At 72.0% G+C, this 56,263-nt stretch carries 54 protein-coding genes (1 of these 54 only partly in view); 23 read left to right on the forward strand and 31 right to left on the reverse strand.

All coding sequences use genetic code 11. From position 1 onward, the window contains the following. Positions 1-218: 218 nt before the first annotated feature. The 3 genes from AB8A24_RS08995 to AB8A24_RS09005 are packed head-to-tail and all read left to right on the forward strand — an operon-like array spanning position 219 to position 4,347. Positions 219-2,354, forward strand: coding sequence for a putative cobaltochelatase (locus AB8A24_RS08995; RefSeq protein ID WP_369475300.1), 2,136 nt, complete (start codon positions 219-221; stop codon positions 2,352-2,354). Then, positions 2,354-2,953 carry a cob(I)yrinic acid a,c-diamide adenosyltransferase gene (cobO, locus tag AB8A24_RS09000; protein WP_030386572.1) on the forward strand — a complete coding sequence of 200 codons (600 nt, stop codon included), beginning with the start codon at positions 2,354-2,356 and terminating at the stop codon, positions 2,951-2,953. Before AB8A24_RS08995 ends, cobO begins: the two co-directional genes overlap by 1 nt. Then, the gene (locus AB8A24_RS09005) at positions 2,947-4,347 is read left to right on the forward strand and encodes a cobyrinate a,c-diamide synthase (protein ID WP_328963832.1); all 1,401 of its coding nucleotides are present in this window, start codon (positions 2,947-2,949) and stop codon (positions 4,345-4,347) included. Before cobO ends, AB8A24_RS09005 begins: the two co-directional genes overlap by 7 nt. Before the next feature lie 20 nt (positions 4,348-4,367). On the opposite strand, the gene AB8A24_RS09010 is transcribed toward AB8A24_RS09005, so the two are convergent. Further along, entirely contained in the window at positions 4,368-5,093 is a 726-nt protein-coding gene (locus AB8A24_RS09010) for a ZIP family metal transporter (RefSeq protein ID WP_030720265.1), read from the reverse strand. A 139-nt stretch (positions 5,094-5,232) separates the two neighbouring features. Here AB8A24_RS09010 and cobC point away from each other — a divergent pair, with 139 nt between their 5' ends. Both cobC and AB8A24_RS09020 read left to right on the forward strand, forming a co-directional pair. Further along, entirely contained in the window at positions 5,233-6,654 is a 1,422-nt protein-coding gene (cobC, locus tag AB8A24_RS09015) for an Rv2231c family pyridoxal phosphate-dependent protein CobC (RefSeq protein ID WP_328963831.1), read from the forward strand. 191 nt (positions 6,655-6,845) lie between these two features. Further along, entirely contained in the window at positions 6,846-8,093 is a 1,248-nt protein-coding gene (locus AB8A24_RS09020) for a CapA family protein (RefSeq protein ID WP_369475301.1), read from the forward strand. A 159-nt stretch (positions 8,094-8,252) separates the two neighbouring features. Here AB8A24_RS09020 and AB8A24_RS09025 read toward each other — a convergent pair whose 3' ends face one another. From AB8A24_RS09025 to AB8A24_RS09070, 10 genes are all read right to left on the reverse strand, one after another. Then, positions 8,253-9,191, reverse strand: coding sequence for an SCO1860 family LAETG-anchored protein (locus AB8A24_RS09025; RefSeq protein ID WP_369475302.1), 939 nt, complete (start codon positions 9,189-9,191; stop codon positions 8,253-8,255). 283 nt (positions 9,192-9,474) lie between these two features. Beyond that, the gene (locus AB8A24_RS09030; RefSeq protein ID WP_369475303.1) at positions 9,475-10,578 is read right to left on the reverse strand and encodes an amidohydrolase family protein; all 1,104 of its coding nucleotides are present in this window, start codon (positions 10,576-10,578) and stop codon (positions 9,475-9,477) included. Positions 10,579-10,608: 30 nt separating this feature from the next. Continuing rightward, on the reverse strand, positions 10,609-11,670 hold the full coding sequence (locus tag AB8A24_RS09035; RefSeq protein WP_328963827.1) for an aminotransferase class V-fold PLP-dependent enzyme: 1,062 nt from the start codon (positions 11,668-11,670) through the stop codon (positions 10,609-10,611). A gap of 134 nt (positions 11,671-11,804) precedes the next feature. Continuing rightward, complete coding sequence (locus AB8A24_RS09040; protein WP_369475304.1) at positions 11,805-12,512, reverse strand: DsbA family oxidoreductase; 708 nt, start codon at positions 12,510-12,512, stop codon at positions 11,805-11,807. 67 nt (positions 12,513-12,579) lie between these two features. Then, a complete protein-coding gene (locus AB8A24_RS09045) occupies positions 12,580-13,080 on the reverse strand; it encodes an N-acetyltransferase family protein (protein WP_369475305.1) in 501 nt (166 codons plus the stop codon). Positions 13,081-13,143: 63 nt separating this feature from the next. Continuing rightward, positions 13,144-14,592 carry a penicillin-binding protein 2 gene (locus AB8A24_RS09050; protein ID WP_266390139.1) on the reverse strand — a complete coding sequence of 483 codons (1,449 nt, stop codon included), beginning with the start codon at positions 14,590-14,592 and terminating at the stop codon, positions 13,144-13,146. 62 nt (positions 14,593-14,654) lie between these two features. After that, positions 14,655-15,353, reverse strand: coding sequence for a response regulator transcription factor (locus tag AB8A24_RS09055; RefSeq protein ID WP_266390142.1), 699 nt, complete (start codon positions 15,351-15,353; stop codon positions 14,655-14,657). After that, positions 15,350-16,558: a histidine kinase gene (locus tag AB8A24_RS09060; RefSeq protein ID WP_328966034.1), complete on the reverse strand. Its 1,209-nt coding sequence runs from the start codon at positions 16,556-16,558 to the stop codon at positions 15,350-15,352. The genes AB8A24_RS09055 and AB8A24_RS09060 overlap by 4 nt, the downstream gene beginning before the upstream one ends. A gap of 65 nt (positions 16,559-16,623) precedes the next feature. Then, positions 16,624-17,616, reverse strand: coding sequence for a hypothetical protein (locus tag AB8A24_RS09065; protein ID WP_369475306.1), 993 nt, complete (start codon positions 17,614-17,616; stop codon positions 16,624-16,626). 101 nt (positions 17,617-17,717) lie between these two features. Then, positions 17,718-18,500, reverse strand: coding sequence for an IclR family transcriptional regulator (locus AB8A24_RS09070; RefSeq protein ID WP_328963822.1), 783 nt, complete (start codon positions 18,498-18,500; stop codon positions 17,718-17,720). Positions 18,501-18,627: 127 nt separating this feature from the next. Here AB8A24_RS09070 and AB8A24_RS09075 point away from each other — a divergent pair, with 127 nt between their 5' ends. The 3 genes from AB8A24_RS09075 (at position 18,628) to AB8A24_RS09085 (ending at position 22,013) form a co-directional block, all read left to right on the forward strand. After that, the gene (locus AB8A24_RS09075) at positions 18,628-20,151 is read left to right on the forward strand and encodes an aldehyde dehydrogenase (NADP(+)) (RefSeq protein ID WP_369475307.1); all 1,524 of its coding nucleotides are present in this window, start codon (positions 18,628-18,630) and stop codon (positions 20,149-20,151) included. 332 nt (positions 20,152-20,483) lie between these two features. Then, entirely contained in the window at positions 20,484-21,734 is a 1,251-nt protein-coding gene (locus AB8A24_RS09080; RefSeq protein WP_369475308.1) for a TerD family protein, read from the forward strand. Between the two features lie 102 nt (positions 21,735-21,836). After that, entirely contained in the window at positions 21,837-22,013 is a 177-nt protein-coding gene (locus AB8A24_RS09085) for a hypothetical protein (protein ID WP_190620251.1), read from the forward strand. Positions 22,014-22,065: 52 nt separating this feature from the next. Here AB8A24_RS09085 and AB8A24_RS09090 read toward each other — a convergent pair whose 3' ends face one another. Both AB8A24_RS09090 and AB8A24_RS09095 read right to left on the reverse strand, forming a co-directional pair. Continuing rightward, on the reverse strand, positions 22,066-23,505 hold the full coding sequence (locus tag AB8A24_RS09090; RefSeq protein ID WP_369475309.1) for an alkaline phosphatase PhoX: 1,440 nt from the start codon (positions 23,503-23,505) through the stop codon (positions 22,066-22,068). A 199-nt stretch (positions 23,506-23,704) separates the two neighbouring features. Beyond that, positions 23,705-23,845, reverse strand: coding sequence for a hypothetical protein (locus AB8A24_RS09095; RefSeq protein WP_369475310.1), 141 nt, complete (start codon positions 23,843-23,845; stop codon positions 23,705-23,707). 37 nt (positions 23,846-23,882) lie between these two features. Between AB8A24_RS09095 and AB8A24_RS09100 the strand changes: the two genes are divergently transcribed. Next, positions 23,883-24,218 carry a hypothetical protein gene (locus AB8A24_RS09100; protein WP_369475311.1) on the forward strand — a complete coding sequence of 112 codons (336 nt, stop codon included), beginning with the start codon at positions 23,883-23,885 and terminating at the stop codon, positions 24,216-24,218. A 112-nt stretch (positions 24,219-24,330) separates the two neighbouring features. On the opposite strand, the gene AB8A24_RS09105 is transcribed toward AB8A24_RS09100, so the two are convergent. Beyond that, a complete protein-coding gene (locus AB8A24_RS09105; protein ID WP_369475312.1) occupies positions 24,331-25,839 on the reverse strand; it encodes a hypothetical protein in 1,509 nt (502 codons plus the stop codon). A 421-nt stretch (positions 25,840-26,260) separates the two neighbouring features. Between AB8A24_RS09105 and AB8A24_RS09110 the strand changes: the two genes are divergently transcribed. The 3 genes from AB8A24_RS09110 to AB8A24_RS09120 all read left to right on the forward strand — a co-directional run bounded on the left by AB8A24_RS09110 (position 26,261) and on the right by AB8A24_RS09120 (position 29,045). Then, a complete protein-coding gene (locus AB8A24_RS09110; protein ID WP_328963817.1) occupies positions 26,261-28,102 on the forward strand; it encodes an endonuclease/exonuclease/phosphatase family protein in 1,842 nt (613 codons plus the stop codon). Between the two features lie 69 nt (positions 28,103-28,171). Next, a complete protein-coding gene (locus AB8A24_RS09115; protein ID WP_328963816.1) occupies positions 28,172-28,645 on the forward strand; it encodes a GNAT family N-acetyltransferase in 474 nt (157 codons plus the stop codon). Positions 28,646-28,790: 145 nt separating this feature from the next. Beyond that, positions 28,791-29,045, forward strand: coding sequence for a hypothetical protein (locus tag AB8A24_RS09120; protein WP_328963815.1), 255 nt, complete (start codon positions 28,791-28,793; stop codon positions 29,043-29,045). 18 nt (positions 29,046-29,063) lie between these two features. Here the strand turns inward: AB8A24_RS09120 and AB8A24_RS09125 are convergent, their stop codons facing one another. From AB8A24_RS09125 to AB8A24_RS09135, 3 genes are all read right to left on the reverse strand, one after another. After that, the gene (locus AB8A24_RS09125) at positions 29,064-29,477 is read right to left on the reverse strand and encodes a hypothetical protein (RefSeq protein ID WP_369475313.1); all 414 of its coding nucleotides are present in this window, start codon (positions 29,475-29,477) and stop codon (positions 29,064-29,066) included. Positions 29,478-29,652: 175 nt separating this feature from the next. After that, positions 29,653-30,633, reverse strand: a complete 981-nt coding sequence (gene dapD / locus AB8A24_RS09130) for a 2,3,4,5-tetrahydropyridine-2,6-dicarboxylate N-succinyltransferase (protein ID WP_030720326.1) — start codon at positions 30,631-30,633, stop codon at positions 29,653-29,655. 9 nt (positions 30,634-30,642) lie between these two features. After that, complete coding sequence (locus AB8A24_RS09135; RefSeq protein WP_369475314.1) at positions 30,643-31,911, reverse strand: MFS transporter; 1,269 nt, start codon at positions 31,909-31,911, stop codon at positions 30,643-30,645. A 74-nt stretch (positions 31,912-31,985) separates the two neighbouring features. On the opposite strand from AB8A24_RS09135, the gene AB8A24_RS09140 reads away from it, so the two are divergent. Next, positions 31,986-32,861, forward strand: coding sequence for a winged helix-turn-helix transcriptional regulator (locus tag AB8A24_RS09140; protein ID WP_369475315.1), 876 nt, complete (start codon positions 31,986-31,988; stop codon positions 32,859-32,861). An 81-nt stretch (positions 32,862-32,942) separates the two neighbouring features. Here AB8A24_RS09140 and AB8A24_RS09145 read toward each other — a convergent pair whose 3' ends face one another. Next, on the reverse strand, positions 32,943-33,530 hold the full coding sequence (locus AB8A24_RS09145; RefSeq protein WP_369475316.1) for a TetR/AcrR family transcriptional regulator: 588 nt from the start codon (positions 33,528-33,530) through the stop codon (positions 32,943-32,945). Continuing rightward, positions 33,530-33,850 carry a multidrug efflux SMR transporter gene (locus AB8A24_RS09150; RefSeq protein ID WP_189735897.1) on the reverse strand — a complete coding sequence of 107 codons (321 nt, stop codon included), beginning with the start codon at positions 33,848-33,850 and terminating at the stop codon, positions 33,530-33,532. Before AB8A24_RS09150 ends, AB8A24_RS09145 begins: the two co-directional genes overlap by 1 nt. Before the next feature lie 120 nt (positions 33,851-33,970). On the opposite strand from AB8A24_RS09150, the gene AB8A24_RS09155 reads away from it, so the two are divergent. Next, positions 33,971-35,272 carry a hypothetical protein gene (locus AB8A24_RS09155; protein WP_369475317.1) on the forward strand — a complete coding sequence of 434 codons (1,302 nt, stop codon included), beginning with the start codon at positions 33,971-33,973 and terminating at the stop codon, positions 35,270-35,272. 79 nt (positions 35,273-35,351) lie between these two features. Here the strand turns inward: AB8A24_RS09155 and AB8A24_RS09160 are convergent, their stop codons facing one another. The 8 genes from AB8A24_RS09160 to AB8A24_RS09195 are packed head-to-tail and all read right to left on the reverse strand — an operon-like array spanning position 35,352 to position 41,934. Beyond that, positions 35,352-35,696, reverse strand: a complete 345-nt coding sequence (locus AB8A24_RS09160) for a metal-sulfur cluster assembly factor (protein ID WP_030009139.1) — start codon at positions 35,694-35,696, stop codon at positions 35,352-35,354. Then, on the reverse strand, positions 35,693-36,154 hold the full coding sequence (gene sufU / locus AB8A24_RS09165; RefSeq protein ID WP_030027090.1) for a Fe-S cluster assembly sulfur transfer protein SufU: 462 nt from the start codon (positions 36,152-36,154) through the stop codon (positions 35,693-35,695). The genes AB8A24_RS09160 and sufU overlap by 4 nt, the downstream gene beginning before the upstream one ends. 22 nt (positions 36,155-36,176) lie before the next feature. Beyond that, entirely contained in the window at positions 36,177-37,433 is a 1,257-nt protein-coding gene (locus AB8A24_RS09170) for a cysteine desulfurase (RefSeq protein WP_030009137.1), read from the reverse strand. Further along, complete coding sequence (gene sufC, locus AB8A24_RS09175) at positions 37,430-38,197, reverse strand: Fe-S cluster assembly ATPase SufC (protein ID WP_030720347.1); 768 nt, start codon at positions 38,195-38,197, stop codon at positions 37,430-37,432. Before sufC ends, AB8A24_RS09170 begins: the two co-directional genes overlap by 4 nt. Before the next feature lie 7 nt (positions 38,198-38,204). Next, positions 38,205-38,522 (reverse strand): bifunctional 3-phenylpropionate/cinnamic acid dioxygenase ferredoxin subunit, encoded by a 318-nt coding sequence (locus tag AB8A24_RS09180; protein WP_030388907.1) that lies wholly within the window; start codon positions 38,520-38,522, stop codon positions 38,205-38,207. Beyond that, a complete protein-coding gene (gene sufD, locus AB8A24_RS09185; protein ID WP_328963809.1) occupies positions 38,522-39,700 on the reverse strand; it encodes a Fe-S cluster assembly protein SufD in 1,179 nt (392 codons plus the stop codon). Before sufD ends, AB8A24_RS09180 begins: the two co-directional genes overlap by 1 nt. Before the next feature lie 60 nt (positions 39,701-39,760). Further along, entirely contained in the window at positions 39,761-41,176 is a 1,416-nt protein-coding gene (sufB, locus tag AB8A24_RS09190) for a Fe-S cluster assembly protein SufB (protein ID WP_266390197.1), read from the reverse strand. After that, entirely contained in the window at positions 41,173-41,934 is a 762-nt protein-coding gene (locus tag AB8A24_RS09195; protein ID WP_328963808.1) for a metalloregulator ArsR/SmtB family transcription factor, read from the reverse strand. Before AB8A24_RS09195 ends, sufB begins: the two co-directional genes overlap by 4 nt. Before the next feature lie 389 nt (positions 41,935-42,323). Between AB8A24_RS09195 and AB8A24_RS09200 the strand changes: the two genes are divergently transcribed. The 4 genes from AB8A24_RS09200 to AB8A24_RS09215 all read left to right on the forward strand — a co-directional run bounded on the left by AB8A24_RS09200 (position 42,324) and on the right by AB8A24_RS09215 (position 46,224). Beyond that, positions 42,324-43,250, forward strand: coding sequence for an ABC transporter ATP-binding protein (locus AB8A24_RS09200; RefSeq protein ID WP_266390201.1), 927 nt, complete (start codon positions 42,324-42,326; stop codon positions 43,248-43,250). Beyond that, positions 43,247-44,029: an ABC transporter permease gene (locus tag AB8A24_RS09205; RefSeq protein WP_266390204.1), complete on the forward strand. Its 783-nt coding sequence runs from the start codon at positions 43,247-43,249 to the stop codon at positions 44,027-44,029. The genes AB8A24_RS09200 and AB8A24_RS09205 overlap by 4 nt, the downstream gene beginning before the upstream one ends. A gap of 67 nt (positions 44,030-44,096) precedes the next feature. Continuing rightward, positions 44,097-45,230 (forward strand): hypothetical protein, encoded by a 1,134-nt coding sequence (locus tag AB8A24_RS09210; protein WP_369475318.1) that lies wholly within the window; start codon positions 44,097-44,099, stop codon positions 45,228-45,230. Positions 45,231-45,264: 34 nt separating this feature from the next. Then, the gene (locus AB8A24_RS09215; protein ID WP_328963806.1) at positions 45,265-46,224 is read left to right on the forward strand and encodes a COX15/CtaA family protein; all 960 of its coding nucleotides are present in this window, start codon (positions 45,265-45,267) and stop codon (positions 46,222-46,224) included. A gap of 69 nt (positions 46,225-46,293) precedes the next feature. Here the strand turns inward: AB8A24_RS09215 and AB8A24_RS09220 are convergent, their stop codons facing one another. The 3 genes from AB8A24_RS09220 to AB8A24_RS09230 form a co-directional block, all read right to left on the reverse strand. Further along, positions 46,294-47,385, reverse strand: a complete 1,092-nt coding sequence (locus AB8A24_RS09220) for an amidohydrolase (protein WP_328963805.1) — start codon at positions 47,383-47,385, stop codon at positions 46,294-46,296. Between the two features lie 126 nt (positions 47,386-47,511). After that, a complete protein-coding gene (locus AB8A24_RS09225; protein WP_328963804.1) occupies positions 47,512-47,886 on the reverse strand; it encodes a hypothetical protein in 375 nt (124 codons plus the stop codon). A gap of 15 nt (positions 47,887-47,901) precedes the next feature. Continuing rightward, positions 47,902-48,843 (reverse strand): heme o synthase, encoded by a 942-nt coding sequence (locus AB8A24_RS09230; RefSeq protein WP_369475319.1) that lies wholly within the window; start codon positions 48,841-48,843, stop codon positions 47,902-47,904. Positions 48,844-49,176: 333 nt separating this feature from the next. On the opposite strand from AB8A24_RS09230, the gene tkt reads away from it, so the two are divergent. From tkt to pgl, 5 genes are all read left to right on the forward strand, one after another. Then, positions 49,177-51,264, forward strand: coding sequence for a transketolase (gene tkt / locus AB8A24_RS09235; protein WP_328963803.1), 2,088 nt, complete (start codon positions 49,177-49,179; stop codon positions 51,262-51,264). Between the two features lie 34 nt (positions 51,265-51,298). Continuing rightward, positions 51,299-52,417: a transaldolase gene (gene tal / locus AB8A24_RS09240; RefSeq protein WP_369475320.1), complete on the forward strand. Its 1,119-nt coding sequence runs from the start codon at positions 51,299-51,301 to the stop codon at positions 52,415-52,417. Between the two features lie 5 nt (positions 52,418-52,422). Continuing rightward, positions 52,423-53,949 (forward strand): glucose-6-phosphate dehydrogenase, encoded by a 1,527-nt coding sequence (zwf, locus tag AB8A24_RS09245; protein ID WP_030720386.1) that lies wholly within the window; start codon positions 52,423-52,425, stop codon positions 53,947-53,949. Next, on the forward strand, positions 53,946-54,974 hold the full coding sequence (gene opcA / locus AB8A24_RS09250) for a glucose-6-phosphate dehydrogenase assembly protein OpcA (protein WP_328963801.1): 1,029 nt from the start codon (positions 53,946-53,948) through the stop codon (positions 54,972-54,974). The genes zwf and opcA overlap by 4 nt, the downstream gene beginning before the upstream one ends. A 208-nt stretch (positions 54,975-55,182) precedes the next feature. Beyond that, positions 55,183-55,965: a 6-phosphogluconolactonase gene (gene pgl / locus AB8A24_RS09255; RefSeq protein WP_328963800.1), complete on the forward strand. Its 783-nt coding sequence runs from the start codon at positions 55,183-55,185 to the stop codon at positions 55,963-55,965. Positions 55,966-56,029: 64 nt separating this feature from the next. Here pgl and pgi read toward each other — a convergent pair whose 3' ends face one another. Next, positions 56,030-56,263, reverse strand: the 3' portion of a protein-coding gene (gene pgi / locus AB8A24_RS09260) for a glucose-6-phosphate isomerase (protein WP_328966032.1). 1,422 nt of this gene lie beyond the right edge of the window; 234 of the gene's 1,656 nt are visible here — the last part of the coding sequence; its start codon lies beyond the right edge, outside the window; the stop codon is at positions 56,030-56,032.

Here is a 56,263-nt window from a genome sequence, read left to right on the forward strand (position 1 = left end):
GACCCCCCGGCCCCCCGGGCGTGCGCTTCGCGCCCGTGCGCTCAAACGCCGCGCGGGCTGGGATTGCTGCGCAATCCAGCCTCGCCGGCGTTTGAGGCGCGGGGTCTGGGGCGGAGACCCAGTTTCGGGAAGGGGCGGGGTGGGGGACCAGCCCCGCGCAGCGGCCCCCGCAACCGCACCTCGCAACCGACCGCACCCCACCAAGGAGTGAGCAACACGTGAGCACGCCATACCCGTTCACCGCGGTCGTCGGCCAGGCCGACCTCCGCCTGGCACTGCTGCTGAACGCGGTCAGCCCGGCGGTCGGTGGTGTGCTCGTGCGCGGCGAGAAGGGGACCGCCAAGTCCACCGCCGTCCGCGCGCTGTCCGCCCTGCTGCCGCAGGTGGACGTCGTATCGGGCTGCCGGTTCAGCTGCGCGCCCGCCACGCCGGACCCGGCCTGCCCGGACGGCCCGCACGAGCCCGGCCCCGGCGGCGTCCGGCCCGCCCGCATGGTGGAGCTGCCCGTCGGCGCCTCCGAGGACCGCCTCGTCGGCGCCCTCGACATCGAACGGGCCCTCGCCGAGGGCGTGAAGGCCTTCGAGCCCGGGCTGCTCGCCGACGCCCACCGCGGGATCCTCTACGTCGACGAGGTCAACCTCCTCCACGACCACCTGATCGACCTGTTGCTCGACGCCGCGGCGATGGGCGCCTCGTACGTGGAGCGCGAGGGCGTCTCCGTCCGGCACGCGGCCCGTTTCCTGCTCGTCGGCACGATGAACCCCGAGGAGGGCGAGCTGCGGCCGCAGCTCCTCGACCGGTTCGGGCTCACCGTCGAGGTGGCCGCCTCCCGCGAGCCCGCCCAGCGCGTCGAGGTGGTCCGCCGCCGGCTCGCCTACGAGGACGACCCCGCGGGCTTCGCGACCCGCTGGGCCGGGGACGAGCACGAAATCCGCGCTCGGGTGGTGGCCGCGCGGGCGCTGCTCCCGAAGGTCTCGCTCGGCGACACCGCGCTCCTGCAGATCGCGGCGACCTGCGCCGGGTTCGAGGTCGACGGGATGCGGGCCGACATCGTGATGGCGCGGACCGCGACCGCGCTGGCCGCCTGGGCCGGGCAAACCGACGTACGGAAGGAAGACGTCCGGCAGGCCGCCCTGCTGGCGCTCCCGCACCGGCGGCGCCGCAACCCGTTCGACGCGCCCGGGCTCGACGAGGACATGCTCGACCGGATCCTGGACGAGTTCCCCGACGAGGACCCGGAGCCGGAGCCTGAGCCCGAGCGCCCCGACGACAGCGGCCCCGAGGACGACGGCCCCGGCGGCGGTCCCGACGGCGGACCCGGTGGCACGCCCCCGCAGGGTGACGGGTCCCAGGACCCGGGCACCCGGGCCGAGACCCCCGAGGCCCCCGATTCCGGCGAGGCCCCCGCGGAGGCCCCCGAGGCCCCGCAGCCCTCCGCCCAGGAGGCGGCCGGGCCCGAGCAGGCCGCGGTGCGTGCCGCCGAGCCGTTCCGGACCAAGATGCTCAGCGTGCCCGGCCTCGGCGAGGGCGCGTCCGGACGCCGGTCGCGCGCCCGCACCGCCCACGGCCGCACCACCGGCGCCCAGCGCCCCCGCGGCCATCTGACGAAGTTGCACCTGGCCGCCACCATCCAGGCCGCCGCGCCGCACCAGAAGGCGCGCGGCCGCGACGGGCGCGGCCTCGTGATCCGCAAGGACGATCTGCGCCAGGCCACACGGGAGGGCCGTGAGGGCAACCTCGTCCTCTTCGTCGTCGACGCCTCCGGCTCCATGGCCGCCCGGCAGCGCATGAGCGCGGTCAAGGGCGCCGTGCTGTCGCTGCTCCTGGACGCGTACCAGCGCCGGGACAAGGTCGGCCTGATCACCTTCCGGGGTGCCACGGCCGAGCTGGCCCTGCCGCCGACCTCCTCGGTGGACGCGGCGGCGGCCCGGCTGGAGCAGCTGCCGACGGGCGGCCGCACCCCGCTGGCCGCCGGACTGTTGAAGGCCCACGAGGTGCTGCGGATCGAGCGGCTGCGGGATCCCTCGCGCCGGCCGCTGCTCGTGGTGGTCACCGACGGGCGGGCCACCTCGGCCGGGAACGTCGGGGGCCGTACGGACAGCACCCCGCGGGAGCTCGCGGGGCACAGCGCGCGGCTGCTGCAGGCCGGGGGCGTCGCCTCCGTGGTCGTGGACTGCGAGTCCGGGCCGGTCCGGCTGGGACTGGCCGGCGTACTGGCCCGGGACCTCGGAGGTCCCGCCGTCACGCTGGACGGGCTGCGGGCCGACTCGCTGGCCGGGCTCGTGAAGAACGTACGTACCGCGGTGGCATCCACCACCGCTTCACCCGACAGCAGCAACAGGAGGGCCGCGTAATGCCTCAGGGACAGCCGTCCGTCGTTCCGGACGACGGGCTCACGACGCGCCAGCGCCGCAACCGTCCGCTGGTCTTCGTCCACACCGGCCCCGGCAAGGGCAAGTCCACGGCGGCCTTCGGGCTGGCGCTGCGCGCCTGGAACCAGGGCTGGCCGATCGGGGTGTTCCAGTTCGTCAAGTCGGCGAAGTGGAAGGTCGGCGAGGAGAACGCGCTCAAGGTGCTCGGCGCCTCCGGCGAGGGCGGCTCCGTCGTCTGGCACAAGATGGGCGAGGGCTGGTCCTGGGTCCAGCGGGACGCGCAGCTCGACAACGAGCAGGCGGCCAAGGAAGGCTGGGAGCAGGTCAAGCGCGATCTGGCCGCCGAGACGCACAAGCTGTACGTGCTGGACGAGTTCGCCTACCCGATGCACTGGGGCTGGATCGACGTCGACGAGGTCATCGAGGTGCTGCGGGGCCGTCCCGGCACGCAGCACGTGGTGATCACGGGCCGCAACGCGCCGGAGAAGCTGGTGGAGTTCGCGGACCTCGTCACCGAGATGACCAAGGTCAAGCACCCGATGGACACGGGGCAGAAGGGCCAGAAGGGCATCGAGTGGTGACTTCGTTCAACGTACCCCGGCTGGTCATCGCCGCTCCCTCGTCGGGCAGCGGCAAGACCACCGTGGCCACGGGCCTGATGGCGGCCTTCTCGGAGCGCGGCCTCGCCGTGTCCCCGCACAAGGCCGGGCCCGACTACATCGACCCCGGTTACCACGCGCTGGCCACCGGCCGGCCGGGACGCAACCTCGACGCCTTCATGTGCGGACCGGACCTGGTCGCTCCGCTGTTCGCACACGGGGCGGCCGGGTGCGATCTGGCCGTGGTCGAGGGCGTCATGGGGCTCTACGACGGGGCCGCGGGCCGGGGTGAACTGGCGTCGACGGCGCAGGTCGCGAAGTTGCTGCGGGCGCCGGTGGTGCTGGTGGTCGACGCCTCCTCGCAGTCGCGGTCGGTGGCGGCGCTGGTGCACGGATTCGCGTCCTTCGACCCGCAGGTGCGCCTCGGCGGGGTGATCCTGAACAAGGTCGGCTCCGACCGGCACGAGGTGATGCTGCGGGAGGCCCTGGAGGAGGCGGGGATGCCGGTGCTCGGCGTCCTGCGACGGGCGCCGCAGGTGGCCACGCCCTCGCGCCACCTGGGGCTGGTCCCGGTGGCCGAGCGGCACACCGACGCGCTGGCCTCGGTGTCGGCGCTGGCCGCGCAGGTCCGGGCGGGCTGCGACCTGGACGCCCTGATGGCCCTGGCCCGCACGGCTCCGCCGCTGGACTGCGAGGCGTGGTCTCCCCACGCGGACCCGTCGGCGGCAATGGCGCGGGAGTCCGGGGGCGCCGCCCCCGGCAACGGCGCGGCACCGGTGATCGCGGTCGCCGGCGGCGCCGCCTTCACCTTCTCCTACGCCGAGCACACCGAGCTGCTCACCGCCGCCGGTGCGGAGGTCGTCACCTTCGACCCCCTGCGGGACGAGGCACTCCCGCCCGGCACCGCCGGCCTGGTGATAGGCGGCGGCTTCCCGGAGATGTACGCGCCCGAACTGTCCGCCAACGAACCGCTGCGGGCGGCCGTCGCCGCCTTCGCCGCGGCCGGCGGCCCGGTCGCCGCCGAGTGCGCCGGGCTGCTCTACCTCGGCCGGTCGTTGGACGGGAAGCCCATGTGCGGGGTGCTCGACGCCGACGCGCGGATGTCGGAGCGCCTGACCCTCGGCTACCGCGAGGCGGTGGCCGTGTCCGACAGCCCGCTCGCGCGGGCCGGGACCCGGCTGCGCGGGCACGAGTTCCACCGGACGGTGATCGAGCCGGGCGCCGGGGCGGCCCCGGCCTGGGGGTTCACCCACCCGGAGCGCCGGGTCGAGGGCTTCGTGCAGCAGGGCGTGCACGCCAGCTACCTGCACACCCACTGGGCGGCGGAGCCGTCCGTCGCCCGCCGCTTCACGGAAGCCGCGGCAGCACGGCGGTGACCTCCGTCCCCGGCCGGCGCTCAGTCCGCGATGCCCACCACGAGCCAGATCCCGGCCACCCCGCCCACCGTGCACATCAGCGTGGACAGGGCGGGGTGCTTGTGGTGGGCCTCGGGGAGGATCTCGGCGGAGGCGAGGTACAGCAGGACGCCTCCGAAGAAGCCGAGGTACGCGCCGAGCGGTTCCTCCGGAAGGGTGAACAGCAAAGTGGACGCCGCGCCCACGACCGGGGCGACGGCGTCCGCGAAGAGCATCATCAGGGCCTTGCGGCGGTCGTTCCCGTAGAGGCTGGTGAGCGTGTACGTGTTGAACCCGTCGGCGAAGTCGTGGGTGATCACGGCCAGCGCCACGGCCACGCCCATCCCCCCACCGACCTGGAAGGCCGCTCCCAGGGCCACCCCGTCGGCGAGGCTGTGGCCGACCATGGCCGCGGCCGCGGTGAGTCCGACCTGGGGGACGCGGGCGCCGTCCTCGGCGCCGTGCGCGGCCTGGCGGACCGCCAACAGCCGTTCCACGACGTGCGCGACCAGGAATCCGGCCACGAAGAGCAGCAGGGCGAGCGGGACCCCGAACACCTCGTCGCCCGCCGCGTGGAGGGCCTCCGGGAGCAGGTCGAGGCCGACGACGCCGAGCATCAGCCCACCGGCCAGGCCCAGCACGAGGTGGCGGCGGTCGGTGACGCGCTGCGCCGCCCATCCGCCCGCCAGGGTCATCAGGAACGCGCCCAACGCCACGATCACGGCCATGCGCCCCTGAATACAGACTCCTCGCCCCGCGCGCACGTCCGCGCGCGGGCGGCGGGCGGCGGAGGGTTGACGAACGGCCGGTGCACGTGATGTGTCGGTGCCAGTGACGGTGACGGTGACTACGGAGGGAGGGCCCGCGGTGGGCGAGTACACGACGCAGGTGGTGGTCGGGGTCGGCGGACGCGCGGGGGTTTCCGTCGCGGAGGTCTGCGCCCTGGTCGAGGAGACGCTGCGGGGGGCCGGGCTGGCCGTGGGGTCGGTGACGGCGCTGGCCACGGTGGAGTCGAAGGCGGACGAGCCCGGGATCACGGGTGCGGCGGAACGTTTCGGCGTCCCCCTGGTGAGCTACCCCGCCGACCGGCTGGCCGCCGTCATCGTGCCGCACCCCTCGGAGGCGGCGCGTGCCGCCACCGGGACCCCCTCGGTGGCGGAGGCCGCCGCCCTCGCGGGCGGCGGGGAACTCCTCGTGCCCAAGCGGCGGTCGGTGTCGGCGACCTGCGCCGTGGCCACGACGCACACGCACGACCTGCGCCACCACGGGGACGCCGAGGTGATCGACGCGGGCTCCGCGCTGGTGGACCTGGCCGTCAACGTACGTGCGGACACGCCCCCGGACTGGCTCAAGCGGCGGATCGCCGCCTCCCTCGGGGATCTCGCCGCGTATCCCGACGGGCGGCCCGCCCGCGCGGCGGTGGCGGCTCGGCACGGGCTGCCGGTCGAGCGGGTGCTGTTGACGGCCGGGGCGGCGGAGGCGTTCGTACTGATCGCCCGAGCCCTGGGAGCCGTCCGGCCGGTCGTGGTGCATCCGCAGTTCACCGAGCCGGAGGCCGCCCTGCGGGACGCCGGGCACCGGGTCGAGCGTGTGGTGCTGCGGGCGGCGGACGGCTTCCGGCTGGACCCGGCGGCCGTGCCCGAGGACGCGGACCTCGTGGTGATCGGCAACCCGACCAACCCGACGTCCGTACTGCACCCGGCGGGAACCCTCTCCGCGCTGGCCCGGCCGGGCCGGATCCTGGTCGTGGACGAGGCGTTCATGGACGCGGTCCCGGGTGAGCGGGAGGCCCTGGCCGGGCGGATGGACCTGCCGGGGCTGGTGGTGCTGCGGAGCCTGACCAAGACGTGGGGGTTGGCGGGGCTGCGGATCGGCTACGTACTGGCCGAGCCCGAGGTGATCGCGAAGCTGGCGGCCGCGCAGCCGCTGTGGCCGGTCTCGACCCCGGCGCTGGTGGCGGCCGAGGCCTGTATGGCTCCGGCGGCGCTGGCCGAGGCGCAGGAGGCGGCCCGGCGGATCGCGGTGGACCGGGCGCACCTGCTGGCCGGGCTCGCGGAGTTCGACGAGGTGACGTCCGTCGGGGTGGCGGAGGGGCCGTTCGTGCTGATCCAGGTGGCGGGCGGGGCCGAGGTCCGCACCCGGCTGCGCGCCCTCGGCTTCGCCGTCCGCCGCGGGGACACCTTCCCGGGGCTGGACCACTCCTGGCTGCGGCTGGCGGTGCGCGACCGGGCGACGACGGGCCGGCTGCTCCAGGCCATGGACCACGCACTCGCGCTGGCCGCACGCTGAGCACATGCGGGGCGTGCCGGCCTCACCGGCCTCACCGGCCTCACCGGATGTACCGGCCTTCCCGGACCCGTCCGACCTGTACTCGTCACGGAGCGTCGACGGCGCCGTCACCCGTTCGGCCCCCTACGATGGCCGCGGGGGCGGGGCCGGGTGAGGATCCCCGCATCGGCGCATGAGATCCGGGGGCGGGAATGAAGGCATCCGCGAGCATAGGCACGGCGCTGGCCGCGCTGGCCGCGCTGGCGGTCGTGGGCGGCGGGATCTACGCCGTACCGCGGCTGTTCGACGACGGAACGGCGGCGCCCGCCACGGGGCAGCGGTTCCGGGGCAAGCCGGGGCAGGGCGAGGCGGACAGGCCGCAAGGCACCGCCGTGGCCGCCGCCGGGAAGCCGTTCACGCTGGTGGCGACGGGCGACATCATCCCGTACCCGTCGATCGTGCAGCGGTCGGCGGACGACGCGGGCAAGGCCGGGGAGTACGACTTCCGGAAGATACTCGCCGGGGTCAAACCCCTGGTGTCCGCCGCCGACCTGGCGATATGCCACCACGAGATACCGTACGGGCGCCCCGGCGGCCCCTACACCGGCTATCCCACCTTCAAGGCCCCGCACCAGCTCGCGGACGCCCTCAAGGACGCCGGCTACGACAGCTGTTCCACCGCCTCGAACCACACGCTGGACGACGGCTACGAGGGTCTCGCCCGCACCCTGGAGCACCTCGACCGGGTCGGTGTCCCGCACGTCGGCTCGGCCCGCAGCGCGGAGGAGGCCAAGGCCCCGGCGCTGCTCGCGGCGGGCGGGGCGAAGGTCGCCCAGCTCTCCTACACCTACGGCACGAACGGCATCCCACTTCCGCAGGGCAAGCCGTGGGCCGTCAATCTGATCGACAAGGACCGGATCATCGCGGACGCCCGGGCCGCACGGGCGCAGGGCGCGAACGTGGTGGTGCTGAGCGTCCACTGGGGTACCGAGTGGCAGACGGCGCCCGACGAGCAGCAGAAGGAGTTGGCGCAGGCGCTGACCGCCTCCCGCTCGGCCGACGGGCTCCCCGACATCGATCTGATCATCGGTACGCACAACCACGTGCCGCAGCCCTACGAGAAGATCAACGGCACCTGGGTGGTCTTCGGGATGGGCGACCAGGTCGCCAGCTTCGTCCCGGCCGACAAACTGCGCGGCAACCAGTCCTCGGTGCCCCGCTTCACCTTCTCCCCGACGGCGGGCCGTCCGGGCCGCTGGGAGGTGGTGAAGGCCGAATACCTCACGCAGTACTCGGACATGGGGCCGCCGTTCCGTGTCGTCTGCGCCTCCTGCGCGGCCTCGGACACCTCGCTCCCGGCGGCGAAGCGGAGCGAGTACGCGCGGATCGACCAGCAGGTCACCGAGGCCGTGATGTCACGTGGTGCGGACGGACAGGGCCTGGAGCACGCCACCCACTGAGCACCGGGGCCGTCGACCGCCGGGTCCGTCGACCCACGGGTCGACCCCTGAGTCGCCCCGGGGCCGCCGCCCGTCCTCGCCCGTCGCCCGTTGAGCACTCCCCTCCGTGCGCTCCTCGGGGCGGACGCGCCGGGCGGCGGCCCGGGGCTCCCGGCCGCCCTACGAGGCCCTGCCCCGCCGGGTGAGCAGGAGCGCGCCCCCGCCGATGGCGAGCAGGGTCAGGGCCCCGCCCGCGACGTAGGGAGTCAGTGAACCGCCGCCGGTCTCGGCGAGGTTGGCACCGGTGGTGCCGGTGGTGCCACCGGACGTGACGGAGCCGGCGCCCGTCCCGGTCGCCGTCTGGGGCTTGATGTCCGGGTTCGCGGGCGGGTTCGCGGACGGCGCCGCGCCCGCCGGGGACTCGCAGTGCGCCTCGGCGAGCACGATCTCGCCGTCGACCTTCGCCACGTTCAGGTTGAGCGGGTTCACCGCGATCTTCAGGCGGAGCGCGGCGGCGGCCGCCGTGGTGGAGGTGGTCTCCGTGCCGGACAGCTCCAGGTCGATCCGGCCCACTCCGGGAACCTCGACCTTGGTGGGGCCACCGGCGGACAGGGTGACCTTCTTGCCGAGCGCCGTCACCGTCCCGAGGACGTTCGCACCGGCCACCGGCTTCTTGCCCGCCTCGCAGACGGCCTTGGAGGTGACCTTCTCCACCTCGATGAGGGAGAGCAGCGGCAGTCCGGGGACGTGGACGGAGGCCTTGGCCAGGTTCGCCTCCGCCTCGGCCCGGGTCTTGTCGGCGGTGGCCTTGGAGGTGGCCACGTCGGCGCGCAGCACACTGACCGGCTTGTTCCCCTCGACCCCGTCCAGCGTGACGGTCAGCGCGGTCTTCTCGGCCGTCGCCGGGGCACTGACCTCGTTGAGGGTCGTCTTCAGCGGGACGTGCACGGTGTTGAGCAGACCCACGTCCAGTCCGGCGCGCAGGACGACGGCGCCGGCCTTGCCCTCACCCCCGGTGGCGCCCCCTCCCGTGGCGAAGGCGGGCGGCGCGGTGAGCAGGGCGACCGCTCCCGTGGCGAGGAGGACGGCCGCGGGCATGCGGAAGGTATGGCTGTTCACGGTGGTGGAACCCCCGGGGAGTTGGGTGCCGTCGCGCCGCCGATGGGGGACACCGCGGGCGCCGACGGACTCGACCCCGGAATCTTTACGCACTGTGGGTGAACGAGGGGCAAGCTGACGTTACTTCACCTCAAAGGGTGGTTTCCGGGCGCATATTCGAATCATTGCGCCTCATGTTGAACGCAAGTGCTCTCCCTTCACGGACATCCGGCCCGTGCGGTCGTCTTCAACGACCGACGGGCCGCCGATGTCACGCGACGTCAACCGGGCGCCGGCGCACGGTTCAGGCCCGGATCCGGCCGTTCACGACGACCCGCAGCGGCTGCGCCAGCACGCCCACGTCGACGCGTGGGTCGGCGGCGTACACCACGAGGTCGGCGGGCGCCCCCTCGGTCAGCCCCGGCCTGCCGAGCCACTCCCGGGCCGCCCAGGCCGTCGCGGAGAGGGCGTCGATCGCCGGGATACCGGCCTTGACCAGCTCCGCGACCTCCGCCGCGACCAGGCCGTGCGGCAGGGAGCCGCCCGCGTCGGTGCCGACGAAGACCTCGATGCCCGCGTCGTAGGCGGCTCGGACGGTGTCGTAGCGCCGTTCGTGGAGCCGTCGCATGTGCGCCGACCAGTTGGGGAACTTCGCCTCGCCGCCCGCCGCCATCTTCGGGAAGTTGGCGATGTTCACGAGCGTCGGGACGATCGCGACCCCGTGCTGCGCGAACAGCGGGATGGTGTCCTCGGTGAGGCCGGTGGCGTGTTCGATGCAGTCGATGCCCGCCTCGACGAGGTCGCGCAGCGAGTCCTCGGCGAAGCAGTGCGCCGTGACGCGGGCGCCCAGCCGGTGCGCCTCGGCGATGGCCGCCTCGACCTCGGCGCGCGGCCAGCAGGCGGCGAGGTCACCGGCGTCGCGGTCGATCCAGTCGCCGACGAGCTTGACCCAGCCGTCGCCGCGCAGCGCCTCGCGCCCGACGTACTCGACGAGGTCGGCGGGCTCGATCTCGTGGGCGTAGTTGCGGATGTAGCGACGGGTGCGCGCGATGTGCCGGCCGGCCCGGATGATCTTCGGCAGGTCCTCGCGGTCGTCGATCCAGCGGGTGTCGGAGGGTGAGCCGGCGTCGCGGATGAGGAGGGTCCCGGCGTCGCGGTCGGTGAGGGCCTGGCGCTCGGCGGTCGCGGCGTCGACCGGGCCGTGGGCGTCCAACCCCACGTGGCAGTGCGCGTCGACCAGTCCGGGCAGGGCCCAGCCGGTCACCGTGGTGATCTCATGGGCGCCGAGCGGGCGCTCGTAGGAGATCCGCCCGCCGACCACCCAGAGCTCGTCGCGTACCTCGTCGGGCCCGACCAGCACCCGCCCCTTCACGTGCAGCACGTCGCTCACATCACTCACATCGTTCATGGCGGCACTGTACGCACGGGACCCGCCCCGTCAGGAGTCGGAGAGGGCGTTCAGGAGCCGGTCCACGTCCGCCTCCGTGTTGTAGAGGTGGAACGAGGCCCGCAGCAGGCCCGCGCGGGCCGATGTGGCGATGCCGGCCGCCTCCAGGGCGGGCTGCCGGTCGGCGAGGCCCGGCACGGAGACGATGGCGCAGTCGCCGGGGACGGGCTCGTGGCCCAGGCGCGCGATGCCGGCCCGGTAGCGGGCGGCCAGGGCGGTGTCGTGGGCGTGGACGGCCTCGATGCCGATCCGCTCCAGCAGGGCCAGCGCGGCCGCGGAGGCGTGGTAGGCGAGGAAGGCGGGGGACTCGTCGAACCGTCGTGCCCCGTGGGCGAGTCCCGCCATCGGCCCGTAGGTGGCGTCCCCGTCGGCGACCGCGGGCACCCAGCCGGCGTGCAGCGGGGTCAGGGTGTGCTGGGCTTCGCGCGCCACCGTCAGGTACGAGGCTCCGCGCACGCCGAGCAGCCATTTGAAGCCGGCGGCGACCGTGTACTCGTACGGGGAGGCGTCGAAGGGGAGCCAGCCGACGGCCTGGGTCGCGTCCACGAGCATCCGGGCCCCGTGCGCGGTCGACGCCGCGCGCACCGCGGCCAGGTCGGCCTTGCGGCCGTCCGCGGACTGCACGACGCTCAGCGCGACCAGGGCGGTGCCGGGGCCGACGTGCTCGGCGACGGATTCGAGCGGGGCGAAGCGCATCTTGAGGTCGCCGCGCGCCACGAAGGGGTTGATCAGGGAGGAGAACTCACCCTCGGGGCAGAGCACTTCGGCGCCGGACGGGAGCGAGGCGGCGACGAGGCCGACGTGGGTGGAGACGGCCGAGCCGACGGACACCCGGTCGGTGTCGACCCCTACGAGGCGGGCGAAGGCCGCCCGGGCCCCGTTCACGCGGTCGAAGTCGCCGAAGCCGGTGGGGAGCCCGGCCCCCGCCGCCTCGGCCAGCTCCCGAACGGCCGCGACGGCGGAACGCGGGACGACCCCGCACTTGGCGGTGTTGAGGTAGGTGGTGGAGTGGGCGAACTCGGCACGGGTCGCTTCGGCGAGCGCAAGATCCATGCCTTCAACTCTGCGCCAGGAACGACCCGCAGTCCATTGCCGAGTTCACCGAGTCTCCGAGATGTCCGGATCCCCGAGTCATCCGGATCCCGAGTCGTCCGGATCCCGAGTGTCCGGGGCTCCCCGAGCGATCCCTATGCCTGCGGGACCGCGCACGCGCCGTCGGGCTCGCAGGCCTCGGCGGCCGCGGCCGGCTCCTCGACCTCGCGCCCGGCCCACGCCTGTTCCAGGGCCCGGGTGAACACCTCGGCCGGCTGCCCGCCGGAGATCCCGTAGCGGCGGTCGAGGACGAAGAACGGCACGGCGTTCGCGCCCAGCTCGGCGGCCTCGCGCTCGTCGGCGCGGACCTCGTCGGCGTAGGCGGAGTCGTCGGCGAGGACGGCGCGGGCCTCGGCCTCGTCCAGTCCGGCCTCGACGGCGAGGGCGATCAGTACCTCGGGGTCGAAGACGGAGCGCTCCTCGCCGAAGTTGGCGCGGTAGGCGAGGTCGAGCAGCTCCTCCTGGTGACCGCGGCCGGCGGCCAGGTGCAGCAGTCGGTGGATGTCGAAGGTGTTGCCGTGGTCGCGGCCCTCGGTGAGGTAGGTGAGCCCCTCCGCGCGGGCGGTGGCGGCGACGTGCTCCTCCATACCGCGCGCCTCGTCGAGGGTGCGGCCGTACTTCTTGGCGAGCATCTCCACGACCGGAGCGGTGACGCCCTTCGCCCCACTCGGGTCGAGCTCGAAGGACCGGAAGACGACCTCCACCTCGTCTCGGTGAGCGAACTCGGCCAGGCCCTTGGTGAAACGGGCCTTACCGATGTAGCACCAGGGACAAGCGATGTCGCTCCAGATCTCGACGCGCATGATCCTTCTTCTCTCCGGGTTCAGGGGGGGTGAAACGGTTTGTGGTTCAACCATTCACTGCCCCGTCTCATTCCCCGGACGGGACCGGCACCTGGCCCACCTGCAACCAGAGGGTCCGGTGGGAGCCCGAGCGGGGGGCCGACGGGTCCGCGAGCCAGCCATGGGTGGCGTAGAAGGCCTGGGCGCGGAGGTTGTGCTCGTAGACCTCCAGGCGGACCCGGCGGATTCCGGCCCGCCGCCAGGCGGCCAGGCAGGCGGCGTGCAGGGCGGCCCCGGTGCCGCGGCGCCAGTGGACGGGATCGACGTGGAGCTGGGTGAGGGTGGTCTCGCCGTCCCGCGTGCGGAACGCGGCGACCCCGGTGAGCTCGCCGTCCTGCTCGGCGCAGAGCACCTCGCCCTCGGCGGCGTCCCGGGCGAGGGCCTGCGACCAGCCCTCGCGGGTCCGCTGGAGCTCGGCGTCGCCCAGGTGGGCCTGCTCGGGAATGTGGCCCTGGTAGTAGGTGGCGCGGGCCCGGACGTGCAGGGCGGCGATCGCGGGGACGTCGGCGGGGAGCGCGGCTCTGATCATGGGAGTGGGAACGCGCCGGGCACCTCGACGGTTCCCGGCGCGTCGGCCGTGCGGCGTTCGTGGCTACTTCTTCAGCCACGCCTCCATCATCTTCTGGGCGATGGGGGCGGCCAGCTTCCCGCCGCCGATCTCGGAGCGGTCGGTGTCGGAGTTCTCGATCACCACGGCCACCGCGATCTGCTTGCCGTTGGACTTGCCGTAGGAGGTGAACCAGGCCAGCGGAGCGAGGCTGTTGTTGACACCGCGCTGGGCCGTACCGGTCTTGCCGCCGACCTCGGCGCCGGACACCTGGGCCGGCTTGCCGCCGCCCTCGGTGGCGACCGTACGCATGGCGTCGCGGATCATCGAGGCGGTCTTCTCTCCCATGACCTGCTGGGACTTCGGGTCCTTGAAGCTCTCCAGCACGTCGCCGCCCGCGTCGGTGACCTCGGAGACCAGGTGCGGGGCGACGAGCTTGCCGCCGTTCTCGATCGCGGCCGTCACCATCGCCATCTGGAGCGGGGTGGCCTGCACGTCGAACTGGCCGATACCGGTCTGCGCGACCTGGTCGATCGACATCTTCTTCGACGGGTACTTGCTGGACGGGTTGGTGCGGACCGGGGTGTCGATCTGCACGTTGAAACCGAGCTTCTCGGCCGTCGCCCGCATCTTGTCCTGGCCCAGCTTCGAGGCGAGCTCGGCGAAGACGTTGTTGCAGGACAGCCGCAGGGCGGTGCGCACCGAGACGTTGTTGCAGGCCGCGGAGCCCGCCTCGCTGGGCAGCGGGGTGCGGGTGCCGGGGATCGTGTACGGGTCGGCGATCCCGGTCTGCCGGTCGATGTCGGTGACGAGTCCGTTCTCGATCGCCGCGGCGAGGGTGACCAGCTTGAAGGTGGAGCCGGGCGCCTGGGGCTTGCGCAGCGCCACGTTCTCCATGGCCTTGCCCTTGTCGGCGGAGAGGGCGTCCCAGGCCTTCTGGTCGTCGGCGCCGGCGATGCTGCCCGGGTCGAAGGAGGGGTTGTTCACCACGGCGAGGATCTCGCCGGTCTTGGGGTCCATGGCCACGGCGGCGCCCTGCTTGCCCTGGAGCGCGTCGTAGGTGGCCTTCTGGACGTCCTTGTCGATCGTGGTCAGGACGTTGCCCGGGGAGGCCCGCTTGTTGGTGAGCATGTCCATCACGGTCTTCAGCCGGCTGTCGGAGCCGTTGAGGACGTTCTTGTAGATGCCCTCCAGCAGAGTGGTGCCGTAGGCCTGGGAGCTGTAGCCCGTGATGGGTGCGTACAGGGGGCCGTCGACGTACGTCCGCTTGTAGCCGAAGTCCTTGCCGCCCGTCTTCTCCGAGCCGGTGATCGCCTCCCCGCCCACGATGATGTTGCCCAGCGGGTTCTCGTACTGCCCGATGAGATTCCGGCGGTTGTGCTTGTCTTCTGCGAGGGCCTGGCCTTGGTATGCCTGCACCCAGGTGACGCGGACCAGCAGGGCCAGCACCAGAAGCAGACAGAAGACCGACGCACGCCTGATCGTCTTGTTCATCCCCCAGAAGGACGTCCCGGCGGCCCCAGCCGTTCCGCTCTGCCCCGATTGTGGCGGGGTTCTCAGCGTTTCTTCATGATGAAGCCGCCCTCGTAGGCCGCGATGACCGCCTGGGTACGGTCGCGGGAGCCGGTCTTGGTGAGGACCGCCGCGACGTGGGTCTTGACGGTCTGCGGTCCGACCCCGAGGCGCTCGCTCATCTCGTGGTTGGACAGCCCGGTGGCCATCAGGCGCAGTACGTCGGCCTCGCGCTCGGTGAGTCGGGCCACCCAGGGCGCGTCGGCGGACGGGGCGCCGGCCGTGTGGGCGGCGGCGAGGGAGCGGACGGCGGCCGGGAAGAGCAGCGAGTCACCACGGACGACGAGCCGGACCGCGCCGATCAGCTCGTCGGGGTCGGCCCGCTTGAGGAGGAAGCCGGCGGCTCCCGCCCGCAGCGCGTCGTAGACGTAGGCGTCGTTCTCGAAGGTGGTGACGACCACGATCCGGGGCGGCTCGGCCATGGTGGCGAGGATCTGCTCGGTGGCCCGGATGCCGTCGATCTCGGGCATCCGGACGTCCATGAGCACCACGTCGGGAGCCAGTGAGCGGACCAGCGGCACCGCCTCGGCCCCGGTGGCCGCCTCGCCGACGACCTCCAGGTCGGCCTCGGCCTCCAGGATGACCCGCAGCGCGGTGCGGACCATCCGCTCGTCGTCGCAGAGCACGATGCGCAGCGGCGGCCGCGGCGCGGGAGCGGTCGAGGGGACGGGCGCGGCGGTCATCGGGCTTCCCCGGCGAGCGGCAGGACGGCCCGCAGCCGCCACCGGTCCCCGTGCGGGCCGGCTTCGACGCTGCCGCCGAGCAGTGCGGCCCGCTCCGCGGAGCCGCGCAGTCCGCGGCCCCCGGTGGTACGGGTCTCCCGGTCCTCGGCGGGGGCCGCCGGCGGATTGGTCATGACGATCTCCAGTTCACGGTGTGCGGTGTCGGGGCCGGCCTGGACGCGGATCCGCAGCTCCACCGGGCCCGCCCCGTGCCGCAGGGCGTTGGTGAGGCCCTCCTGGACGATCCGGTACGCCTCGCGGGAGGCGATCGCCGGCAGGGCGGCCCAGTCCCCGGCGGGTCCGGGGTCCTGGTGCGCGGTGACGGTGGTGCCGGCGGCCCGGGTGCGGGACAGCAGCCCGTCGAGGTCGGCGGCGAGGGTGGGTGCGGGCGCGGTGTCCGGCCGGGCCGGGTCCCCGTCCCGCAGCAGGCCCAGCACGGCGTCGAGCTCGCCCACCGTCCGCCGCGTGGTGTCCTCGATCGCGGCCAGCGCCTCCCGTACGAAGTCGGGGTCGCGCTCCAGCATCCGCCGGGCCGCGGCGGCCTGGAGGGTGACGGCGCTCAGGGCGTGCCCGACCGCGTCGTGCAGCTCCCGGGCCAGCCGGTTGCGCACCGCCAGGTCGGCGGCCCGCTCCTCGGCCGCGGCCAGCCGGTCCGCCGCCGTGGGCCCGAGCAGTACGGGCGCCGTCCCGGCCAGCAGCCTCCCGGCTCCGACCGCGCACAGGGTGAGCCCGGCCAGCAGCCCGATGCCGAGCAGCGGGGCGACGTACGGGGCGGCGTCCGTGGCGAACCAGCCGTACCCCAACCGCATGTCCCGCATCCGCCCCACGACGGGCACCGCGATCAGCAGGACCGCCATGGGCGGCACCGCGAGGGTCATCCCGCTGATCAGCGCGCCGATCCCGAGGTGCAGGGTCCACCAGGCCGAGGCCCGCCCCCGCGCGGCCCAGGAGTGCGCGGGCCCGTCGGCCAACTCCTCCCCCGGCACCTCGCACATGGCCCGTACGGCGGCCACCGACATCGGCCGGACCGGCCCGAACAGCGCCGTGACGGCGACGAGGGGCAGGGAGGCCGCGTAGGACAGGAGGGTGAGCGAGCCGGAGTCGAGCGCGTTGACCCCGCCCGCGACGACACCGACCACCACCTCCGTGAGGAGGAAGTACGGCATCAGCAGGGCGCCGCCGAGGATCAGGTGCACCCAGCGCCACCGGGCCCGCGCCACCGGCGACCGGTTCACCCCGGGCGGCGGGTGGCGAGGAACCGTATGAGGACGGTGCCGGCGAGCAATCCGGTGGTCATCTGGACAGCGTAGATCAACACCGTTGCGACGGGAGGCCCTTCACCACCGTCCAATTGCGGTCCCAGCGCGGCGAGCGTCATCCATGCCCCCCAGCTCAGCGTCGCCGCCCCGCCGACCCAGGTAAGGCCCAGCGGCCACCGCGCCCGCAGCGTCCCGCCACGGGCCAGCAGCAGAGCCCCGATTCCGGCGGCGACCGCGCACACCGCGTGGACCACGGACACCACGGCCGTGTCGGCGGAGTGGGCGGCCGCCCGCTCGGCGCCCAGGCCGGCGGCACCGCCGAAGGCCCAGTACAGGGACACGCCCGCGACCGCGAGGCCGACGGCCGCAGCGGCTGCCGCCATTACCCCCGTGGACGACGGCAGCCGCTCCCCCGTCACGCCCCGCCAGGCCCGCCCCCAGCGCTCCCGCGCATAGGGCACGAACAGAGCCGCCAGGGCGAGTCCTTGGATCGAGAATCCGGTGTAGACGACGTGGAACACCCACGGGTCCAGGAAGGGCTCCCGCGCCGCCTGTCCCATCGGCTCCGTCCCGAAGCCGATGGCGCGTACGAGCAGTTGGCCCGGGAAGCCGAGGAGGATCGGGGTCAGCAGCCCGGTGGCCACGAACACCGGGACGGTCAGCAGCGGGCCCGGCACCCGTATGCCCCAGGGCCTGGTGAGCACCAGGACGAGCAGGATCACGCAGGCGTCCATGGCCAGCGTGACGGAATTGGCCGCCATGAAGAACGGGCCCGGCTCCCGCAGCACGCTGCCCTCGGGTATCCCGAGGTGACTCCCGCACAGCCAGAGCGTCTTGAGACCCAGATACGGCACCGTGGCCGCCAGGGCCACCGCTCGCAGGACCCGCCGCCCGGCACCCGGGCGGGAGGGCGACGGCAGCTTCACTTCCGTCAGGTCACTCGGATGCGTCTCTCGCGTGTTCATGACTCAACGTTCGCGGCTGCGCGGCCCCGCCACCTCCCCCGTGATGGGGAACCGCCTCCCCCACGCGGGGGAGGAACAACACCCGTCCCGCCCGCGGCACGTCACATGCGGCGCGTCACCACCGACAGCCTGTCCCGCGCCTCGAACAGCGCCGCCTTGATGAGTTGCTCGTGCTCCCCCGTCAGCCGGGCCACCGGCACCGAGCAGCTCACCGCGTCCCGCGCCGGCGTCCGGTACGGCACGGCCACCCCGAAGCAGCGCAGCCCGAGCGTGTTCTCCTCCCGGTCCATCGCGTAGCCCTGCTCCCGCACCAGCGCCAGCTCGTCGATCAGCTGCTCCCGGTCGGTGAGGGTGTGCTCGGTGACCGCCTCCAGCCGCCGCGGCAGCAGCCCCCGTACCTCCTGGTCCGTGTGCGTGGCCAGCAGGGCCTTGCCCAGCGCCGTCGAGTGCACGGGCAGCCGCCGCCCGACCCGGGTGAAGGGGCGCAGGTAGTGCTGGGACTGCCGGGTGGCGAGGTAGACCACGCTCGTCCCGTCCAGCCGGGCCAGGTGGATGGTCTCCGTCGTGTCGTCGGAGAGCCGGTCCAGGGTGGGCCGGGCGGCGGCGACCACCTCGTCGCCGTCGATGTACGAGCTGCCGACCAGCAGGGCCCGTACTCCGATGCCGTACCGGGTGCCCGTCGCGTCCGTCTCCACCCACCCGAGGTTCACCAGCGTCCGCAGCAGCATGTAGAGGCTGGACTTCGGCAGCGAGAGGTCGTTCTGGATGTCGGCCAGGCTGTGCAGGCCCGGCCGCGCCGCGAAATGCTCCAGCAGCAGGACGGTCCGCACAGCCGATTTGACCGGCGCCGCCTGGACCGGAATCCCCGACTCGGCCGTCGTCATACGCCTGCTCCCCCTCTGATCGCCTCTTGTCACGCCGAGGACGCGGAAATAGAGTCCACAGCAGATGTGATCATTCATCCACCAGAACGACGTTCAGAATACTGAACGATCCAGGAGGCGGCGGGCCATGACAACGACTTCAGTCTGGAGTGTGGACCCCCGCACCGGGAAGCAGCGCGAACAAGTTGCGGTGGAGGCCACACCCCAGGAGGTGGACGAAGCCGTACGGGCCGCCCACGCCGCCCGCGGCGCACTCGCCGACGCCACCGTCCGCGCCGCCTTCCTGCGCGCCGCCGCCGCACTGCTGGACGAGTCGGCCGCCCACGTGATCGAGGCCGCCGACGCCGAGACCGCGCTCGGCCCGGGCCGGCTCACCGGCGAACTGGCCCGCACCACCGGCCAGCTGCGCGCCTTCGCCGACGCCGTGGACGCCGGGGCCTACCTCGACATCCGGATCGACCGCGCCGATCCCACCCTCAGCCCGCCGCGCCCCGAGCTGCGCCGCTACAAGATCCCGCTCGGCGTGGTCGCGGTCTACGCCGCCTCCAACTTCCCGCTCGCCTTCTCCGTCCCCGGCGGCGACACCGCGAGCGCGCTGGCCGCCGGCTGCCCGGTGGTCGTCAAGGCGCACCCCGACCACCCCGCCACCTCCGAGCTGTGCGCTTCGCTGCTGCGCCGGGCCGCGGCCCTGACCGGGCTCCCGGCCGAAGTGGTGAGCGTGGTCCACGGGTTCGACTCCGGCCTGGAGCTGATCCGCCACCCCTTGGTGGCCGCCGCCGGATTCACCGGTTCCATCCGGGGCGGGCGGGCCCTGTTCGACGCGGCCGCCGCCCGGCCCGTGCCCATCCCCTTCCACGGTGAACTGGGCTCCCTCAACCCCGTCGTGGTCACCCCGGCCGCCGCCGCCGAACGCGCCGAGGAGATCGGCGCCGGGCTCGCGGGCGCGGTCACCCTCGGCGTCGGGCAGTTCTGCGTGAAGCCCGGCCTGGTGCTGGTCCCCGAGGGCGTGGACGGCGACCGGGTCACCGGCGAGCTCACCAAGGCGCTCGGGGAGACCGAGCCCGGGGTGCTGCTCGACCACCGGATGCGGGAGAACTTCGTCTCCGGGGTACGCGAACGGGCCGCGCTGCCCGGCGTCGACGCGCCCGTGACCCCCGGTTCCGGCGGGGAGCACACCGTCGGGGCGGGCTACCTGACGGTGCCGGCCGGGCAGCTCCTGGAGGGCGGCGCGTACGACGTCCTCCTGGAGGAGTGCTTCGGTCCGGTCACCGTCGTCGTGCGGTACGCCGACCAGGACGAGGCGAGCGCGGTCCTCGGGCTCCTCGGCGGGAACCTGAGCGCCACCCTCCAGCTGTCGGCCGCCGAGACCGAGGGCGCGCCGGGCCCGGCCGGCGAGCTGATCGGGCAGGTCACCGGGCTGGCGGGACGGATCGTGGTCAACGGCTGGCCGACCGGGGTGGCGGTGGCCCCGGCCCAGCACCACGGTGGCCCCTACCCGGCGGCCACCTCGCACTCCACCTCGGTCGGCGGCACCGCGATCGAGCGCTGGCTGCGGCCGGTCGCCTACCAGTCCGTGCCGGACGCGCTCCTTCCCGCGGAGCTGCGCGAGTCCAACCCGCTGGGTCTGCCGCGCCAGGTCACCGGGGGCTGAACGGGACGCGCGCCGCGCCACGGCGGAGTGGGGCGATGCGCGTACAACCGCCGAGGACGGTGCGCAGGAGACAGGGTTCCACCTGCTCTCCTCGCACCACGCGCTCGGCCGGCACCGCAACCAGGTCCTCGACCGGAACCGGAAGGGCTGCACGCAGAACCCGACCCGCCGCGGCGCCACCGACCGTCCTCGATCACATAGCGGCGCCACCGCCTTCGGGCCGGCTCCGACGCGCACACCCCCTAGGGCCCACCCGTGGGAAGCGGAACGGAAATGTCACGAGGGTAAGGGAACGGCAAAGCGCCTCCGGTCGTTCTCCGGGCATGACCGCTATGACCCCTGGATCCAACCTGCCGCTCGATGCCGTCCGTGTGACGGTCGACGTGGCTGCGCCGGTGCGTCTCGACGTATCGGCCCTGCTCCTGACGGCGGACGGCAAGGTGCGCTCCGACGCCGACTTCATCTTCTTCAACCAGCCCACCGGGCCCGGTGTCAGCTACCGGTCCGGCGGCGGTGCGACGCCGGACTCGATCACCGTGGACACCGGCGCCGTGCCCCCGGGCATCGAGCGGATCGTGGTCACGGCCAGCCCGGACGCCGCCGGGCAGAGCTTCCAGGGCATCGAGCCCACCGCCACCGTGCGCAACGCCGACGGCGGCGCGGTGATCGCTGGCTTCACCCCGCCGCAGCTGGGCACCGAGACCGCGCTCGTCGTCGTCGAGATCTACCTGCGCGGCGGTGTGTGGAAGGTGCGCGCCGTCGGCCAGGGGTACGCGAACGGCCTCGCCGGCATCGCCACCGACTTCGGGGTCTCCGTGGACGAGGAGCCCGCGGCGCCCCAGGCCGTGGCCGCTCCGCCCGCGCCCCCGGCGCCGGCCGCTCCCCCGGCCCCGCCGGTCTCCTACCCGCCCTCCCCCTGGCTCGGCGGCGCCACCCAGCCCACGGCTCCCGCCCCGGCGGCCCCCGTCGCGCCCCCCGCACCGGCGGCCCCCGCCCCCGGCGCCGGGAAGATCAACCTCGACAAGGGCCGGGTCAGCCTCCAGAAGAACCAGACCGTCTCCCTCGTCAAGGGCGGCCGCCCGCTGCTCTCGCAGGTCAAGATGGGGCTCGGCTGGGAGCCCGCCTTCCGCGGCAAGGACATCGACCTCGACGCCTCCGTCATCGCGTACGGCCCCCAGCGCAACCACATCGACAGCTGCTACTTCGGCAAGTTGTCCATCCTCGGCGGCGCCATCAAGCACTCCGGTGACAACCTCACCGGTGAGGGCGCGGGCGACGACGAGGTGATCGTCGTGGACCTCGGCCGGATCCCCGCCGACGCCACCGGCCTGGTCTTCACGGTCAATTCCTTCTCCGGCCAGAAGTTCACCGAAGTGGCCAAGGCCTACTGCCGGCTCATCGACGCGGCGAGCGGCGAGGAGCTGGTGCGCTTCGACCTGACGAGCGCCGAGCCCCAGACCGGCGTGATGATGGCGAAGCTGATCAAGCAGTTCTCCGGCGAGTGGGAGATGACCGCCATGGGCGACTTTGTGAAGTCGCGCACAGTGCGCGGCATGGTCAAGCCCGCCGCGCAGGCACTCTGAGCAGGTGGGCGGGCACGAGCGACCATCGGTACGCGTTCCGGGTGATGGATGCCACGCGTAATCCGTAGGTGGCTGTCAGTGCCCGCCCGTAGCCTTGAAACCATGCACAAGACACTCACCCCCGCGGGGCCCGCCCGCCCGTCCGCCGCCGAGGCGAACGAGGCGATACGGCACCTTGTCGAGACCCGGGTGGATGGCGAGTGGCCCTCTGAGGCGTATGAGTTCCTGCTCGCCGAGTGGGCCGAGGCCTCTCGCGCGGAGGTTTCCCCGGCCCTGTAGGCGGCGCGTACGGCGCCCGCACCGTGATGCCGGCGCCGGGGCGCCGCCGCCGTCAGTGCCCGCGCCGCCACGGCCCGGTGATGGCCAGCATGATGCCCGGGTCCTGGATGTTGGCGTACAGCGTGCGCCCGTCCGGCGAGAAGCAGACACCGGTGAATTCGGAGTACTCCGGCTCCTCCGCCGACCCGTTGTTCAGCTCGTTGCGCGCCAGCGGGTAGGTGCGGCCCGACTCCGTCGCGCCGAACAGGTGCTGCAGCCCCGAGCCGTCCTCCGCGATGATCAGACCGCCGTACGGCGACACGGTGATGTTGTCGGGGCCGTCGTAGCCGCCGTCGACCGACGGATCCGCGTTGACCCCGATGAGGACCGTGAGCCGGATCGTGCGCCGCTTGGGGTCGTAGAACCAGACCTGACCGTCGTGGGCCGCGCCCGGGCTCTCCTCACGGGCGTAGGACGAGACGAAGTACGCGCCGCCGTCCGCCCACCACATGCCCTCCAGCTTGCGCCCACGCGTCACCACCCCGTCCGCGAACTGCTTGCGCACCGGTACGGTCCGGGCGTCGCGGTCGGGCACGTCCACCCAGTCGACCCCGTACACGGTGCCGATCTTCGTGGCGCGCGAGAGGTCGTCGACGAACCTGCCGGAGCTGTCGATGCACTTGGCGGCCTGGAGTACGCCGGCGTCGGCCGCGAGCGTACGGAGCTTGCCGCGCCCGTGGTGGAAGCCGCGGGGCGGGGTCCAGCGGTACAGCAGCCCGTTGGGGCCGGAGGCGTCCTCGGTCAGGTAGGCGTGCCCCTGGCGCGGGTCGATGACCACGGCCTCGTGGTCGTAGCGCCCGAAGGCCTTGACCGGCCGCGGGTCGCGGTTGGCCCGCCGGTCGTGCGGGTCGACCTCGAAGACGTAGCCGTGGTCCTTCGTCATGCCGTTCTTTCCGGCGAGGTCCGAGTTCTCCTCGCAGGTCAACCAGGTGTTCCAGGGGGTGGCGCCGCCCGCGCAGTTGGTCGACGTACCGGCGATGCCCACCCATTCGGCGACCTCGCCGCCGCGCCGGACCTCGACGACCGTGCACCCGCCGGCCGCGGCCGGGTCGTAGACCAGGCCCTCGGTGAGGGGGACGGGGCGGGCCCAGCTCTCCCGCTTGCCCTTGAGTTCGTGGTTGTTGACGAGGAGGGTGACCCCGCGGTGGCCCTCGAAGGCGGCGGTCCCGTCGTGGTTGGACGGTGTGGTCTCGCCGGAGTCCAGCTTGGTGACCCCGCTGTGCGTGATGACGCGGTACGTGAACCCGGCGGGAAGGGCCAGCAGTCCGGCCGGGTCGGGGACGAGCGGGCCGTAGCCGGGCTCGCAGGGCCGCCCGTGCTCGTCGCGATCGGTGCCGTCCTCGGCGGCGAGCGCCCCGGGGGCGGTGGCGAGCGCGCCGACCGTCCCGCTGAGCGCGACTCCCGCGCCGGCGATGACGGTACGGGCGGTGAAGTCTCTACGGCTGAGCGGCATCGGGTCTCCAGGGGTGGGGAGGTGGTGCGCCTGTCGTGCGGTCGTCGGCGCACACGCTCTCGCCCGCACGTGAACGGCGGCTGAACTACCCACCAAGAGGAACCGACCCCTTGCCCCGCCCCGGAATGGCCAACTCCGGCCCCAGGAACGGCGCATTGTCACCGCCCTTCCCGGCACCGCGGGCGGGGGGTGTTCCGGATCAGTCGGTCCTGTCGATGGCACCGCGGGCCGCGAGGCGGAAGTCCTTGATCGCCCGGTAGAGGATCGCCTGCCGTTCGGCGGCGAGGACGGTGTCCTCGGCCTTGTGCGTAGCGTCCCCGGCACGGGCGTTCTCGGCCATCCGCCGCACGACGTGTGAGAGATCGCCGGAGGCGTGGGTGACCCGTTCGGCGGCATCGGCGAGGGGGGGCCGGCCCTTCGAGGATCACGATTTCGGCGGCGCGGTGGACCTCGCGGGCCAGGGTGACGAACCGGCCCGTCTTCTCGTCGACGTCGGACAGGTCGGGCGCGTCCGGCCGGAGCGCGTCGAGCACGGCGTCCATGGCTATGTCCCGGTCATGGAGCGCGCCGAGGTAGGCGGCGTAGGCGTCGCGGCGGTGCCGGCGGCTCCACTGGGCGTGCTGGGTCCGTGCCTGCGCACGGCCGTTCACGATCGCGGCCCCGAGGGTGGTGGCGGAGCCGACGGCGGCGCCCAGCAGCGCGGCAAGTCCTGAGTCCATGGCACCCATTGTGTCCGCCGGGGATCACGGCGCAGCCCTCTCCGCACCGCACCCCGCCGTGCCGGGCGGGCACGGTGCGGGCGCGTTGCGGAGAGGAGAACACCCCCTAGGCCGGGCGGCGGGAGCGGGCCTTGAACGCGGCCTTGCGGGCCTCCTTGGCCGCCTTCTTGTCCGGGTGCAGGCGACCCATCGCCTCCAGGACGTACGCCGTCGCCGGGTGCTCCACCCGCCACACCTGCTCGAAGAAGCCCGTGTGATGAGCGGTCAGGGTCTCCATCAGGAGCGGCAGCTCCTCCGTCTCACCATCGGTGGCGAGCTGCGCCGCGATCGTGTCCACCGTCAGCCAGAACACCATCTCCGGGTCCGGGGCCGGTACGTCGCCGACCCCGCGCTCCGCCAGCCAGACCCGGGCGAGCCCGCCGAGCTCCGGATCGTCCAGCACCGAGCGGACGGCGGGCTCGGCCTCCGGCCCGGCCGGTGCCAGGGCCTGCTGGCACCGGAGCCGGCGCAGCGGGCCGCCCTCGTCGTCCCCGCGGGCGGCGGCCAGCAGTTCGGCGGCCGCGGCGGGCTGTTCCCGGCCGGCCAGCCACTGCTCGATCTCGGCCTGGGCGGCGTTCTCGGAGTAGAGAGAGACCGCGTCGAGGAGTGCGTCGGCGCCCTTCTCGGCCAGTTCGCCGACGGCGGGGGCATCGACCCCGGCCTCCAGCATCCGGGCCCGGATCCCGTACAGGCCGAGGGGGGTCAGGCGGACCATCCCGTAGCGGGAGACGTCCTCGTCGTCCTCGGCGCCCGCACCGGCCCCGCCTCCGCCGGCGCCCGCGGTCTCCGGCTCCAGGGGGCCGTCGGCCTCCGCCATCAGTTCCTCGTCGACGGGCCGGAATTCCACCAGCCCGATCGGCTCCAGCTGCCGGAACTGGTCGTCGAGGCGCATCATCGCGTCCGAGACCTGCTCCAGCACGGCATCGGTCGGCTCGCCCATGCCGTCGGGCACGATCATCGACGCGGCGAGCACCGGCAGCGGAATCGGCCCGTCCGCGGCCCCGCCCTCGGTGACGGTGAGCAGGTAGAGGTTGGCGAGGACCCCGTCGAGGAAGTCCGCCTCGCGCCCCGGGTTCCAGTCCAGCCGGTCGAAGTCGATCTCGCCGCCCGCGTCCAGCGCGTCGACGAGGTCGTCCAGGTCGGGCACGGCCGCGTCGGCGAGCACCGTGTCCAGGGCCGCCAGCCAGAGGTCGAGTACGTCGCCGGGCGCACCGCTCGTCACCAGCGCGAGGTCCTCACCGGGCGCGGCCGTGCCGAAGCGCTCCTCGTCGCCTTCCCCGTTGTCGTCCTCCGGCTCGGTCACGTCGACCAGGCCGGTGTCCACGGCCACCCGCCAGGCCTGGCTCGCGTATCCGGCGGAGTCCTCGTCGGCGGTGTCGAGGCCGAGCACCGCGGCGGCCTCGGGCAGCTGGTCGGTGGCGAGCTCGCCGCCGACTCCCACGCGGGTGCCGGGTCCGGCCCAGCGGGCGAGCCGTACGGCGCGCGCGAACAGCGGGGCGCCGAGGGCGTCGCGGGCCAGTTCCGCGTCGGAGCGCAGCCGTACGGGCGGCAGCGTGGGGTGCGAGTCTGCGGACATGGGGCGGTTCTCCTCGCGAACGCGGTGGGACGGGGTGTGGCGGGGTGGAACGGGGGTGTGGCGGAGGTCGAACGGGGTGTGGCGTTGGTGACACGGCCGTACTGCCGGCCGGACCGTCATATGCGCCCGGATTTCGCTGACATGGCCGACATGACGGGCAGTGCGGGCATGCGGATGTGGCGCAGATGACTGGCGTGGCCTTCGTACGGCGCTCCAGCGTAGACGCATTTCGGGCGTGTCCGGCGGGCCATCCCCTTTGGTTCATCCCACAGTCAGCTGTCGTATTCCCTGGAGGGCTTGACAACTTTGCTGGCCACACAGGAAATTGACGCGCGTAGATGTATAGGGAGCGGCTTGCCTCCCGCAGATCTCACTGCCGCACCCCCCACCTTTTCCCTCTCCCACACCGGAGTTCCTGCCCATGCGCTCCTCGCATCCCCGTTCCGCCGCCGTCGCGGCCCTCGTCGCCACCGCACTGGCCACCGGCCTGCTCGCGGGTTCCGCCGACGCGGCCGAAGGCGCCGTGTCCGCCGATCCGATACGCATCCACGACATTCAGGGCACCACCCGGATATCCCCGCTCAACGGCAAGCAGGTCACGGACGTCGAGGGCATCGTGACGGGCGTACGTACGTACGGCTCGCGCGGCTTCTGGATCCAGGACCCGGACGCCGACGACAACGACGCCACCAGCGAGGGCGTCTTCGTCTTCACCAACTCGGTCCCGACCGTCGCCGTGGGCGACGCGGTCAAGGTCTCCGGCACCGTGGGCGAGTACATCCCCGGCGGTCTGACCTCCGGCAACCAGTCGGTCACCCAGATCTCCAAGCCGACGGTGACCGCGGTCTCCTCCGGCAACGCGCTGCCCGAGGCCACCGCGATCAACGAGTACACGGTGCCCGCCGAGTACGCCCCGGCCGGTGACCCGGCCGCCGGCGGCAGCATCAACGGCCTCACCCTGGAGCCCTCGCGCTACGCCCTCGACCACTACGAGTCGCTGGAGGGCATGAACGTCAAGATCGGCACCTCCCGCGTGGTCGGCGCCACCGACCCGTACTCCGAGCTGTGGGTCACGGTGAAGGGCTGGGAGAACACCGCCAAGCGCGGCGGCACCATCTACGGCTCCTACGAGTCCCAGAACACCGGCCGTCTGCAGATCCAGCAGCTCGCGCCCCTCGCGCAGCAGCCCTTCCCGGTGGCCAACGTCGGCGACCGGCTGACCGGCACCACGGAAGGCCCGCTGGACTTCAACCAGTTCGGCGGCTACACGCTGGTGGCCCGCACGCTCGGCACCGTCAAGGCGGGCACCCTCGCCCCCGAGAAGACCAAGCCGCAGGCCGAGCAGGAGCTCGCGGTGGCCACGTACAACGTCGAGAACCTCGACCCGACCGACCCGCAGGAGAAGTTCGACGCGCTGGCGAAGGCCGTCGTGGAGAACCTGGCCACCCCCGACATCCTCGCCCTGGAGGAGATCCAGGACGACAACGGCGCCAAGAACGACGGCACCGTCTCGGCCGAGCAGACCCTCGCCAAGTTCACCGCGGCGATCTCGGCCGCCGGCGGCCCGGCCTACCAGTGGCGGACCGTCAACCCGGAGGACAAGAAGGACGGCGGCGAGCCCGGCGGCAACATCCGTCAGGTGTTCCTCTTCAACCCGGCGCGGGTCTCCTTCACCGAGCGCGCCCCGGGTGACGCGGTGACCGCGACCGGCGTGACCAAGGTCAACGGCAAGGCCGCCCTGACCCACTCCCCCGGCCGCGTCGACCCCGCCAACCCGGCGTGGGCGGACAGCCGCAAGCCGCTGGCAGGCGAGTTCGTCTTCCGCGGCAAGACGGTCTTCGTGATCGCCAACCACTTCGGCTCCAAGGGCGGCGACGAGGGCCTGACCTCGCACCACCAGCCGCCGGTCCGCTCCTCGGAGGCCAAGCGACTGCAGCAGGCGCAGGCCGTGAACGGCTTCGTGAAGCAGATCCTGGCCGAGGACAAGAACGCGAACGTCCTGGTCCTCGGTGACATCAACGACTTCGAGTTCTCGGCGACGACGGACGCGCTGGCGGACGGCGGGGCGCTGTACCCGGCGATCAAGTCGCTGCCGAAGGCGGAGCGCTACTCGTACGTCTACCAGGGCAACGCGCAGGTGCTGGACCAGATCCTGACCAGCCCGGCGATCAAGAAGTTCACGTACGACAGCGTGCACATCAACGCGGAGTTCTCGGCGCAGAACAGCGACCACGACCCGCAGGTGCTGCGCTTCCGCCCGTAACCCTTCGGGTCCCGCAGCCGCAGGGGGTCCGGCCGCCGTCCCGGCCGGGCCCCCTGCCACAATCCGGCCATGATCTTCCGTGAGGCCACGCGCCAGGACCTGCCCGCCGTACTCGCCCTGCTCGCCGACGAGGACACGGTCCTCGACCCGGCGTCGATCGTGGTCGGCGAGGCGCACGAGCGGGCCTTCGCGGCGATCGAGGCGGACCCGCGCAACGAGATGCTGGTCCTGACCGACGGGGCGAGCCGAGCGAGCGAGGCGGGCGAGGTCGTCCTCGGCTGCCTCCAGCTCACGTACATCCCGGGCCTGGGCCGGCACGGGCAGGAGCGGGCTCTGGTGGAAGCGGTACGGATCCGCGCGGACCGGCGGGGCTCCGGGCTCGGCGCCGAGCTGATGCGGCTCGCCACCGAGCGGGCCCGTGCGCACGGCTGCGGCCTGGTCCAGCTGACCAGCAACAAGCGGCGGACGGCCGCGCACCGGTTCTACGAACGGCTGGGCTTCGCCCGCAGCCATGAGGGCTTCAAGCTGCACCTGGAGTCGTAACCGGGCCTTCCCGGACAAGGTAGGGACTTTCGGCCCTGGCGTGACGCTCGACACATCCGTATCGAATCGACCGGTTGTGGTGGTTGAGTATTTCCACGCTCGATCTTGTACCGGCTCGTACCGACCGCACTCCCGGAGGATCCTCGTGCTCCCCTCCATCTCCCTCGCTCAGGAAATCGGCCTCGCCGTCCTGCTCGTGGCCGCGATCGTCTCGTTCACCGGCCTCCGCCACCTGCGGGGCGACGACCGGTTCCCCCAAGCGGAGCCCGCCGCCGCCGAGAGCCTGCCGATGATCCCCTCCCAGCGCGGCTCCGCCGGGCACCCGATGGAGTCGGTGGAGCTGACCGAGGCGGAGAAGCAGGCCTTCGCGGGCCTGGTCCGCACGATCCCCCTGCACTGAGTACGGCGGGCCCGCGTCCTATCCGCCTCGGCGGGCCGTCGGCGCCTTCGGCTTCAGGGCGGTGATCAAGGCGCAGACCCCGGCCGTCACCGCCAGGCTCCCCACCATGACCATCCCCACGCCGATCACGAAGAGTCCACTGGCATCGTCCGACCAGTCGTAGAAGGCGGCACAGGTCAGGCCGGCCGTGACGCCCACGACGGCGCCCGCCGCGCGGCCCCGGTACGCCGCCCAGCACACGGGCACCAGCAGCGTCAGCCCGAGCCCGATCACCTGCCAGGCCTCGTACGGCCCGGTCTGCGTGCCGTCGGGCCACACGTCGCGGTGCTGGTCCCAACCGAGCCAGGCGGCCCACGCGGCCACCGCCACAAGGGCGAGTGCCAGGGCGACCGGAAGGGGGGAGACGGGGCCGGAGGCTATTCGTCGTCGCATGCCCCCAGCCTTCCCCCGGGCTCCGCCGGCCACCAGCGCGCACGTACTCAGGCCCGGCCGAGTACCCGCGCCCGGGGACCTGGCTCCGACAACGGCCGAGCGCCCTCCCGGCCGTGGTGGACGGCGAGAGGGCGCTCGTGGTGACGGGGCTGGCCGGTGGGGCCGGCGGTCACCGTCAGTTGTGGCTGTGCAGGACCTCGTTCAGACCGCCCCAGGCCGCCTTGTACGGGCGGGCCTCGACGGCGCCGGTCACCGAGTTGCGGCGGAAGAGGATGTTGTTGGCGCCGGAGAGCTCCAGGGCCTTGACGATCTGGCCGTCCGGCAGGGTCACTCGGGTGCCCGCGGTCACGTAGAGGCCGGCCTCGACCACGCACTCGTCGCCCAGCGCGATGCCCACGCCCGCCTCGGCGCCGATCAGGGTGCGCTCGCCGATCGAGATGATCTGCTTGCCGCCGCCCGAGAGGGTGCCCATGGTGGAGGCGCCGCCACCGATGTCGGAGCCGTCGCCGACCACGACGCCCGCGGAGATGCGGCCCTCGACCATGGAGGTGCCGAGGGTACCGGCGTTGAAGTTGACGAAGCCCTCGTGCATGACGGTGGTGCCCTCGGCGAGGTGCGCGCCGAGGCGGACGCGGTCCGCGTCGGCGATGCGCACGCCCTTGGGCGCGACGTAGTCCGTCATCCGCGGGAACTTGTCGATCGAGGTGACCTGGAGGTGCAGGCCCTCGGCGCGCGCGTTGAGGCGGACGGTCTCGACCTGGTCGACGGCGACCGGGCCCAGCGAGGTCCAGGCGACGTTGGTCAGCAGGCCGAAGACGCCGTCGAGGTTCTGGCCGTGCGGCTTGACCAGGCGGTGGCTGAGCAGGTGCAGGCGCAGGTACGCGTCGTGCGCGTCCAGCGGCTTGTCCTCCAGGGAGGAGATGACCGTGCGGACGGCTACGACCTCGACGCCGCGGACCGCGTCCGTGCGGATCGCCTTGGCCGCGGCGGCGCCCAGCAGCTCCACGGCCTGGTCGGCGGTGAGGCGCTCGGTGCCGGCCGGGCCGGGCTCGGCGACCAGCTCGGGGGCGGGGAACCAGGTGTCGAGGACGGTGCCGTCGGCGGTGATGGTGGCAAGTCCGGCGGCGACGGCGCCGGTGGTACGCGTAGCAGTCATATCCGAAACCTAACCGGCGACGGCCTTCGGTCGCGAACCGGTCTCATGTGCCGGTCGCGCGGCTCGCGCCATGTGCCGGGCCCGCCGGGCATGCGCCCCCCACAGCGCCGCACCCGCCCCCGCGGCGAGCACCGCGCAGAGCGGCCACAGCAGCCCGGGCACTACGGAGTACAGGGCTCCGCCGATCGGCGGCCCGAGGACCACCCCGCTGACCGACACGCCCGCGTACAGGCTCTGGAACCGTCCGATGGCGTGCTCGGGCGCCTGGTCGGCCATGTAGGCGGTGGCGGTGGTCTTGTAGAGGGTCTCCCCGAGGCTCAGCAGGATCATCATCGCGACGGCGCTCCCGATCCCGGCCCCGAGCAACAGCGCCGCGTACCCGGCCCCGACGAGCACCATTCCGGTGCCGATGACCGGCAGGGCCGGCCGCTCGCGCAGGGCTACGGCGGCGGGCAGCTCCAGCAGCAGGATCACCCCTCCGTTCAGGGCGATGACGAGCCCGAAGACGCGCGTGTCCAGGCCGTGGTCGGCGAGGAAGGCCGGGAAGGTGGAGTACTGCTGGCGGTAGACGACGTCGGTCACCAGGATCGCGCCGAGCAGCACCAGCACGGCGGGGCGGGCGCGCAGTTCGCGCCAGAGACTCCGTTCGCCGTGGCCCGGACCCCCGTCCTGGGCCACGGCGGGTACGCGGGAAACTCCGCGGGCCGGGACGACCCGCGCGGTCCAGACGGCGAAGAGGAGCGTGCCGATGCCGTCGCCGACGAAGAGCCAGTCGTAGGAGAGGCCGGTGGCGACCAGGGCGCCCAGCGGCGGCCCGAGGGTGAATCCACCGTTGGAGACGCAGCGTACGAGGGCGAAGGCCTGGCGGCGGGCCCCCTCCGGGACGGCGACCGCGACCAGCGCGGAGTTGGCGGCCCGGATCACGCCGGAGGCGTACTGGGCCACCGGCAGGGCCGCGTACAGCAGCGGCGTGGGCAGCAGCGGGAGCGCCACCAGGGCGATGCCGCCGAGGGTGGCGGCGGTGAGCAGCACCCGGCGGTGTCCGAAGCGGTCGCCGTACCAGCCGCCGGTGAAGTTGCCGGCGATCAACCCGACGCCGCCGATGCCGACGACCAGGCCCGCCTGGGCGGCGCCGAGGCCGCGCGGGCCGGTCAGGTAGAGGAAGACGAAGACGAAGGTGAAGCTGACGACGGCGTTGACGAAGACCCCCGCAGCCAGCAGCCACACAACCCTCGGTATGTCCTTGAACCCCTGCAACACACCCGTGTCCCCCTGCATCCATCGAGTAAGTTCCCTTTAGGAACTGACTATGTCAGCATGGCAGCCTTGGGGTCAACGGACAAAGGAGTGCCATGGCCCAGCGCACACAACTCGGCGACGCAGACTGCGCCATCGCCCAGGCCCTCGACGTGGTGGGCGACTGGTGGACGCTGCTGATCGTGCGCGACGCCGCGCGCGGTCTGCACCGCTTCGACGAGCTCCAGCGCGAGTTGGGGATGTCCCGCAAGGTGCTGGCGGAGCGGCTGAAGCTGCTCGTCGAGGCCGGGGTGCTGTCGCGCGAGCCGTACCAGGAACGTCCGGTGCGGCACGAGTACCGGCTGACCCCGCGTGGACGGGGGCTGCTGCCCGTCCTGGTGGCCCTCCAGGACTGGGGAGACACGTGGGTCCTGGGAGAGGGAGAGATGACGGCGACGACCGACGAGGCCTCGCGTGAGGCGGAACGGGTGCACGCGCTGCGCGGTACGCGGGTGCCGCCGCTGCTGCTGCCGGACCGTTTCGGCGAGCTGAGCGACCCGGTGGCGGACACCCCGTTCACGGTCCTGTACTGCTTCCCGGGCGCGTACGCGCGCGCCGAGTCCTACCCGCCCGGCTGGGCCGGGATCCCGGGCGCCAAGGGCTGTACGTTCGAGTCGTGCACCTATCGCGACCAGCTCGCGGAGTTCACCGCGGCCGGCGCCACCGTGCACGGGGTGTCGACCCAGCGCCCGGACGAGCAGCGGGAGTTCGCGGAGCACGAGCGACTGCGGTTCCCGCTCCTGTCGGACGCGGATCTGGCCCTGACCGCCGCGCTGCGCCTGCCGACGTTCCGTGCGGCGGGCACGAGTCGGATCAAGCGGCTGACGCTGGTCATCGACCGCGACCGCACGGTCCGCGAGGTGATCTACCCGATCCAGGACATCGAGGCGAGCGTGCGGACGGCGCTGACGGCCGTGCGCTCCGCGGGTTAGCCGGGCACTACCGCACGGATCCTCCGCCCCGCCCTCCGGCCGTCACCCGGGCCGTCACCCGGGCCGTCCCCGACCCGGTCCTCAGCCGCCGGACGGGCCGAAGGATCCCGCCCCGCCCTGCCCGGGCCGCAGCAGCCTCCCCAGGATCTCGCGGGCGTACGCCTCGTCGTACGGGGCGTCCGTCAGCAGGACCTGCAGGCCGATCCCGTCCATGGCCGCCACCAGCGCCCGCGCGGTCACCGGGTCGGTCCGCGGGGTCAGCGCCGCCGCCACCGCCTCGCACCACTGCGCCGCCACCGGCCGCAGTGCCGGGCGGCGCAGCGCCGCGAGGTAGAGCTCGTACTCCAGCTCGACCCGGCCCCGGTCCGCCGCGAGGGACTCCCCGAGCAGGCGGGCCAGGGCCTCGGCGAGGTCCGCGTCCGGGTCGGCCAGCGCGGTGGAGCGCGCCACCGCCTGGGCGAAGCCCTCGTTGGCCTGGCGCAGCGCGGCGACCAGCAGGTCGTCCAGCGTCTTGAAGTGGTACGTCGTCGACCCGAGCGGTACGTCGGCGGCGGCGGCCGCGCTGCGGTGGGTCAGCCCGGCGATGCCCCGCTCGCCCACCACCCGGAGCGCGGCGTCGATGATCCGCTGCCGCCGGTCCGGGTCGTAACGCCGCCCGCCGGAGGGCATCAGTGGGCCCCGCCGAGATTCAGCAGGACCACGCCGCCGATCACCAGGGCGATCCCGGCGATCTTGGCGGCGGTGGCCGCCTCGCCCAGGAACACCATGCCGATGGCGGCGATCGCGGCGGTGCCGACGCCCGCCCATATCGCGTACGCCGTGCCGACCGACATCGACTTCAGCGTCTGCGCGAGCAGGGTGAAGGCGATGACGTAGCCCAGCAGGGTGCCCAACGACGGCCACAGCTTGGTGAAGCCGTCGCTGTACTTCATGGCGGTGGTTCCGGCGACCTCGGCGGCGATGGCCGCGGCAAGCATGACGTAAGGCATGCGTACAACTGTACACAGCGATGCGTACGAGCGTACACATCCAAGTGAATCCACTGCCATGCTCCTGACATGCTGATATACGGTGCCTTCGTCGGGGGAACGAGAAGACGGAGCACACGCATGACGCAGAACACAGGGTGGGGATCCACGGGGGCACACGGGCCGGGGTGGCCGGGCGGCCCGGGCGGCGCGCCGCAGTGGGGAGGATGGGCCCCGCCGCCACCGCCGCAGCCCGGGACGGTACCGCTGAAGCCCCTGGGCCTCGGGGACGTCGTGAGCGCCACCTTCGCCACCTTCGGGCGCTACTGGAAGCAGCTCGCCGGTGTGATGCTGGCCGTACTGGGCCTGTGCCTGCTGGTCATGGCCCTGTTGGCGGGCGTGGCCGTCGCCGCGGTGTACGACCACATCGAGCCGGTCTTCGACCCGCCCTACGGGCAGGATCCGGCGGCCGAACACCTCACCCCGTTCATCGTCGCGGGCGTCACGCTCTTCGTGCTGCTGTTCGCCGTGGGGCTGTTGAGCATGGCCATGCTCACCGCCGTGTGCCCGGCGGTCCTCCAGCAGGCGGTCCTCGGCCGGCCCACCACCTTCCGCGCGATGTGGCGCACGGCCCTGCGGCGGACTCCCTCCGTCCTGGGCGCGCTGGTGCTCACGGGGCTGATCGCGGGCGCTCCCGTGCTCGCCGCGATGGCGGTGTGGATTCCGGTGATGGTCGTCTCCGTCTCCGGCGACGACCCGTCACCCGCGGCCCTGGTCCTCCTGCCCGTGCTCCTGCTGCCCACCATCGCGGTGTCCGTCTGGCTCGGCACCCGGCTCAGCCTGGCCCCCGCCGTGGCGGTCATGGAGAAGGCCACCCCTGTCACCGCGCTGCGCCGCTCGGCCGCGCTGGTCAAGGGCGACTGGTGGCGGATCTTCGGTATCACCCTGGTCGGCAGCATGATCGCGATGAGCATCGCCTACATGATCCAGATGCCCTTCCAGCTCGTCGGCACGTTCGGGATGATCCCGCTCATGGCCGAGGCGGGCGAGGGGGCCGAGGGAGCCGGCCCGTCGACGGGCATGATCGTCGCCCTCGTGTTCGGCATCCTGTGCCTCATGGTCGGCGGCGGCGTGAGCCAGATGTTCCAGATCGGGTACACCCAGCTGTTCAGCAATCTGCTGTACGTGGACCAGCGGATCCGGCGCGAGAACCTCGCCCAGGCCCTCCTCGCCGAACTCGCCGCGCAGGCCCCCACCGCCGGACCCGTGCCCACGCCCTCGGAGCCGCCCTCGGAGCCGCCCGCGGACACGCTCGCGCACACGCTCACGGACGCCGACGCCGACGCCGACGCACCCACCGTCGCGCACCCGGACCGGCCGCAGCCGCAGCCGCGACCCGAACCGGAGCCGGACACGCTGCCCGACAGGCCGAAGGACGACTGAGCGGCCCGACGGGCCGCCCTGCGGACACGAGGAAGGGCCCCCGGCACGATGCCGGGGGCCCTTCCTCGTTCAGAACCGCTCAGACGTTGAAGCCGAGTGCGCGGAGCTGCTCGCGGCCGTCGTCCGTGATCTTGTCCGGACCCCACGGCGGCATCCAGACCCAGTTGATCCGAAGCTCGCTGACGATGCCGTCCGTCGCCGACTTCGCCTGGTCCTCGATGACGTCCGTCAGCGGGCAGGCCGCCGAGGTCAGGGTCATGTCGAGGGTGGCGATGTTCGCGTCGTCGATGTGGATGCCGTAGATCAGGCCCAGGTTGACGACGTCGATGCCCAGCTCGGGGTCGACCACGTCGTAGAGGGCCTCGCGGACCTCCTCCTCGGTGGCCGGCTTGATCGACGCCTCGGGCGTCGCGTTCTCGGTCATGCCGTCTTCCTCTCCGCGTCGCCCAGAGCCTGGGCCGTCGCGTCCTTCCACGCCATCCAGCTCAGCAGAGCACACTTCACGCGAGCCGGGTACTTGGAGACGCCGACGAACGCGACCGCGTCCTCCAGCACTTCCTCCATGGCCTCGTCGGGCTCGATCTTGCCCTTGGACTGCATCATCTCCAGGAAGACAGCCTGGATCTTCTGCGCCTCGGCCAGTTCCTTGCCCACGAGCAGCTCGTTCAGTACGGACGCGCTGGCCTGGCTGATGGAGCAGCCCTGGCCCTCGTAGGAGACGTCGGTCAGCGTCTCGCCGTCGTACTTCACGCGCAGCGTGATCTCGTCGCCGCACGTCGGATTGACGTGGTGCACCTCGGCATCGCCGTCGCGCAGGCCACGCCCGTGCGGGTGCTTGTAGTGGTCCAGGATCAGTTCCTGGTACATCGAATCCAGCTTCACTGCGTCCTCGTCGCCTCGTCCGTCAGCCGAAGAAGTTCCGTACGTGCTCCAGCCCGTCGATCAGCGCGTCGACCTCGGCCGGAGAGGAGTACAGGTAGAAAGACGCTCGCGTCGTCGCAGGAATTCCGTAGCGCAGGCAGACGGGGCGCGCGCAGTGGTGTCCCACGCGGACCGCGATGCCCTGCTCGTCCAGAACCTGACCGACGTCGTGCGGGTGGATGTCACCCAGGACGAAGGAGATCGCGGCGCCGCGGTCCTCGGCCGTGGTGGGGCCGATGATCCGCAGGTCGGGCACCTCCGCGAGACGCTTGATCGCGTACTCGGTGATCGCGTGCTCGTGCGCGGCGATCTTGTCCATGCCGATCGCGGTCAGGTAGTCCACGGCCGCACCGAGGCCGACGGCCTGGGCGATCGGGGGCGTACCCGCCTCGAACTTGTGAGGCGCCGGGGCGTAGGTCGAGGCGTGCATCGACACGGTCTCGATCATCTCGCCGCCGCCGAGGAACGGAGGCAGGTCCTCCAGGAGCTCCTGCCGGCCCCACAGGACGCCGATGCCGGTCGGGCCGCACATCTTGTGGCCGGTGAAGGCCACGAAGTCGGCGCCGAGCGCCTGTACGTCCAGCGGCATGTGCGGGGCGGCCTGGGAGGCGTCGATCAGCACGAGGGCGCCGACGTCCTGGGCTCGCCGCACGATCGCCTCGACCGGGTTGACCGTGCCCATGATGTTGGAGACCAGCGTGAAGGAGACGATCTTCGTCTTCTCCGTGATGACCTCTTCGATGTTGGACAGGTCGAGCCGGCCGTCGTCGGTGAGGCCGAACCACTTCAGCTTCGCGCCGGTGCGCTGCGAGAGCAGCTGCCACGGCACGATGTTGGAGTGGTGCTCCATCTCCGTGATGGCGATCTCGGTCTCGCGGTCGACCCGGTAGGGCTCGTCCGCCCAGCCGAGCATGTTCGCGACCAGGTTGAGCGACTCCGAGGCGTTCTTGGTGAAGATCACCTCGTCGCGGCTCGGCGCGTTGATGAAGGCGGCGACCTTGTCGCGAGCGCCCTCGTACAGCGCCGTGGCCTCCTCGGCGAGCACGTGCACGCCACGGTGGACGTTGGCGTTGTGCTGCTCGTAGTACTCGTTCAGCGCGTCGAGCACCTGGCGCGGCTTCTGCGAGGTCGCCGCGTTGTCCAGGTAAACGATCTTCTTCCCGTCGTGGACCACACGATCCAGAAGGGGGAAGTCCTTTCGGATCGCCTCGATGTCGAGGAGGCCAGGCAACTGTGTCACGCGGTCGCGCCACCCTTCGTGCTGTACGACTCGTAGCCTTCGGCCTCCAGCTTGTCGGCGAGCTCGGCGCCGCCGGACTCGGCGATGCGGCCCTCGGAGAAGACGTGGACGAAGTCGGGCTTGATGTAGCGGAGGATCCGCGTGTAGTGCGTGATCAGCAGCGTGCCGACCTCACCGGTCGCGCGGACGCGGTTGACGCCCTCGGAGACCTGGCGCAGGGCGTCGACGTCGAGACCGGAGTCGGTCTCGTCGAGGATCGCGATCTTCGGCTTCAGGAGCTCCAGCTGCAGGATCTCGTGGCGCTTCTTCTCACCGCCGGAGAAGCCCTCGTTGACGTTGCGCTCGGCGAAGGCCGGGTCCATCTGGAGCTGCTCCATCGCGGACTTGACCTCCTTCACCCAGGTACGCAGCTTCGGCGCCTCGCCGCGGATCGCGGTGGCCGAGGTGCGCAGGAAGTTGGAGACCGAGACACCGGGGACCTCGACCGGGTACTGCATCGCGAGGAAGACGCCGGCGCGGGCGCGCTCGTCGACGGACATCTCCAGGACGTCCTCGCCGTCGAGGGTCACGGTGCCACCGGTGATGGTGTACTTCGGGTGACCGGCGAGCGAGTACGCCAGGGTGGACTTGCCGGAGCCGTTCGGACCCATGATGGCGTGCGTCTCACCCTGCTTGACGGTGAGGTCGACGCCCTTGAGGATCTCGCGGGCGCCGTTCTCGGCCTCGACGGAGACGTGCAGGTCGTGGATTTCAAGCGTTGCCATGGATACCTCAGGACTCCTGGGTGAGGGAGACGAGCACGTCGTCCCCTTCGATCTTTACGGGGTATACGGGGACGGGGCGCGTCGCGGGCAGGCCCGAGGGCTTGCCGGTGCGCAGGTCGAAGGCCGACCCGTGCAGCCAGCACTCGATCATGCAGTCTTCGACCTCGCCCTCCGAGAGCGACACGTTCGCGTGCGAGCAGATGTCGTTGATCGCGAACACCTCCCCCTCGGTGGAGACGATGGAGACCGGCGTGCCGTCGAGTTCCACCCGCTTCGGGGTGTCCTCCTCCAGCTCGCTGAGCGCGCAGGCCTTGACGTAATTCATCAGACGGAACCCTGGAGCTCGGTCTCGATCTTGGCGAGCAGACGCTCCTCGATGTCGTCGACACCGATCTGCTGGACGAGCTCCGCGAAGAAGCCGCGGACGACCAGGCGGCGGGCCTCGTCGGCCGGGATGCCACGGGCCTGCAGGTAGAAGAGCTGCTCGTCGTCGAAACGGCCGGTCGCGGAGGCGTGGCCGGCGCCGACGATCTCGCCGGTCTCGATCTCCAGGTTCGGCACCGAGTCGACCCGCGCGCCGTCCGTGAGGACGAGGTTGCGGTTCATCTCGTAGGTGTCGGTGCCCTCGGCGCTCTTCTGGATGAGCACGTCACCGATCCAGACCGCGTGGGCGTCCTGGCCCTGGAGCGCGCCCTTGTAGACCACGTTCGACTTGCAGTGCGGGGCGTCGTGCGTGACCAGGAGGCGGTGCTCCTGGTGCTGGCCGGCGTCCGTGAAGTACAGGCCGAAGAGCTCGGCCTCGCCGCCGGGGCCGGCGTAGCTGATCCGCGGGTGGAGGCGGACGACGTCGCCACCGAAGGTGACCACGACCGACTTGAAGGTCGCGTCGCGGCCGATCAGCGTGTTGTGCTGGGAGCAGTGGACGGCGGTGTCGTCCCAGTCCTGCACGGACACGACGGTGAGCTTGGCGCCGTCGCCGACCAGGAAGTCGACGTTGGCGGCGCGCACGCCGTCACCGGTGTGGTCGATGACGATGACGGCCTCGGCGAAGGCCTGCACGTCGAAGACGGTGTGGCCGAAGGTGGTGCCGCCCTCGCCGTGCAGCGTCACGCGCACCGGCTCGGTCAGGACCGTCTCCTTGGGCACGGTGACGACCGTGGCCTTGGCGAAGGAGGAGAACGCCTGGGCAGCGATCCGGTCCACCGGGGTGCCGGCCTTGCCGATGCGCGCGTCGCCGCGCTCCACCGACTCGACCGTGACGCCCTCGGGCGCGTCGATCTGGGCCTTCATGGTGCCGTTGGCGACCGCGGTGCCGTCGTGCAGGCCCTTGAGGCGGGCGAGCGGCGTGAAGCGCCACTCCTCCTCGCGGCCGTTCGGAACCGGGAAGTCCGCCACGTCGAAGGACGGGGGCGCACTCATCCGGGTGGCGACGGTGGACTCGGCGGCCACCGCGATCGCGCCGGCGGTGGTCGAACCCGCCGGAATGTTCTGAGCCTCAGCCATGGCTGTCTTCGTGCTCTCTTCCTACGTCAAAGAATGTCTGCGGGACTCGGGCGGCCGGAACTAGCCGACCGAACCCTCCATCTGCAGCTCGATCAGCCGGTTCAGCTCCAGCGCGTACTCCATGGGCAGCTCACGCGCGATGGGCTCGACGAAGCCGCGCACGATCATGGCCATGGCCTCGAACTCCGTCATACCGCGGCTCATCAGGTAGAAGAGCTGGTCGTCGGAGACCTTGGAGACCGTGGCCTCGTGGCCCATGGAGACGTCGTCCTCACGGACGTCCACGTAGGGGTACGTGTCCGAGCGGGAGATGGTGTCGACCAGGAGCGCGTCGCACAGCACGTTGGACTTCGATCCGTGGGCGCCCTCGCCGATCTCGACCAGACCTCGGTACGAGGTGCGGCCGCCGCCTCGGGCCACCGACTTGGAGACGATGTTCGAGGAGGTGTGCGGCGCCATGTGGACCATCTTGGAGCCGGCGTCCTGGTGCTGGCCCTCGCCCGCGAAGGCGATGGACAGGGTCTCGCCCTTGGCGTGCTCGCCCATCAGGTAGACGGCCGGGTACTTCATGGTGACCTTGGAACCGATGTTGCCGTCGATCCACTCCATGGTCGCGCCCTCGTACGCCACGGCGCGCTTGGTGACCAGGTTGTAGACGTTGTTCGACCAGTTCTGGATCGTCGTGTAGCGGCAGCGGCCGCCCTTCTTGACGATGATCTCGACCACGGCGCTGTGCAGCGAGTCCGAGGAGTAGATCGGGGCGGTGCAGCCCTCGACGTAGTGGACGTAGGCGTCCTCGTCGACGATGATCAGCGTCCGCTCGAACTGGCCCATGTTCTCCGTGTTGATACGGAAGTAGGCCTGGAGCGGGATGTCGACCTTCACGCCCTTGGGGACGTAGATGAAGGAGCCGCCGGACCACACCGCGGTGTTCAGCGACGCGAACTTGTTGTCGCCGACCGGGATGACCGTGCCGAAGTACTCCTGGAAGAGCTCCGGGTGCTCCTTGAGCGCGGTGTCCGTGTCGAGGAAGATGACGCCCTGCTCCTCCAGGTCCTCACGGATCTGGTGGTAGACGACCTCGGACTCGTACTGGGCCGCGACACCGGCGACGAGGCGCTGCTTCTCCGCCTCCGGGATGCCGAGCTTGTCGTACGTGTTCTTGATGTCCTCGGGCAGCTCCTCCCACGAAGCGGCCTGCTTCTCGGTGGAACGCACGAAGTACTTGATGTTGTCGAAGTCGATGCCCGAGAGGTCGGAACCCCAGTTCGGCATGGGCTTCTTGTCGAACAGCTTCAGGCCCTTGAGGCGGAGCTTCAGCATCCACTCCGGCTCGGACTTCTTCGCCGAGATGTCGCGGACGACATCCTCGGAGAGACCCCGCTTGGCAGCGGCGCCGGCCGCGTCGGAGTCGGCCCAGCCGTATTCGTAGGTGCCCAGGCCATCGAGCTCAGGGTGAGCGATCTCCGTGGTCATGCGGGGTTCCTCCCGGCCGTACTTGCAGATACTGATGTGTCGGTCTGTGTGGTGCTCGCGCTACGCGGAATGAACGTCGTGCACACCCCGTCGCCATGGGCGATCGTGGCGAGGCGCTGCACATGGGTCCCGAGCAGGCGGGAGAAGACCTCGGTCTCCGCCTCGCAGAGCTGCGGGAACTGCTCGGCGACGTGCGCGACCGGGCAGTGGTGCTGGCAGAGCTGTTCACCGCTGTGCGGACCGGGAGCGCTCTTCGCCGTAGCAGCGTACCCGTCCACGGTCAACGCCCTGGCAAGGGCCTCCGTGCGCTCCTGCGGTGCGGCGGCCTCGACGGCCTCCTTGTAGGCGCGCGCTTGCGTCTCCATCCGCGACCTGGCGAAGGCGGCGACTGCCACCTCGCCCTGCTCGCCGCCGCCGACCGACTGCGCGATCCAGCGCAGGGCGTCCGCGGCGAGCGTGTCGTAGGACTGGTCGAAGGCGTCGCGGCCGCAGTCGGTGAGCACGAAGACCTTGGCGGGCCGACCCCGGGTGCGCGCACCGTACACACGCTGCTCACGGGGTTCGACCACGTCGTCGGTGACGAGCGTGTCGAGGTGGCGGCGGACGGCGGCCTGGGTGAGGCCGAGACGCTGGGCGAGGTCGGCGACGGTGGACGGACCGTGGTCCAGGATCGAGCGCGCCACGCGGTTGCGGGTTGACCGCTCCCCGGTGCCGAGCTCCCCCTGAGGGGTGTCGATCTGCCGTTCGCCGTATTTCACAACGCCATTGTTGCGTAATTAACCGACCGGCGACAAGCCGTGACGGACGCCACGCCTGGTGGCCTCCATCACTAAGGGTTACCTTATTTATCGACGGAGAGTTATTCGGACGGAGACATTCCGCTATCTTTCGGAACCCCTCCGATGAGCCCGCAAACCGCTCCCACCAGCACACCTGTGCCCGTGGCGGTTCTTGGGCGCCGGGAAGGGCGATGTCCGGAAAAGATCACGGAAACATGCCGACGCTTCCAGGACCGATCGACTGAAAAGAGCTGTATTCGCGACGCGGCGTTCGATTCTCCGGAGCCGATCCGACGGCGAACCGGCGACGAAGAGGCCACGCCCCCGGCACCTACGCCCCCTCCCCGGGCTCCGTAGACTCACCCCTCATGAGCAACGACCCCGCCGTGGAGATCCGCGGACTGGTGAAGCGGTACGGCACCAAGACCGCGGTGGACGGCCTGGACCTCACCGTCCGGAGCGGCTCCGTCACCGCGGTCCTCGGTCCGAACGGCGCGGGCAAGACGACCACGGTGGAGACCTGCGAGGGCTACCTCCGCCCCGACGCCGGCACCGTCCGCGTCCTCGGCCTCGACCCGGTCGCCCAGGCCGAGGCCCTGCGCCCGCGGATCGGCGTGATGCTGCAGTCCGGAGGCGTCTACTCCGGAGCCCGCGCCGTCGAGATGCTCCGCCACATGGCCAAGCTCTACGCCGACCCGCTCGACGTCGCCACCCTGGTGGAACGCCTCGGGCTCGGCGGCTGCGGCCGCACCCCCTACCGCAGGCTCTCCGGCGGCCAGCAGCAGCGCCTGGCCCTGGCCATGGCCGTGGTCGGCCGCCCCGAGCTGGTCTTCCTCGACGAGCCCACCGCAGGCCTGGACCCGCAGGCCCGCCGCGCGACCTGGGACCTCGTACGGGAACTGCGCACCGACGGGGTCACCGTCGTCCTCACCACCCACCACATGGACGAGGCCGAGCAGCTCGCCGACGAGGTCGCCATCGTGGACGCCGGCCGGGTCGTCGTCCACGGCAGCCCCGAGCAGCTGTGCCGCGGCGGCGCCGAGAACACCCTGCGCTTCACCGGCCGCCCCTCCCTCGACCTCGCCTCGCTGCTGAAGGCGCTGCCCGACGGCACCGAGGCCGCCGAGCTCACCCCGGGCGTCTACCGGGTCACCGGCGACGTCCACCCGCAGCTGCTGGCCACCGTCGCCTCCTGGTGCGCGCAGCACGGCGTGATGCCGAGCAGCCTCACGGTGGAGCGGCACACCCTCGAAGACGTCTTCCTGGAACTGACCGGTAAGGAGCTGCGCGCATGAGCGCCGGTACGTTCACCCCCCGCCCGGGGGCCGCGCCCGTGTCCCGCATGATCCTCGCGCAGACGGCGCTGGAGACCCGGATGCTGCTGCGCAACGGCGAGCAGCTGCTGCTCACCGTGATCATCCCGGCGCTGCTGCTGACCCTCTTCTCCGCGGTCGACATCGTCACGGTGCCGGTTCGGGAGGGCGGCAGCGGGAAGTCCGTGGACTTCCTCGCGCCGGGGATCCTGGCGCTCGCCGTGATGTCCACCGCCTTCACCGGGCAGGCCATCGCCACCGGCTTCGACCGCCGCTACGGGGTCCTCAAGCGGCTGGGAGCCTCCCCGCTGCCGCGGTGGGCCCTGATGGCCGCCAAGACCTTGTCGGTGCTGGTCACCGAGGTGCTGCAGATCGCCCTGCTGACGGTGATCGCCCTCGCGCTGGGCTGGTCCCCGCAGGGGAACCCGCTGTCGGTGGCCGCGCTGATCCTGCTGGGCACCGCCGCCTTCTCCGGCCTCGGACTGCTGATGGCGGGCACGCTCAAGGCCGAGATGACCCTGGCCGCCGCCAACCTGGTCTTCCTGCTGCTGCTGGTCGGCGGCGGGGTGATCGTGCCGCTGGAGAAGTTCCCGGACGCCGTGCGGTCGGTGCTGGGGCTGCTGCCCATCTCGGCCCTGTCCGACGGACTGCGCGAGGTGCTCCAGCACGGGGCCTCGCTCCCGTGGGGCGACGCGGCCGTGCTGGCGGGCTGGGCCGTACTCGGTCTGGGCGCCGCCGCGCGGCTCTTCCGCTGGGAATGAAATCCCTCCCCTCGTGGCGGCGATGCCGCGAGGATGGGCCCCTCACACATGAAGCCGGGGGGCGGACATGGTGCAGCGGGACGCCGTTCTACGGCTGGACGATCGATGGGCACGGGTGCGCTCGGGGGCGGAGCACGCGGAGCCCACGGAGCGCGCACGGCTCCTCGACGAGCTGATCGGCGCCCTGCGCCCGTTCACGGACGACCCGCGGTGCACCGCGCTGCTCGGGCTGCGCCTCGCCGACCGGGCCGCCCTGCGGTTCGCCGCGGGGGACCGCGCCGGCGCGCTCGCCACGATCGAGGAGGGGTTACGCAGCTCCGAGCGGGCGGCCGGGCACTCCCCCGAGTTCGCCCGCTGGTACGCCCGCGGGCTGATCAACCACGGGGTCTGGCTGTCCTGGCCGCTCAGCGACGGGGCCCGACTGCCGAAGCACCCACTGGGCCCGGCCGTCGGCGAGGGACCGAGCGCCATGGAACGGGCGGCCGGTGAGCGCGCCCGCGATCTGACCCGTACCGCGGTGGAGGTCTGGGCGGGACTCGACCAGCGGGATCCGGTGAACCGGCGGGGCCTGGCCCAGGCCAAGGTGTTCCTCGGGGACCGCCTCGCCGAGCTGGGGTTCGCCGAGGAGGCCGTGGCCTGGGCCGTGGCCGCCGAGTCCGACTTCCGGCAGCTGCTGCTCGCGGACCCGGCGGCGGAGGAGTCGGCGGAGGCCGAGGAGGCCCTCGACCACATCGGCCGCCAGCTGGAACTGCGGCTGCGCTTCCTGACCTTCGGCGCGCTGGTCAGCCTGCGCGCACAGGGGCTGCTGCCCGAACGGCTGCTGCCCCGGGCCGTGGTGGCCGCCCGTATCAAGGGGGTGGCGGAGCCCGCGATCGCGGCCGGGCTGGGTCTCGACGCCGAACAGGTCCGCACGATGCTGGACGTCACCCCCTGGCTCGCGGTGTGGCGCTTCGAGGTGCGCGGACCTGACGGACTGTGGAACGTACTGGAACATCCCTGGCACAGCACCACAGAAGTAAGAAATCGGACGGCAGAGGATGTAGCGGGCGAATTGCTCCGCGGGTTCGTCGACTCGGCGGACTACCCGGGCGACGACGCCCATTGGCGCGTCCTCCTGTGGTGGCACGAGGAGGGGGACCCCGCGGGAGCGCGGTACCGGCTGGCCGTCGGGCCGGACGCGCCCCTGGCCACCCCCTCGTGAAAGTTTGCACAAGTGGTCGCCTACGATATGGGGCGTGTTGAACCCCCTCGCCCACATCGCCAGCCGCTGGACCCCGTCACCCCGGACCGTCCAGCGGGCCGCACTCGCCGCGCTCGTCATGAGTGTGGTCATCGTCGTCACCGGCGGCGCGGTACGGCTGACCGGATCCGGCCTCGGCTGCGACACCTGGCCCAAGTGCACCGACGACAGCCTGATCGTGACGCAGGAGCAGGGCTTCCACGGCGCCATCGAATTCGGCAACCGCATGCTGACCTACGTGCTCAGCGCGGCCGTCGGCTGGGGGATCATCGCCGCCCGCTCGGCCAAGCCCTGGCGGCACTCCCTGACGAAGCTCGGCTGGGTCCAGTTCGCGATCGTGATGGCCAACGCCGTACTCGGCGGGATCACCGTCCTCACCGGGCTCAACCCGTACAGCGTGGCCGGGCACTTCCTCCTCGCCACCGCCCTGATCACCGTGACGACGGTCACCTGGCAGCGCACCCGCGAGGGCGACGGCGCCCCCCGGCCGCGTGTGCCCGGCCCGGTGCGCAAGCTGTCGTGGGCGCTGCTGGCGACCACGCTCGTCCTGATCGCGGCGGGCACCGTCGTGACCGGCTCCGGTCCGCACGCCGGCGACAGCAGTGAGATCAAGCGCATGCCCTTCGACTGGGACACCACCGCCCACGTGCACGCCGTCGCCGCCTGGGTGGTGTGCGCGCTCGGTATCGCGATGTGGCTGGTCCTGCGCGTCGTGGACGCTCCCGCCGACACCCGGGCCCGCGCCCGTGACCTGCTGATCGTGCTGCTCGCCCAGGGTGCGATCGGCTACGTGCAGTACGCCACCCAGGTCCCCGAGGCCCTGGTCGCCGCCCACATGCTCGGCTCCTGCCTGGTGTGGATCGCCGTGGTCCGGATCGCCCTGAGCCTGCGCGAGCGGCCGTCCGATCAGGCGGAGATCCCCGCCCAGAGCGACCCGCAGCTCTCCGCCGCGTAGCGCGGCCTGCCTAAGGGCTGCCCCGTAATCCCCGGCGGGCGCGCGGCGCCGGGGACTACGGGACAGCCCTTAGGGCGTGTCCAGGCGGTAGACGCGGCGGGCGTTGCCCGCCGCGACCAGGGCGGCCACCCGTTCCGCGTCCCGCCAGGACCAGGAGCCCTCCGCGGCCCAGCCGCCCAGCACCCGGCCCAGCGCCTCGCGGAACACCAGGGCGCCCACCGCGTGCAGTTCGGGCAGCTGCCGGCCACCGCTGGAGAACAGCACCTTCCCGAACGGCGCGATCTCCAGCAGCTCCGCCAGGACCGCCGCGGCCCGCGCGCCCGTCTGCCCGAGGGCCGGGCCCGTATCGGCGTAGACGTGCGGGAAGGCCGCCGCGAGCTGCGCGGTGCGGCGGTGGTGCGGATATCCGCCGAGCAGCACCAGCCGGGTCCCGAGGCCTGCGGTGGCCCGTACGAAGCCGGTCAGCGCGGCCGGGTCGGCCTCGTCCGTGTGCAGCTGGAGCGGCAGCCCCGAGGCCACCGCGCTCCACAGCAGGTGGGCCAGGAGTACGGGGTCCCCCACGGCTCCGCCCCGCGGCCGCCGGGCCAGCCACCGCCCGGCCGCCCCGCGCACCGCCCCGGGACCGGGCGGCTCGGGAGCGACGGCCGGGGTGTCCGCGCCGGTGAAGGCCGTGGCACAGCTGAAGGCGGCGGCCCCGACGGCGGCGTGGTGGACGGCCTCGGCGAGATTCGCGAGGAAGGCGCCCACCGTCCCGGAGGTGTCGGCGACCTGCTCGGCCAGTAACTCCAGCCGGACCGACTCGAAGGCCTCGGCGTCCCCGGCGAGCGCCAGTTCCTTGGGCCCGGTGAGGTCCCCGGGCACCCCGGTGTCGACGAGGTAGGCCGCGACGCCCGACCCCCTCAGCAGCCGCCGGGTGGTCTCGGCCACGCCCAGCTCGCGCCGCCGCGCCAGATAGCGGGCGGGGGCGGCGTGCGGCTCCAGCCCGAGCAGCGGCGGGCACCAGCGGCGCACCGCGAAACCGGTCTGCGTGTCGAAGAAGGTGGTGCCCGCGGCGGGCAGGCCGGCCGAGCGCATCAGCAGGGCCTCGAAGGTGCCCAGGCCCAGCTCCGTACGGAGTACTCCGTGGCAGTACTGGTCCACCAGGGGCGGCGTTTCGATCATCCGGGCATCCCGTTGCGGACGTGAGGAAGGGGCTTCCACACGTCCTAACGGGTGAGCGGGGTGTGAGGTGTTGCTCGGGCTGTTGACCGAGCCTGCACTCCCGGGTTCCCGGACGCCTTCCGGGGCTCAGGCCGCCGGGTTCGCGGGTCCGCCGATCTGGATGCCGGCCATCCGCGTCCACTCGTACGGACCGGTGCGCACGCGCGCGGCGAACTCCCCGTCGAACTCGTCGTGCAGGGTCAGACCGGCCTTCTCCGCGGCCAGCTGCGCCACCGTGAAGGTGGGGGCCACCAGGTCGCCCCAGCCGCCGTCCGTGCCCACGAGCACGATCCGGGTGCCGGCCTGGCCGATGTGGGCGAGCTGGCCCTCGACGCCGCCGTGCTGCTTGGCGAACGCGCCGATCTGCTTGGCCAGCTTCGCGGCCTTACGGTCCTGCTTCTTCTCCGCGGCGCCTGCGGTGTCCGCGGCGGCGGTGTCTGCGGTGTCTCCCATGGAAGCCATGCTACCGGCGAGTAATCAGTGGAGGAAGGGATCCACGGCCACCGCCACGAACAGCAGCGACACATAGGTGATCGACCAGTGGAACAGCCGCATCTCCTTGAGCTTGCCGCCCGTGATGCCCGCCTTGGCGCGCGCGTGCAGCGCGTGCGCCTCCCACAGCCACCAGCCGCCCGCCGCCAGCGCGACCGCGGTGTAGAACCAGCCGGTGTACCCCAGCGGGGTCAGCAGCAGCGAGACCGCCACCATCACCCAGCTGTAGAAAACGATCTGGCGCGACACGGCCTGGTTGCCCGCGACGACCGGGAGCATCGGCACGCCGGCGCGCGCGTAGTCGTCCTTCACCTTCATCGACAGCGGCCAGTAGTGCGGCGGCGTCCAGAAGAAGATGACGAGGAAGAGGATGACCGCGGCCCAGGAGACCGTGTTCGTGACGGCCGACCAGCCGATCAGCACCGGCATGCAGCCGGCGATGCCGCCCCAGACGATGTTCTGCGCGGTGCGCCGCTTCAACAGCATCGTGTAGACCACGACGTAGAAGAGGAGCGCCCCGAGTGACAACGCCGCCGACAGCCAGTTGACGAGCAGGCCGAAGAAGAGCGTGGAGACGACCGCGAGGGTGAGACCGAAGGCCAGGCACTCCCGCGGGCTGACCATGCCGGTCACCAGCGGGCGCTGCGAGGTCCGGTCCATCAGCGCGTCGATGTCCCGGTCGATGTACATGTTCAGCGCGTTGGCGCCGCCGGCCGACAAGTAGCCGCCGAAGCAGGTCACGAGGACCAGCCACAGCGACGGCACACCCTGCTCGGCGAGGAACATCACCGGCACTGTGGTGATCAGCAGAAGTTCGATGATCCGCGGCTTGGTCAATGCCACGAAAGCCATGACGCGGGTCCCGAGCGGCCGATGACCGGGGCTCGTCCCGAGCACCCCCGCTGGACGGGATTCGACGGCCGTCACGCACACCCCTGAGAGAGAATCCAGCAAGCTCCGACTCGGGCCGTTCACAACATGAAGGCCCGGTTAAGGCTTGCGCGTACCACGCCACTGTAGACGTTGCGCTTACGTCGCCCCGCGCCGGGGTCGCTTCGTGTTGGGCCGATCGGACCGTGCATATATACGGGGCACAGGCCACACCGGACACCCGTGGGCGGGTGAACAGGGGTCGGCGGCGCGGTGACGGACTGCCTGCACCCGAATAGCTGCACGCCGTTGCGGGGGTAGGCTCGGAATCGCGCCGGTGCACCGTTCGTCACCGGGATTCATACATGTGGAGAGGAGCCCTGACCCACGGTGAGCACCAAGCCGACCACCACAGAGCTCGAGTGGACCGAACTGGACCAGCGGGCCGTCGACACCGCCCGCATCCTGGCCGCTGACGCGGTCCAGAAGGTCGGAAACGGCCACCCCGGTACGGCGATGAGCCTGGCCCCCGCCGCTTACACCCTCTTCCAGAAGGTGATGCGGCATGACCCGGCGGACCCCGAGTGGGTGGGCCGCGACCGCTTCGTGCTCTCCGCGGGGCACTCGTCCCTGACGCTCTACACCCAGCTCTACCTCGGTGGGTTCGGGCTGGAGCTGGCGGACCTCGAGGCGTTCCGCACCTGGGGCTCCAAGACCCCCGGCCACCCGGAGTACGGCCACACCAAGGGCGTCGAGACCACCACCGGCCCTCTCGGCCAGGGCATCGCCAACGCGGTGGGCATGGCCATGGCCTCGCGCTACGAGCGCGGCCTGTTCGACCCGGAGGCCGCCCCGGGCACCTCCCCGTTCGACCACATGATCTACGCGATCGCGGGCGACGGCTGCCTCCAGGAGGGCATCTCCCACGAGGCGTCCGCGCTGGCCGGCCACCAGAAGCTCGGCAACCTCGTCCTGCTGTGGGACGACAACCACATCTCCATCGAGGGTGACACGGAGACGGCCGTCTCCGAGGACACCCTGAGGCGTTACGAGGCGTACGGCTGGCACGTCCAGCGCGTCGCGCAGCAGGAGAACGGCGACCTCGACCCGAAGGCGCTCTTCGCCGCCCTCCAGGCCGCCAAGGCCGAGACCGGCCGCCCGTCCTTCATCGCGGCCCGTTCGATCATCGCCTGGCCCGCCCCGCACGCCCAGAACACCGAGGCCGCCCACGGCTCGGCGCTCGGCGACGACGAGGTCGCGGCCACCAAGCGCGTGCTCGGCTTCGACCCGGAGAAGACCTTCGAGGTCTCCGACGAGGTCATCGCCCACACCCGCGCGCTGGGGGACCGCGGCCGCGAGGCCAAGGCCGAGTGGGAGAAGGAGTTCTCCGCCTGGCGCACCGCCAACTCGGAGCGCGCCGCCGAGTTCGACCGCATCAACGCCAACGAGCTGCCCGCGGGCTGGGAGGACAAGCTCCCCGTCTTCGAGGCCGGCAAGGGTGTCGCCACCCGCGCCGCCTCCGGCAAGGTCCTCGGCGCGCTCGGCGCGGTCATCCCGGAGCTGTGGGGCGGCTCGGCCGACCTGGCCGGCTCGAACAACACCACCATCGACAAGGACTCCTCGTTCCTGCCGGTGGGGAACCCGCTGCCGGAGGCCGACCCGTACGGCCGCACCATCCACTTCGGCATCCGCGAGCACGCCATGGCCGCGTCCATGAACGGCATCGCCCTGCACGGCCACACCCGCATCTACGGCGGCACCTTCCTGGTGTTCTCCGACTACATGCGCAACGCCGTCCGCCTCTCCGCGCTGATGCACCTGCCGGTGACGTACGTGTGGACGCACGACTCCATCGGTCTGGGCGAGGACGGCCCGACCCACCAGCCGGTCGAGCACCTCGCCTCGCTGCGCGCCATCCCGGGCCTGAACATCGTCCGTCCGGCCGACGCCAACGAGACCGCCATCGCCTGGCGCGAGATCCTGCGCCGCCACACCAAGGTCTTCGGCAAGGGTGCCCCGCACGGCCTCGCCCTGACCCGCCAGGGTGTGCCGACCTACGAGCGCAACGAGGCGGCCGCCAAGGGCGGCTACGTCCTGTTCGAGGCCGAGGGCGGCCCGGCGCAGGTCCTCCTCATCGGTACCGGCTCCGAGGTGCACCTCGCCGTCGAGGCCCGCGAGCAGCTCCAGGCCCAGGGCGTTCCCACCCGGGTCGTCTCGATGCCGTCCGTCGAGTGGTTCGAGGAGCAGGACCAGGAATACAAGGACAGCGTCCTGCCGCCGTCGGTGAAGGCCCGTGTCGCGGTCGAGGCGGGCATCGGCCTGACCTGGCACCGCTACGTCGGCGACGCCGGCCGGATCGTCTCGCTGGAGCACTTCGGTGCCTCGGCCGACGCGAAGGTGCTCTTCCGCGAGTTCGGCTTCACCGCCGAGAACGTGGCGGCCGCCGCCAAGGAATCCCTCGAAGCCGCTGCGCGCTGACGCCGGTACGCAACCAAGTAGGAGATGTAATCCCATGACAGACGCACTCAAGCGCCTCTCCGACGAAGGCGTCGCGATCTGGCTGGACGACCTGTCCCGCAAGCGCATCACGTCCGGCAACCTGGCCGAGCTCATCGACCAGTCGCACGTGGTCGGTGTCACCACCAACCCGGCGATCTTCCAGAAGGCCATCAGCGGCGGCGAGGGCTACGAGCAGCAGCTCACCGACCTCGCGACCCGCAAGGTCACCGTGGAAGAGGCCCTGCGCATGATCACGACGGCGGACGTCAGGGACGCCGCCGACATCCTGCGCCCGGTCTACGACCGCACCGACGGCCAGGACGGCCGCGTGTCGATCGAGGTCGACCCGCGCCTGGCGCACAACACCCCGGCGACCATCGCCGAGGCCAAGCAGCTCGCCTGGCTGGTGGACCGCCCGAACACGCTCATCAAGATCCCGGCGACCAAGGCCGGCCTGCCGGCGATCACCGAGGTCATCGGCAAGGGCATCAGCGTCAACGTCACGCTGATCTTCTCGCTGGAGCGCTACCGCGAGGTCATGGACGCGTACGTGTCGGGTCTGGAGAAGGCCAAGGCCGCCGGCCTGGACCTCTCGCTGATCCACTCGGTCGCCTCCTTCTTCGTGTCCCGTGTGGACTCGGAGATCGACAAGCGCCTCGACGCGGTCGGCACCGACGAGGCGAAGGCCCTCAAGGGCAAGGCGGCGCTCGCCAACGCCCGTCTGGCCTACGAGGCCTACGAGGAGGTCTTCGCCTCGGAGCGCTGGGCCGCCCTGGAGCGGGTCGGCGCCAACAAGCAGCGTGCGCTGTGGGCCTCGACCGGCGTCAAGGACCCGGCGTACAAGGACACCCTGTACGTGGACGACCTGGTCGCCCCGAACACGGTGAACACCATGCCGGTGGCCACCCTGGAGGCCACCGCCGACCACGGGCAGATCACGGGCGACACCGTGCGCGGCACCTATGAGCAGGCTCGCGCCGAGCTCGACGCGGTCGCGAAGCTTGGCATCTCGTACGACGATGTGGTGCAGCTGCTCGAGGACGAGGGCGTCGAGAAGTTCGAGGCGTCCTGGAACGACCTGCTGAAGTCGACCGAGGCGGAGCTTGAGCGCCTCGCCCCCACGGAGGCCTGAACACCTTGTCTGTAAACGGAGCGAACCCGCTTCGTGACGCACAGGACCGGCGGCTCCCGCGTATCGCGGGGCCGTCCGGCCTGGTCATTTTCGGCGTTACGGGTGACCTGTCGCGCAAGAAGCTGATGCCTGCCGTCTACGACCTGGCCAACAGAGGCCTGCTCCCGCCGGGCTTCTCGCTGATCGGGTTCGCCCGCCGCGAGTGGCAGGACGAGGACTTCGCGCAGGTGGTCCACGACGCCGTCAAGGAGCACTCCCGGACGCCCTTCCGCGAGGAAGTGTGGCAGCAGCTCGTGCAGGGCTGCCGTTTCGTCTCGGGCGACTTCGACGACGACGCCGCCTTCGAGACCCTGAAGGCGACCATAGAGGAGCTGGACAAGGCACAGGGCACGGGCGGCAACTTCGCCTTCTACCTGTCCGTCCCGCCGAAGTTCTTCCCCAAGGTGGTCCAGCAGCTCAAGGACCACGGGCTGGCGCAGAAGGAGGGCTCCTGGCGGCGTGCCGTCATCGAGAAGCCCTTCGGACACGACCTGAAGAGCGCCGAGGAACTGAACAAGGTCGTCCACGAGGTCTTCCCGCGTGACGAGGTCTTCCGGATCGACCACTACCTCGGCAAGGAGACCGTCCAGAACATCCTGGCGCTCCGCTTCGCCAACACGATGTTCGAGCCGATCTGGAACCGGTCGTACGTCGACCACGTGCAGATCACCATGGCCGAGGACATCGGCATCGGCGGCCGGGCGGGCTACTACGACGGCATCGGCGCGGCCCGTGACGTCATCCAGAACCACCTGCTGCAGCTGCTCGCGCTGACCGCGATGGAGGAGCCCGGCTCCTTCCACCCCAAGGCGCTGGTGGCCGAGAAGCTCAAGGTGCTGACCGCCGTGGAGCTGCCGGAGGACCTGGGCAAGCACACCGTGCGCGGCCAGTACTCGGCGGCCTGGCAGGGCGGCGAGAAGGTCGTCGGGTACCTCGAAGAGGACGGCATCGACCCCAAGTCGAAGACCGACACCTACGCGGCCATCCGCCTGGAGATCAACAACCGTCGCTGGGCGGGCGTCCCGTTCTACCTGCGGACGGGCAAGCGCCTGGGCCGCCGGGTGACCGAGATCGCGGTCGTCTTCAAGCGGGCCCCGTACCTGCCGTTCGAGTCGGGCGCGACCGAGGAACTGGGCCAGAACGCGCTGGTCATCCGGGTCCAGCCGGACGAGGGCGTGACGGTCCGCTTCGGCTCCAAGGTTCCGGGCACCTCGATGGAGGTCCGGGACGTCACGATGGACTTCGCCTACGGCGAGTCCTTCACGGAGTCGAGCCCCGAGGCGTACGAGCGACTCATCCTCGACGTGCTCCTCGGCGACGCGAACCTCTTCCCGCGTCACCAGGAGGTCGAACTGTCCTGGAACATCCTCGACCCGATCGAGGAGTACTGGGACAAGCACGGCAAGCCCGCGCAGTACCCGTCGGGCACCTGGGGGCCGGTCGAGGCGGACGAGATGCTCGCACGAGACGGACGGAGCTGGCGCCGGCCATGAAGATCGACCTCACGGAGACCAACTCCAGCAAGATCAATGCCGCGATGGTGCAGGCACGCCGGGACATCGGCACGCCGGCCATCGGCATGGTCCTCACGCTGGTGATCGTGACCGACGAGGAGAACGCGTACGACGCGCTCAAGTCGGCGAACGACGCGTCCCACGAACACCCCTCGCGGATCGTCGTCGTCATCAAGCGGGCCAGCCGCTCGCCACGCAGCCGCCGCGACGCCCGGCTCGACGCGGAGATCCGCGTCGGGGCGGACTCCGGCAGCGGTGAAACGGTTGTGCTCCGCCTTCACGGCGAACTGGTCGACCACGCCCAGTCGGTGGTTCTCCCGCTGCTCCTGCCGGACGCCCCTGTGGTCGTCTGGTGGCCGGACGGTGCCCCCGCGGACCTGGCGGGCGATCCGCTGGGTGCGCTCGGGCAGCGCCGGATCACGGACACGTACTCCTGCGAGGACCCGATCAGGGCGCTCGGCGGCCGGGCGGGGGCGTACGCCCCAGGGGACACCGACCTGTCGTGGACCCGGATCACCCCGTGGCGCTCCATGCTGGCCGCGGCACTGGACCAGCAGGCCCTGTCGGTCGTCTCGGCGACCGTCGAGGGCGAGGACGAGAACCCGAGCTGCGAACTGCTGGCCATGTGGCTGGCGGACCGGCTCCAGGTCCCCGTCAGGCGCACGCTGTCGTCGGGCCCGGGCCTGACGGCCGTACGCCTGGCCACCAAGGACGGCGACATCGTCCTGGACCGGGCGGACGGCGCGCTGGCCACGCTGTGCATGCCGGGGCAGCCCGACCGTGCGGTGGCGCTCAAGCGCCGCGACACGGCCGAGCTCCTGGCGGAGGAGCTGCGCAGGCTGGACCCGGACAACACGTACGAGGCCTCGCTGAAGTTCGGCGTGGCGCGGCTGGAGGCGTCGGCGACCCCGGCGGAGCCGGAACCCGCGGTCGCTCCGGCGGAGCAGGCCCCGGAGCCGACTCCGGCGCCGGCTCCGAAGCCCAAGAGGGCCAAGGCCAAGTAGAGGCCCCTGCGGGACCGTACCGGGGCTCCGCCCCGGACCCCGCGCCTCAAACGCCGGCGAGGCTGGATTGTCAGCCCGTCCGGCGTTTGAGGACCGGGTCCGGGCAGAGCCCGGGAAATGGCGAAAGGGCGGGGCGGGGACCAGCTCCGCGCAGCGGCACCCGCACCGCATCCCACCCGCACAACCACGAAGGCGGCAGCACATGGGTATGACGACTCCCCAGGTCGTCGTCCACCGGGACAAGGAACTGATGGCTCAGGCCACCGCGGCCCGGCTCATCACGAAGATCGTGGACGCGCAGACGGCCCGCGGCACCGCGTCCGTCGTCCTCACCGGCGGACGCAACGGCAACGGCCTGCTCGCGGCCCTGGCCACCGCCCCCGCGAGGGACGCGATCGACTGGTCCCGGCTGGACCTGTGGTGGGGCGACGAGCGGTACGTCCCCGCCGACGACCCCGAGCGCAACCACACCCAGGCCCGTGCGGCCCTCCTGGACGCGGTCCCGGTGGACCCCGCCCGCGTGCACGTGATGCCCGCCTCGGACGGCCCGTACGGGGGCGACGTGGACGCCGCGGCGGCCGCTTACGCGGCCGAGCTGGCGAAGGCGGCCGGCCCGGAGGACCACGGTCCGGTCCCCACCTTCGACGTGCTGATGCTGGGCGTGGGCCCGGACACGCACGTGGCCTCGCTGTTCCCGGAGCACCCGGCGGCCCGCGAGACCGAGCGCACGGTGGTCGGCGTGCACGGCGCCCCGAAGCCCCCGCCCACCCGGATCTCGCTCACGCTCCCGGCGATCCGGGCGGCCCGTGAGGTCTGGCTGCTGGCCGCGGGCGAGGACAAGGCCGGGGCGGTCTCCCTGGCCCTCGGCGGCGCGGGCGGGGTCCAGGCCCCGGCCGCGGCGGCGTACGGCCGCTCCCGCACCCTGTGGCTCCTGGACCGCGCGGCGGCGGCCAAGCTCCCGACCGGGATGTACCCCCCGGCCTCCTCCTGACGGCGGCCGACGTGTGAAGGGCCCGCCTCCCGGTATCGGGAGGCGGGCCCTTCACTTGTTCGGATCAGCCGCGGCCGCGCAGCTTCCGGTACGTGGCGACCAGGGCCTTCGTCGAGGCGTCCAGCCCCGGCACGTCCGCACCCTCGCTCAGCGCGGGCTCGACGCGCTTGGCGAGCACCTTGCCGAGCTCGACGCCCCACTGGTCGAAGGAGTCGATGTTCCACACCGCGCCCTGGACGAACACCTTGTGCTCGTAGAGCGCGATCAGCTGGCCCAGCACCGACGGGGAGAGCTCCCC

The sequence above is a fragment of the Streptomyces sp. BF23-19 genome (assembly GCF_041106355.1).
GTDB classification, from domain to species: domain Bacteria; phylum Actinomycetota; class Actinomycetes; order Streptomycetales; family Streptomycetaceae; genus Streptomyces; species Streptomyces virginiae_A.

Coding starts and splice junctions, on each gene's coding strand:
- AB8A24_RS09145 (WP_369475316.1), bottom strand. CDS start 33,530: ATGCCCTCCGGCGGGCGGCGTTACGACCCGGACCGGCGGCAGCGGATC.
- AB8A24_RS09155 (WP_369475317.1), top strand. CDS start 33,971: ATGACGCAGAACACAGGGTGGGGATCCACGGGGGCACACGGGCCGGGG.
- AB8A24_RS09080 (WP_369475308.1), top strand. CDS start 20,484: ATGACCCCTGGATCCAACCTGCCGCTCGATGCCGTCCGTGTGACGGTC.
- AB8A24_RS09030 (WP_369475303.1), bottom strand. CDS start 10,578: ATGAACGATGTGAGTGATGTGAGCGACGTGCTGCACGTGAAGGGGCGG.
- AB8A24_RS09010 (WP_030720265.1), bottom strand. CDS start 5,093: ATGGCCGTGATCGTGGCGTTGGGCGCGTTCCTGATGACCCTGGCGGGC.
- AB8A24_RS09115 (WP_328963816.1), top strand. CDS start 28,172: ATGATCTTCCGTGAGGCCACGCGCCAGGACCTGCCCGCCGTACTCGCC.
- AB8A24_RS09135 (WP_369475314.1), bottom strand. CDS start 31,911: ATGCAGGGGGACACGGGTGTGTTGCAGGGGTTCAAGGACATACCGAGG.
- AB8A24_RS09200 (WP_266390201.1), top strand. CDS start 42,324: ATGAGCAACGACCCCGCCGTGGAGATCCGCGGACTGGTGAAGCGGTAC.
- AB8A24_RS09210 (WP_369475318.1), top strand. CDS start 44,097: ATGGTGCAGCGGGACGCCGTTCTACGGCTGGACGATCGATGGGCACGG.
- cobO (WP_030386572.1), top strand. CDS start 2,354: ATGCCTCAGGGACAGCCGTCCGTCGTTCCGGACGACGGGCTCACGACG.
- sufD (WP_328963809.1), bottom strand. CDS start 39,700: ATGGCTGAGGCTCAGAACATTCCGGCGGGTTCGACCACCGCCGGCGCG.
- AB8A24_RS09220 (WP_328963805.1), bottom strand. CDS start 47,385: ATGATCGAAACGCCGCCCCTGGTGGACCAGTACTGCCACGGAGTACTC.
- AB8A24_RS09035 (WP_328963827.1), bottom strand. CDS start 11,670: ATGGATCTTGCGCTCGCCGAAGCGACCCGTGCCGAGTTCGCCCACTCC.
- opcA (WP_328963801.1), top strand. CDS start 53,946: ATGAAGATCGACCTCACGGAGACCAACTCCAGCAAGATCAATGCCGCG.
- AB8A24_RS09020 (WP_369475301.1), top strand. CDS start 6,846: ATGAAGGCATCCGCGAGCATAGGCACGGCGCTGGCCGCGCTGGCCGCG.
- AB8A24_RS09065 (WP_369475306.1), bottom strand. CDS start 17,616: ATGAACACGCGAGAGACGCATCCGAGTGACCTGACGGAAGTGAAGCTG.
- AB8A24_RS09095 (WP_369475310.1), bottom strand. CDS start 23,845: ATGGCCGAGAACGCCCGTGCCGGGGACGCTACGCACAAGGCCGAGGAC.
- AB8A24_RS09125 (WP_369475313.1), bottom strand. CDS start 29,477: ATGCGACGACGAATAGCCTCCGGCCCCGTCTCCCCCCTTCCGGTCGCC.
- pgl (WP_328963800.1), top strand. CDS start 55,183: ATGACGACTCCCCAGGTCGTCGTCCACCGGGACAAGGAACTGATGGCT.
- AB8A24_RS09180 (WP_030388907.1), bottom strand. CDS start 38,522: ATGAATTACGTCAAGGCCTGCGCGCTCAGCGAGCTGGAGGAGGACACC.
- AB8A24_RS09055 (WP_266390142.1), bottom strand. CDS start 15,353: ATGACCGCCGCGCCCGTCCCCTCGACCGCTCCCGCGCCGCGGCCGCCG.
- AB8A24_RS09090 (WP_369475309.1), bottom strand. CDS start 23,505: ATGCCGCTCAGCCGTAGAGACTTCACCGCCCGTACCGTCATCGCCGGC.
- AB8A24_RS09040 (WP_369475304.1), bottom strand. CDS start 12,512: ATGCGCGTCGAGATCTGGAGCGACATCGCTTGTCCCTGGTGCTACATC.
- AB8A24_RS09045 (WP_369475305.1), bottom strand. CDS start 13,080: ATGATCAGAGCCGCGCTCCCCGCCGACGTCCCCGCGATCGCCGCCCTG.
- sufC (WP_030720347.1), bottom strand. CDS start 38,197: ATGGCAACGCTTGAAATCCACGACCTGCACGTCTCCGTCGAGGCCGAG.
- AB8A24_RS09225 (WP_328963804.1), bottom strand. CDS start 47,886: ATGGCTTCCATGGGAGACACCGCAGACACCGCCGCCGCGGACACCGCA.
- AB8A24_RS09075 (WP_369475307.1), top strand. CDS start 18,628: ATGACAACGACTTCAGTCTGGAGTGTGGACCCCCGCACCGGGAAGCAG.
- AB8A24_RS09140 (WP_369475315.1), top strand. CDS start 31,986: ATGGCCCAGCGCACACAACTCGGCGACGCAGACTGCGCCATCGCCCAG.
- AB8A24_RS09060 (WP_328966034.1), bottom strand. CDS start 16,558: ATGCCGTACTTCCTCCTCACGGAGGTGGTGGTCGGTGTCGTCGCGGGC.
- AB8A24_RS09070 (WP_328963822.1), bottom strand. CDS start 18,500: ATGACGACGGCCGAGTCGGGGATTCCGGTCCAGGCGGCGCCGGTCAAA.
- dapD (WP_030720326.1), bottom strand. CDS start 30,633: ATGACTGCTACGCGTACCACCGGCGCCGTCGCCGCCGGACTTGCCACC.
- AB8A24_RS09105 (WP_369475312.1), bottom strand. CDS start 25,839: ATGTCCGCAGACTCGCACCCCACGCTGCCGCCCGTACGGCTGCGCTCC.
- sufB (WP_266390197.1), bottom strand. CDS start 41,176: ATGACCACGGAGATCGCTCACCCTGAGCTCGATGGCCTGGGCACCTAC.
- AB8A24_RS09150 (WP_189735897.1), bottom strand. CDS start 33,850: ATGCCTTACGTCATGCTTGCCGCGGCCATCGCCGCCGAGGTCGCCGGA.
- AB8A24_RS09050 (WP_266390139.1), bottom strand. CDS start 14,592: ATGAACAAGACGATCAGGCGTGCGTCGGTCTTCTGTCTGCTTCTGGTG.
- AB8A24_RS09160 (WP_030009139.1), bottom strand. CDS start 35,696: ATGACCGAGAACGCGACGCCCGAGGCGTCGATCAAGCCGGCCACCGAG.
- AB8A24_RS09110 (WP_328963817.1), top strand. CDS start 26,261: ATGCGCTCCTCGCATCCCCGTTCCGCCGCCGTCGCGGCCCTCGTCGCC.
- AB8A24_RS09205 (WP_266390204.1), top strand. CDS start 43,247: ATGAGCGCCGGTACGTTCACCCCCCGCCCGGGGGCCGCGCCCGTGTCC.
- AB8A24_RS09085 (WP_190620251.1), top strand. CDS start 21,837: ATGCACAAGACACTCACCCCCGCGGGGCCCGCCCGCCCGTCCGCCGCC.
- tal (WP_369475320.1), top strand. CDS start 51,299: ATGACAGACGCACTCAAGCGCCTCTCCGACGAAGGCGTCGCGATCTGG.